Here is a 57,671-nt window from a genome sequence, read left to right on the forward strand (position 1 = left end):
GTGGTTTTTTTTTTTTAATTCCCCCCTCCACAATACGACTTACAAAATTTTGCCGTCGGCGTGGCCGACCCCCACGTGGGGGGGGGGGGGGGGGGGGGCCCGGGGGGGCCCCCCCACCCCCCACAACCACCCGCGGAAACCCACAAGCAGCACGTCCGCAGGGAAGCCATGCGGAAAACGAGTCATGCGGAAAACAAGAGGGAAGCGCAATGAGACGAGCAATGGCGGAGATCGCGCTGGCGGCCCTGCAGGCAGGGCCGCCGCAGCCCGGAACCGGAGCCCTTCGTGGCTTGCCCGCGCCTCTCGTCGAAGGGCCCGTCGCCGCCGATGTCCGGATCGACGACGGTCTGGGATTCGCTCTTCTCCTCCACCGTCGAAGTGACGGGCTCGTGTCCGAAGAGCTGTACTACTCCGTACGGAAAAGGAGTGGGGACTGGCTGGGCTGTGAACACCTCAGCGGGGCCGTCCTGGGGTTCGACGTGGAGATGCCGACGGCCATCGAGGATGCCCTGTCAGGTGCCTCACTTGCCGTGGTGTCCGATTCGGAATCCCTCATCTACACAGGTCGTAGCGACGCGGAGGAGGAATACGAGCCTGTACGTGTCCTGACAGTCCTGGTCGGCGGCCATGTGGATCTCATCGAGATCGAGGACCTCTCGCCGGACTCCACAGCACGGGACGGGCATTTCAGGACTGACGTCAGGTCGCCGCTCATGCTGCTCGTGCTGCTGCCCGGGCGGCATCTGCGTGTGTCAGCCCTTCAGCGCCAGGGCCCTTCCCTCGTCATGACCGGCGACGCCCTGGAGTTGTCCTCTCCCGGGTGATGAGCCCTCTTCGCCAGGGTGTCGGCGGCCGGTTCAGGGGGCCGGCTCAGGTGTCAGCCCTTTGTCCCCGCAACCGCTCCCGAGCCTCCATCAGCGCGAACCCCAGCAGGTTCGGTCCCTGCCACCGCTCGGGGTTCTGAGCCGCCTCGTCATCCGCGGCGAGGCCGATGCCCCACACGCGGTCCACGGGGCTCGCCTCCACCAGTACCCGCTTGCCCGTGTTCAGCAGGAACTCACGCAGCTCGGGGTCCGAGGCGAACTTGTGGACGCTGCCCTCGACCACGATCCCGAAGCGCTCCCGCTCCCACATCGCCTCGTCGAAGCCGCGCACGAGCCGCCCCACCTTCTTGGCCGCGGCCGGAGAGCCGGCCGCCAGCACCCGCCGCTCCGCCTCCCCGTCCTCGAACAGCCGCGCTTTCCGCGCCATCATCCAGTGCTCGGCGGTCGCATAGGACACGCCGTCCACGGTGAACGGCGACGGCCACCACTGGCTCAGGCAACTCGCGCCGACCCGGCCGTCCGGCCGCGGCCGGTGCCCCCAGAAGTGCAGATACTTGATCCTCGCCCCCGCCCGGACCTCTCTGACCAGCGCTTCCCGTGAGTCGATCTTCCCTGTGGTTCCCTCCATGCACGCGAGTCTGGCAGGCACCACTGACAGTCCGTCCCCCCCTTTTCCGTGCCTACTCGACACCTGGTCGACAGATTCCGTCGCGTAACCAAAAGGCAACAACGGAATCACTTGTTGAGTGCCCTCTGCTCTGTCAGGATCGGCACTCAAATCGAGCTGGAGCTACGCCGCCCGCCTCCGACGAACGGGGGCGACGGCGGAGGAGAGCGAGAGCGACATGCACAACCCGGGCAATGCCACCCCGGAACGATTTCCCGCCCAGGACCGCTTCGCGGACGGCGCGCAGTTCATCGCGGGGCGCCTGACCAAGGGCAGCTCCGGCCGTACGCACGCGGTCGTCGACCCGTCGACCGGCGAGGCGGCGTACACGTACGAGCTGGCGGGTGCCGCCGATGTGGACGCGGCCGTCGCCGCCGCCCGCGCGGCCTTCCCCGGCTGGTCCTCGGCCACGCCGGGCGAGCGCTCCGACGCCCTGCACCGCTTCGCCGCGGTGCTCGCCGAGCGCGCGGAGGACTTCTCCCGCGCCGAGTCCCTCCAGTGCGGCAAGCCGCTCAAGCTGACCCGCGAGTTCGACGTCCCGGGCACCATCGACAACACCGCCTTCTTCGCCGGGGCCGCCCGCCACCTCCAGGGGCAGTCGGCCGGCGAGTACTCCGGCGACCACACCTCCTACGTACGCCGTGAACCCATCGGTGTCGTCGGCTCCATCGCGCCCTGGAACTACCCCCTCCAGATGGCCGCCTGGAAAATCCTCCCGGCGATCGCCGCCGGCAACACGATCGTCCTGAAGCCCGCCGAGCTCACCCCGCTCACCTCGCTGCTCTTCGCGCAGGCGGCCACCGACGCGGGAATCCCGGACGGCGTGATCAACATCGTCACCGGCACCGGAAGGGAGGCCGGTGAGCACCTCGTCGGCCACCCGGACGTGGCCATGACCTCCTTCACCGGCTCCACCGCCGTCGGCAGGCGGGTCGCCGAGGTCGCCACCGCGACCGTCAAGCGCCTCCACCTGGAGCTGGGCGGCAAGGCGCCCTTCGTGGTCTTCGACGACGCCGACCTGGAGGCCGCCGTCCACGGCGCCGTCGCGGGCGCGCTCATCAACACGGGGCAGGACTGCACGGCCGCCACGCGCGCGTATGTACAGCGGCCCCTCTACGAGGCGTTCGTGGAGCAGACGGCCGCCCTCATGGAGACCGTCCGGCTGGGCGACCCCTTCGCGCCGGGGACCGACCTCGGCCCGCTGATCTCCCACGTGCAGCGCGACCGGGTCGCCGGATTCGTCGACCGGGCGCGTGCCTACGCGCGCGTGGTGACCGGCGGCGAGGCACCCGGGGGTGAGCTCGCCAAGGGCGCCTACTACCGGCCCACGCTCGTCGCGGACGCCGCCCAGGACAGCGAGATCGTCCAGTCCGAGCTCTTCGGGCCAGTGCTCGTCGTCCTGCCCTTCGACAGCGACGACGAGGGAATCCGGCTGGCCAACGACACCCCGTACGGGCTCGCCGCCTCCGCCTGGAGCCGCGACGTCTACCGGGCGAACCGCGCCACCCGCGAGATCAAGGCGGGCTGCGTATGGGTCAACGACCACATCCCGATCATCAGCGAGATGCCGCACGGCGGGTACAAGGCGTCCGGCTTCGGCAAGGACATGTCCGCGTACTCGTTCGAGGAGTACACCCAGATCAAGCACGTCATGTTCGACAACACGGCGGTGCCGCGCAAGGACTGGCACCGCACGATCTTCGGGGACCGATAGCCGTATTCGGGCCGCCTGACCCGCGGCCGCCCACCATCCTCCCGAAAGGGCACCACGCGCATGGAGCAGTACGAGCCCGACCGCCTGTCCCCGGCCCAGGTGGCCGCCATGCGGCGCAGCTTCAGGAACGGCAGGGCCTCCCTCACCCGCCGTTCACTGCTGCGCGCCTCCGCGGGCGGCGCGCTCGCGGTCGGGGGAGTGGGCGCGCTGAGCGCCTGCGGCATCCCCGCGGCGGGCAAGACGCAGGGGGGCGTCTCCGCCGACGACCACTCGGCGAAGGAGAAGACCGTCGACTTCTCCAACTGGACCGAGTACATGGACGTCGACGACAGCGGCAAGCACCACCCGACGCTGGAGCAGTTCACCGAGCGGACCGGCATCAAGGTCAAGTACACCGAGGACATCAACGACAACAACGAGTTCTTCGGCAAGATCAAGCCGCAACTCGCCGCGGGCCAGGACACCGGCCGCGACCTCATCGTCCTCACCGACTGGCTGGCCGCCCGCCTGATCCGTCTCGGCTGGGTCCAGAAACTCGACCCGTCCCACCTCCCGCACGCCTACGCCAACCTGTCGGCGCAGTTCCGCGACCCCGACTGGGACCCCGGCCGCGCCTACTCGTACGTCTGGCAGGGCATCTCCACGGTCATCGCCTACAACAAGAAGGCGCTGGACGGCGTCGAGGTGAAGTCGGTCTCCGACCTGCTCGACAACCCCAAGCTCAAGGGTCGCGTCGGCTTCCTGTCGGAGATGCGCGACAGCATCGGCATGACCCTGCTGGACATGGGCAAGGACCCGGCGAACTTCACCGCCGACGACTACGACGCGGTCATCGCGCGCCTCCAGAAGGCCGTCGACAAGGGCCAGATCCGCCGCTTCACCGGCAACGACTACACCTCGGACCTGACCAGCGGCGACTTCGCCGCCTGCATCGCCTGGGCCGGTGACGTCGTCCAGCTGAAGGCGGACAGCCCGGACATCGACTTCATCATCCCGGACAGCGGCTACATGACGTCGACCGACAACCTGCTGGTCCCCAACAAGGCGCGTCACAAGACGAACGCCGAACGGCTCATCGACTACTACTACGAGCCGAAGCCGGCCGCCGAACTCGCCGCGTACATCAACTACGTGTGTCCCGTCGACGGAGTGAAGGCCGAGCTGGAGAAGATCGACGCGGATGCGGCGAACAACCCGCTGATCATCCCCGACAAGGCCATGGCCGAGAAGTCCCACGCCTTCCGCTCACTGAGCTCGAAGGAAGAGACGGCCTTTGAAGAGAAGTTCGCGAAGCTGACTGGGGCGTGATCACCGTGACGACGAACAAGACGGACCACGGAGGCGACGTCCGCCTCTCGGGCATCAGCAAGACCTACGGCTCCTTCACCGCCGTGCACCCGCTCGACCTGACCGTGCCGCAGGGCTCCTTCTTCGCCCTGCTCGGCGCCTCCGGCTGCGGCAAGACCACCACCCTGCGCATGATCGCGGGCCTGGAGGAACCTTCCTCCGGCACCGTCTTCCTCGGTGACCAGGAAGTCACCAGCCTGCCGCCGTACAAGCGGCCGGTGAACACGGTCTTCCAGTCCTACGCCCTCTTCCCGCACCTCGACATCTTCGAGAACGTCGCCTTCGGTCTGCGCCGACGCGGCATCAAGTCGGTGAAGAAGCAGGTCGAGGAGATGCTCGACCTCGTGCAGCTGGGCGAACAGGCCCGCAAGAAGCCGCACCAGCTCTCCGGCGGCCAGCAGCAGCGCGTCGCGGTCGCCCGCGCCCTGATCAACACCCCCAAGGTGCTCCTCCTGGACGAGCCGCTCGGCGCCCTCGACCTCAAGCTGCGCCGCCAGATGCAGCTGGAGCTCAAGCGCATCCAGACCGAGGTCGGCATCACCTTCGTGCACGTCACGCACGACCAGGAGGAGGCCATGACCATGGCCGACACGGTCGCCGTGATGAACGCGGGCCGCGTCGAACAGCTCGGCTCGCCGGCCGACCTCTACGAGAACCCCAGCACCACCTTCGTCGCCAACTTCCTAGGCACCTCCAACCTCATCGAGGCCGAGGTCGACTCCAGGAGCGGCGACGAGATCGTGCTGAAGGCGGGCGGCGGCAAGCTGGTCCTGCCCGAGGCGCGATGTTCCGCCCCGACGACGACCGGCGGCAAGGTTCTGGTCGGCGTCCGCCCCGAGAAGATCTCCCTCACGCATGTCGACGACGCGGGCGAGATCCCGGCCGGCCGCAACCGCATCACCGGCAAGATCGCCGACTCCAGCTTCATCGGCGTCTCCACGCAGTACGTCATCGACAGCCCGGTCTGCCCTGAGTTCGAGGTCTACGCCCAGAACATCGACCGCGACGCCCGGCTGGTGCCCGGCGCCGACGTCGTCCTGCACTGGAGCCCGGCCCACACCTTCGGCCTGGACGCGGCACAGGACATCGACGCGGGCATCGAGACCGTCGAGGAAGAGGCGGCCTGATGTCGACCCTGACCGAGGCGCCCCCGCCCCTGGCGCCCGCCACGCCGCAGAAGAAGCCCCCGCGCAGACGCGGCCGCCTCGTCCCGTACTGGCTGCTGCTGCCCGGCATCCTCTGGCTGATCATCTTCTTCGCGCTGCCGATGATCTACCAGGCCTCCACGTCCGTGCAGACCGGCTCCCTGGAGGAGGGCTACAGGGTCACCTGGCACTTCGCCACCTACTGGGACGCCCTGTCCGAGTACTGGCCGCAGTTCCTGCGCTCGGTTACCTACGCCGCCGCCGCGACCGTCCTGTGCCTGCTGCTCGGCTACCCGCTGGCCTACCTCATCGCCTTCCGCGCGGGCCGCTGGCGCAACCTGATCATGATCCTGGTGATCGCGCCGTTCTTCACCAGCTTCCTGATCCGTACGCTCGCCTGGAAGACGATCCTCGCCGACGGCGGCCCGGTCGTCGGCGCCCTCAACACCCTGCACGTCCTGGACGTCACCAGCTGGCTCGGCTGGACCTCCGGCGACCGCGTGCTGGCCACCCCACTCGCCGTCGTCTGCGGACTGACGTACAACTTCCTGCCGTTCATGATCCTGCCGCTCTACTCCTCGCTGGAGCGCATCGACGGACGCCTCCACGAGGCGGCGGGCGACCTGTACGCGCGGCCGTGGACCACCTTCCGCAAGGTCACCTTCCCGCTGTCGATGCCAGGCGTGGTCTCCGGCACGCTGCTGACCTTCATCCCGGCGGCCGGCGACTACGTCAACGCGGACCTGCTCGGCTCGACCGACACCCGCATGGTCGGAAACGTCATCCAGAGCCAGTTCCTGCGGATCCTCGACTACCCGACGGCCGCGGCGCTCTCCTTCATCCTCATGGCCGCGATTCTCGTGATGGTCACGGTCTACATCCGCCGGTCCGGAACGGAGGATCTGGTTTAAATGGCCTTCGCCAACTGGCTCAAGCGCCGTCTCGTCGTCATCGCGGGACTGCTGACGCTCGGATATCTCCTGCTGCCGAACGTCGTCGTCACGATGTTCTCCTTCAACAAACCGAATGGGCGCTTCAACTACGAATGGCAGCAGTTCTCCACGGACGCCTGGAAGGACCCGTGCGGTGTCTCCGACCTGTGCGGCTCGCTGTCGCTCAGCCTCCAGATCGCCCTCTGGGCGACGCTCGGCGCCACCGCCCTCGGTACGGCGATCGCCTTCGCGCTGGTCCGGTACCGCTTCCGCGCGCGGGGTGCCGTCAACTCGCTGATCTTCCTGCCGATGGCGATGCCCGAGGTCGTCATGGCGGCCTCGCTGCTCACCCTGTTCCTCAACATGGGCGCGCAGCTCGGCTTCTGGACGATCCTCATCGCCCACATCATGTTCTGCCTCAGCTTCGTCGTCACGGCCGTCAAGGCGCGCGTGATGTCGATGGACCCGCGGCTGGAACAGGCGGCCCAGGACCTCTACGCCGGCCCGTTCCAGACCTTCGTCCGGGTCACCCTGCCGATCGCGGCACCGGGCATCGCGGCGGGCGCGCTGCTCGCCTTCGCGCTGTCCTTCGACGATTTCATCATCACGAACTTCAACGCGGGCTCGACCGTCACCTTCCCCATGTTCGTCTGGGGTTCGGCACAGCGCGGAACACCCGTGCAGATCAACGTCATCGGTACGGCCATGTTCCTGGTCGCCGTACTGCTCGTCCTGACCTCGATGGTCATCGGAAATCGCCGCACCAAGCAAAAGGCGTGAGCCGAAAAGCACTGTAGGGAGTTGACATCATGGCCCCGAGCGCCATGAGCCGTTGGACCACGTCCCTCTCCGACGCCCAGCCGGTCCCGTACTGGCTGGACGACCCCGGCAAGCCCCACCCCGAGCCCGCGCTCACCGGCGCCGAGACCTGCGACCTGCTGGTCGTCGGCGGCGGCTACAGCGGACTGTGGACCGCGCTCCTCGCCAAGGAGCGCGACCCGCAGCGGGACGTGGTCCTGCTGGAAGGCCGCGAGGCGGGCTGGGCCGCCTCGGGCCGCAACGGCGGCTTCTGCGCCGCCTCGCTCACCCACGGCCTGTCCAACGGCCTGACCCGCTGGCCGGACGAGATCCACCGGCTTCAGGAGCTGGGCGCCCGCAACCTCGACGAGATCGAGAAGGCGGTCGCCCGGCACGGCCTCGACTGCGACTTCGAGCGCACCGGCGAGATCGATGTGGCGACCGAGCCGTACCAGGCACGGGAACTGCGCGAGTGGTACGAGGAGATGCAGCGCGCCGGCCTCGCCGACGGCGTGGAGTTCCTGGACGCGGAAGCCGTCCGCGAGCAGGTCGCCTCACCCACCTTCCGGGCCGGCCTCCACGACCGCCGCGGCGTCGCCCTGCTCAACCCGGCCAAGCTCGCCTGGAACCTGAAGCGGGCCTGTGTCCGGCTCGGCGTCCGCGTCCACGAGCACACCCCCGCCCTCACCCTGAAGCCGTACGGCGCCGGGATGGCCGTACGCACTCCCTACGGCTCGGTCCGCGCCCGCAAGGTCGCGCTCGGCACCAACATCTTCCCGAACCTGGTCCGGCGCGTCCGGGCGTACACGGTCCCGGTCTACGACTACGCGCTGATGACCGAGCCCCTGACCGCCGACCAGCTGACGTCGATCGGCTGGAAGAACAGACAAGGGCTGGGGGACAGCGCCAACCAGTTCCACTACTTCCGCCTCTCCGCCGACAACCGCGTCCTCTGGGGCGGCTACGACGCGATCTACCCGTACGGCGGCCGGGTGCGCGCCGAGTACGACGACCGCCCGGAGACCTACGCCAAGCTCGCCGAGCACTTCTTCACCTGCTTCCCGCAGCTGGAGGGTGTCCGCTTCACGCACGCGTGGGGCGGCGCGATCGACACCTGCTCGCGCTTCTCGGCTTTCTACGGCACGGCGCACCACGGGAAGGTGGCCTACGCGGCGGGCTACACGGGCCTCGGGGTGGGAGCCACCCGCTTCGGCGCCGACGTGATGCTCGACCTGCTGGCGGGGGAGACCACGGAACGCACCTCGCTCGAAATGGTCCGCAAGAAGCCGCTGCCCTTCCCGCCGGAGCCCTTCGCGTGGACGGGCATCGCCCTCACCAAGTGGTCGCTGGCGCGGGCGGACGCGCACGGCGGGCGGCGCAACCTGTGGCTGCGGACGATGGATCGGCTCGGGCTCGGCTTCGACAGCTGAACCGCCGTAGGTGAGTCGCGGTCACGCCCACGAGAGGCCGAGGAGCACTCGCGCCGACGCGGAAAGGGGCTACTTGGGTTGGGTGGGCGTCCCTCGCCCGAGGAACAGCCACAAGCAGGAGAGCAGAACCGTGCCCAGACACCAGCTGGCCACGACATCCAGGGGCCAGTGGTAGCCGCGGCGGACCAGGCCGAAACCGACGCCGAGGTTGACGGCCGCGCAGGCGACGAGGAGGGCACGGCGGGCATAGGCCGTGCGCAGCCACGGGAAGAGCAGCAGGGTCGCGGCGCCGTAGGCGATGGCGGCGGTGGCGGTGTGGCCGGAAGGGTAGTAGCCGGTGCCCGGGGGCATGACCGGGGTGCCCGGGCGGGCGGTGAGTTCCTTGAGCGGGATGATCAGCGCTGGGACCAGGGCCATGAGTACGGCCGCGGCGGTGGCCGGAAGCCACCAGCGGTCTGTACCAATGCGGCGGGCCCGCAGGGCGACATACCCGAGGACGACGGCGAGGAACGGGACCGCGACCTGGACACTGCCCAGGTCGGCGAGGAGTTCGCAGACGCGGTCCGGGTGGACCAGGGCGCGGCTGGCCCGTTCGTCCACGCGCAGCAGCAGGCCGTCGTCGACGACCTGCCAGGTGATCAGCGCGAAGAGGAGGGCCGGAAGCCCGAGGAGGAGGAAGGAGGTCGGCCGCCCCGGAACAGGGGGGGTGGTTCCGGGGCGGCCGATCAGATCGGATGGTCGCGCGCCCCGGGGGGTTTGGGGCGAGCGACTGTCCGATCGGTGAGGAGATCCAGAGCCGGAGGCTCCGGTTGTGTGCGCGAGGGCACGACCAGGTCGAAGCTGGGGAGGCCCCGGCCTGATGTCGCCCACAGTCCCCTGTGGGCGGGGTGTATCTCTCATCTGGGTAGAACCTACGACAGGCGACGGGCCTAAGACAGGCGGAATCGCGTCCTGACAGCCACCTCGCACACCTTCTTCACACGCTCTGCCGCTCCCCGCCGCAGCCCCGGAATCCGCTGTGAACTCCGGGGGTGGGACAGGTGTGGCTCCTGTGGCCGGACGGGGCGGTCGACCAGTGGGTTTCCTGAGTCGCCAGGGGTTTCCCCCTGGCGTCAGATGCGCGCGAAGGCCTGCTCGATGATGTCGAGGCCCTCGTTGAGGAGGTCCTCGCCGATGACCAGCGGGGGCAGGAAGCGCAGCACGTTGCCGTAGGTGCCACAGGTCAGGACCAGCAGGCCCTCCTGGTGGCAGGCCTTGGCGAGCGCGGCGGTCGCCTCCGGGTTCGGCTCCTTGGTGGCGCGGTCCTTGACCAGCTCGATGGCGATCATGGCGCCCCGGCCGCGGACGTCACCGACGATGTCGAACTTCTCGGCCATGGCGGTGAGGCGGCTCTTCATGACGGTCTCGATGTTCTTCGCCCTGGCGTTGAGGTCGAGCTCCTTCATCGTCTCGATCGAGCCGAGCGCACCGGCGCAGGCGACCGGGTTGCCGCCGTAGGTGCCGCCGAGGCCGCCGGCGTGCGCGGCGTCCATGATCTCGGCGCGGCCGGTGACGGCGGCGAGCGGGAGGCCGCCCGCGATGCCCTTGGCGGTGGTGATCAGGTCGGGGACGATGCCCTCGTCCTCGCAGGCGAACCACTGGCCGGTGCGGCAGAAGCCGGACTGGATCTCGTCGGCCACGAAGACGATGCCGTTGTCGGCGGCGAACTTGCTGATGGCCGGAAGGAAGCCCTTCGCCGGCTCGATGAAGCCACCCTCGCCGAGCACCGGCTCGATGATGACCGCGGCCACGTTCTCCGCGCCGACCTGCTTGGTGATCTGGTCGATGGCCTGCGCGGCGGCCTCCGGGCCGGCGTTCTCCGGGCCGGTCGGCCAGCGGTAGCCGTACGCCACCGGAACGCGGTAGACCTCGGGCGCGAACGGACCGAAGCCGTGCTTGTACGGCATGTTCTTCGCGGTCAGCGCCATCGTGAGGTTGGTGCGCCCGTGGTAGCCGTGGTCGAACACGACCACGGCCTGGCGCTTGGTGTACGAGCGGGCGATCTTGACCGCGTTCTCCACGGCCTCGGCGCCCGAGTTGAACAGTGCGGACTTCTTGGGGTGGTCGCCCGGGGTCAGCTCGGCGAGGGCCTCGGCGACCTCCACGTACCCCTCGTACGGCGTGACCATGAAACAGGTGTGGGTGAAGTCGGCGAGCTGGGCTGCGGCCCGGCGTACGACGGCCTCGGCGGAGGCGCCGACGGACGTGACCGCGATGCCCGAGCCGAAGTCGATGAGACGGTTGCCGTCGACGTCCTCGATGATTCCGCCGCCCGCGCGCGCGGTGAACACGGGCAGCACGGAGCCCACACCCTGCGCGACCGCGGCGAGGCGGCGGGCCTGCAGCTCCTGCGACTTCGGGCCGGGGATGGCGGTGACGACGCGGCGCTCCTGCGGAAGTGCGGTCATGGGGGGCTCCTGAGATGTTGCTTCTGCCGACTGTTGCCTTCTCTTTTCTCGCAGGCTAGGACGGGTATCGGGGGGTGGGCATGCTCCATGTGGGCGTTGTCGGCGACTCCGGTTGTCCGCGGTGGACATGGCGGCGCGGCCGCGGGTCACTGTCCGTCCGGCCGCGTAAGCGGTGAACTCCCCATGCGAGGGCGTTAGATTGACTCGCTGACGGTGGACGGAACGGCTGGTCAAGGGGCGAGGGCGATGGACAGCGACGGGACGCGGGACGCGCGGGGTACGCATGCGAATCCTGTGCCACGTCCGGCAGGGCCCCCCGAGGTCCCGGCGATGCCTCCGCGGCCCCCCGCGGCCCCGGCCCCGGGTGTGCCGCCGATGCCGGACGGGTCGGCCTTCCTCGCCTGGCTGCGGGCGCCCCGGCCGGAGGCGGCACCGGGCGTGTGGCGGTTCGGCCACAAGCCGCGGCCGCAGGAGGAGCCTGAGCAGATTCCCACGCGGCAGCTGCTGAGCGGGGCGGTGATCGCGCTTCTCGTCGGCTGGCTGGTCTGGTCGCTCCTCTGGAACGGCTACCTCGGCGGCTGGTGGGTGCTGCCCCTCGAACTCTTCACGCCCGACTCCTGGCGCCAGAGCAACGACCGCGTCGGCAACGCCGTCCTCTGGTACAGCTACTACACGCTGATCGCCCTCGTGATCATGCTTGCCGTTGGCCGTCTCGGCCGCTGGGGCGAGGTCTGGCGCCGCTACGGCCCGCCCGCCTGGCGCCGCTCCGCGCCGGTGACGGAACGGCCGCCCACCCCCGAGCAGGACCCCGCCGAGTGGCCCCACCTGCGGGCCGCCGGAGCCGTCGACGCCGCCGAGCGGCTCGCCGCCGAGGCCCGCGCCGGGCTGATGCGGGACGTCGACCACGCCCGGATCGACCGTGCCTGGCAGGGCGTGCGCAGCGGCCGGCACAGCCTCGCCACCTTCACCGGTGCCGTGCTCGGCGAAGGCGCCGCCGCCTGCGCGCATCCCTCCGGCGAGCGCGACCTGTCGACCCGGCTCGCCCGGCACGACCTGGTCACCGGCCAGGTGCGCCTGGGCACCACGGCCGACGACGCCCGCAACCCGTACGCCTACCGCGGCACCGGTCTCGGTCTCGGTACCGAGCTGCTCGGCACCTCGCTCCTCGCCGTCGGGCCGCCCGGCTCCGGCAAGACCGGCACCGTCGTGAACCCGATCGCCGAGTCGCTGTGCCTGCACGCGCTCGCCGGGCGCGCGGCCGTCGTGGTGGTCGGCGCGGCGGGCGCCGGGCTCGGTCCTGCCGACGCCTACGACGTCGTCGTACGGATCGGGAATCCGGAATCGGTGTACGACCTCGACCTGTACGGCGGGACGACGGACCCGGACGAGGCGGCGGCGGTACTCGCCGAGGCGCTCGTCGGCGATCTCGCCGAGCCGCACCAGGGCGGGGACACCCGGCGCTCCACGACCGTCCTCGCCCAGCTCCTCGGACCGTTCCTGGCGGTCCACGGACGCTTCCCCTCCGTACCGGAGCTGCGGCAGCTGCTCGACGGCGCGCCCGCGCCCCTGGCCGCGCTGCGCAAGGGTCTCGAGGACTCCCGGCAGGAGTCGCTGCTGCGCGAACTGGACGCCCGGGAACGGCAGCTGGGACACCCGGGGGACGTGGGCGGAGTGCTGGCGGACCGGGTGGCGCTGCTCGACCGGCCGGCCTTCGCGGGCTTCTTCGACACGTCCGGACAGTCGCGGCCCTTCTCCCTGAAGGCGCTGGACCACCCGGTGCGGGTCCGCATCGACCTGCCGCAGCGCGGACACGCCGACGCCTCGCGGATGCTGGCCCGGCTGGTGCTGGCCCAGTTCACGGCGAGCGTGGCGGTACGGGAGGACCGGTCGCTGTTCGCCTGCCTGGTGCTGGACGACGCCACCGGCGTGGTGACGCCGGAGGCCGTACGGGGCATCCAGCGGCTGCGGTCGGGTAACGCCGGGGTCGTGCTGACGCTGCGCACCCTGGACGACGTACCGAGGCCGCTGCGCGGGCCGCTGCTCGGGGCCACCGGGTGCCGGATGGCGTTGTCCGGACTGACGCCGTGGGACGGGCAGGACTTCGCCGAGGTGTGGGGCAAGGAGTGGATCGAGGCGCGGGACGTCACCGACCGGCAGATCATCGCCGAGACCCCGGCCGGCAAGGTGCTGCACGCGGTGCGGCGGGTGATCACCGGCAAGGCGCCGACCGCGCGGGCGGTGACCGTACGGCAGGTCGAGCGGGAGCGGTGGTCCGCGTCCGAGCTCGCACACGTGCCGCCGGGGCACGCGGTGCTGTCGCTGACGAACGTGAGGGGGGAGCACGCGCCGCCGCTGCTGGTGGATCTGCGGGGCTGAGGAACGGGGATGAAGTCACCGGGTGACCGTACGGTGAGGCAGAATCGACACAGGCCGTTCATACGTTGCGGCCAAAAGATCACAAAGATCACGACGGTCACACATACCTGAAGGCCTCATGCCCCCGACGCTCGCCTCGCTCGTCCACCACTCCGCGCTGAAGCTGACCGTGCGGGCGGGCGGGGACCGCCTGGACGTGCCGGTCCGCTGGGCCCATGTCAGCGAGCTCGCCGACCCCGTGCCCTACATGGAGGGCGGGGAACTGCTGCTGATCACCGCGCTGAAACTGGACGCGGGGGACCCCGAGGCGATGGCCGGCTATGTGAAGCGGCTGGTGGGCGCCGGGGTGGTCGGGCTCGGCTTCGCCGTGGGGGTCACCTACGAGGAGATCCCCCAGGCGCTCGTCGACGCCGCCGAGCAGGAGGGGCTGCCGCTCCTCGAGGTGCCGCGCCGCACACCCTTCCTCGCCATCAGCAAGGCCGTGTCGGCGGCGATCGCCGCCGACCAGTACCGGGCGGTGACCGCGGGCTTCGAGGCGCAGAGAGAACTGACCAAGCAGGCGCTGACGGACGGCCCGGAGGGGTTGCTGAGTTCGCTCGCCTCGCAGGTCGACGGGTGGGCGGCGCTCTACGACGCCTCGGGCGCCGTCGTCGCCACCGCGCCGGAGTGGGCGGGGCGGCGGGCCGCCCGGCTCACCGCGGACGTCGAGCGGCTGCGGGAGCGGCCCGCGCCCGCCTCGTCGGTCGTGGGCGGCCCCGAGCACGAGGACCGGGTCGAGCTGCACTCGCTGGGCACGGGGCGACGGCCGCGGGCGGCGCTGGCGGTGGGGACGGCCGCGGCCCTCGGTACGGCCGAGCGGTACGCCGTCCACTCGGCCATCGCCCTGCTGACCCTCACGACGGAACGCTCACGCTCCCTGCACGCTGCCGAGCAGCGGATCGGTACGGCGGTGCTGCGCATGCTGCTCGCCGGGGAGCCGGACCATGCGCGGACGGTCGCCGGCGACCTGTACGGCGGTCTGCTGGACGCCCCCTTCCGGATGATCGTCGCCGAGTCGGCCTCCGCCGCTTCGGCCGCGCGGGTGCAGACGGACGGCCACGCGCGCGTGCCGCTCGCCAAGGCGACGGCAGCGACGCTCGCCGCGGCCGACACGCACGGGGATCCGCTGGGTGCCCTCACCGACGTGGTGGAGTCGGCCGCGGCCCGCTCCGGCGAGGCCGTGCTGGTCGTGCCGGAGAACGGGGGCGGCGAGGGGGAACGCCTGGTGGTGCTGGCCACGGACGGCGGTGCCGCGGTGGCCGCGTGCTCGGAGTACGCGGCGGCGCTGGAGGCCGCGCGGGCGGGGGTACCGGAGCAGACGGCCGGCGGTGACGAGGACGAGCTGGTCGTGGGGCTCTCGACGCCGGTCGGGCCGATCGCCGCGGCGGCCGCGTACAAACAGGCCGAGCAGGCGTTGTCGGTGGCTCGGCGGCGGGGGCGTGTTCTGGTCGAGCACGAGCAGGTGGCGGCGGGGTCCGTGCTGCCGTTGCTCGCGGACGACGCGGTGAAGGCGTTCGCGGACGGGTTGCTCCGGCCGCTGTACGAGCATGACGCGACCGGGCGGGGGGATCTGGTGGCCTCGCTGCGGGCGTGGTTGTCGCGGCACGGTCAGTGGGACGCGGCGGCCGCGGATCTCGGGGTGCACCGGCATACGCTGCGGTACCGGATGCGGCGCGTCGAGGAGATCCTGGGGCGGTCGCTGGACGATCCGGATGTGCGGATGGAGTTGTGGCTGGCGTTGAAGGCGACGTCGGCGGAGTAGGACGCCGAGGGCCAGACCCCGTCGGCCCCACCCGACCCACCCGTCTCGGTCGGTCGAAAGGTGGCCCTTGTGGCCAGCCGTTCATCCAAGCGAGTCGGACCTGCACCCCCACCACCCTGCCGATCCGGCACACTCCCCACCCCCACCACTACACCTCGGACAAACGCCCTCCGCCCTCCCCGCCCCTACCGTCGACACATGACTTCCACCCACGCCTTCTGGCTCGCCGGCCGCCAGGCCACCGGCGAGGACAGCTTCGACGTCACCTCGCCCTGGGACGGTCGCCTGGTCGGCAAGGTCGCCGTGCCGAGCGACGCGCAGATCGAGGAGGCCGTGGCCGCCGCGCACGCCGTACGGGACGAGTTCGCGGCCACCCCCGCCCACGTCCGGGCCGCCGCCCTGGATCACGTCAGCAGGCGGCTGGCCGAGCGCACCGAGGAGATCGCGCAGCTCATCTCCGCGGAGAACGGCAAGCCGATCAAGTGGGCCCGCGGCGAGGTCGGCAGGGCCGTCTCCGTGTTCCGGTTCGCCGCCGAGGAGGCCCGTCGGTTCAACGGCGGCGAGGCCCAACGGCTCGACACGGACGCCGGCGGTCAGGGCCGTCTCGCCCTCACCCGCCGCTTCCCGAAGGGCGTCGTGCTCGGGATCGCGCCGTTCAACTTCCCGCTGAACCTGTGCGCCCACAAGATCGCCCCGGCGATCGCGGCCGGTGCCCCGATCATCCTGAAGCCGGCACCCGCCACCCCGCTTTCCGGGCTGGTCATCGGCGAACTGCTCGCCGAGACCGAGCTGCCGGCGGGCTCGTGGAGCATCCTCCCCGTCCCGAACGACCGGATGCCCTCCCTCGTCCAGGACGAGCGACTGCCGGTGATCTCCTTCACCGGTTCCGAGACGGTCGGCTACGCGATCATGGACTCGGTGCCGCGCAAGCACTGCACCCTGGAGCTGGGGGGCAACGGCGCCGCGGTCGTCCTCGGGGACTACGCCTCCGACGCCGACCTCGACTGGGCCGCCACCCGCATCGCCGCCTTCTCCAACTACCAGGGCGGCCAGTCCTGCATCTCCGTCCAGCGGGTCATCGTGGACGCCTCCGTCCACGACCGGCTGCTGGCCCGCGTGGTCGCCGCCGTCGAGGCCCAGGTCACGGGTGACCCGTCCGACGACAAGACCGACGTCGGGCCGCTGGTCAGCGAGGACGCGGCCAAGCGGGTCGAGGCGTGGGTGCGGGAGGCCGTCGAGGCGGGAGCGCGGCTCCTCACCGGCGGTGAGCGCGACGGCGCCTCCTACGCGCCGACCGTCCTGACCGACGTGCCGGCGAGCACCACCATCTCCTGCGAGGAGGTCTTCGGACCGGTCCTCACCGTGCAGAAGGTGGACGGCGAGGCCGCGGCCTTCGCCGCCGTCAACGACTCCAAGTACGGCCTGCAGGCGGGTGTGTTCACCCACGACCTCCAGGCCGCCTTCCGTGCCCACCGCGCCCTGGAGGTCGGCGGTGTCGTCATCGGCGACGTGCCCTCCTACCGCGCCGACCAGATGCCGTACGGCGGTGTCAAGCAGTCCGGAGTGGGCCGCGAGGGCGTGAAGTTCGCGATGGACGACTACACGTACGAGCGGGTCCTGGTCCTGACCGGACTGGCCCTCTAGCTCATGGGAACCATTTTCATATAGGCTCCCCGAAGGGGTCCGGCACCGATGCCTTCCGGTGCCGGGCCCCTTCTCTGTGCCGGTCTTCCCCGGACCCTCAACCGGAGAAGCCGACGTGCGCGAGCCGCAGCGGGCCGCGCAGTCTGAGGTGGACGTCATGCACGCCCTCGGCGACGATGCCGGCGCCGAGGGTGGTGTAGGCGTACGGCCCGGAGTCGGACGCGCCCGACGTCAGGGTGGCGAGCACCGGACCGCCGTCGAGCGAGAGCTCCACCACGCCCTCGCCGGACACGGTCACCTGCACCTGTGTGACACCGGCGCCGAAGTCACAGCACCGGTACACCAGTTCACCAATCCGGCGCTCCGCCGCCGCCACCGCGTCGCCCGACGTCTTCGTGCGGTCGACGATCTCGACCCCGCTCTGGTCGTCGAAGTCGGCCGCGTCCAGGCCGCGTTCGCGCACGGGACGAGGGGCGGAGGGCTCGCCGTCCAGCAGTACGGTCGTACGAAGGCGGACGTCCTCGCTGGAGGTGCCGGCCAGCAGCTCGTACGGGCCCGGCTCCAGGCGCAGGCGGCCCTGGGCCACGTCCCAGAACTCGAAGGAACGCAACGGGACGTCGAAGGTCAACTCCTCCTTGGCGCCCGGCGCGAGGGTCAGGCGGCGGTGCGCCAGCAGCTCGCGGCGCGGGCGCGGGACCACCGGGTCCACGGCGCGGGTGTAGAGCTGGGCGACCTCGTCGGCCGTGACGTCGCCGGTGTTCGTGACCGTGAAGGAGACGTGCAGTGTCTCGCCCTCGATGCGGGAGCCGAGATCGCCGTACGAGAACGTCGTGTACGACAGTCCGTGTCCGAACGGGAACAGCGGCGTGCCCTCGAAGTAGAGGTAGGTCTGGCGGCTGCCGATCACGTCGTAGTCGAGGAGGCCGGGCAGGTCGGCGTCGTCGGCGTACCAGGTCTGCGGGAGGCGGCCGGCGGGGGAGACGTCGCCGGCCAGGACGCGGGCGAGCGCGGTGCCGGCCGCCTGGCCGCCGTGGGCGGTCCACAGCGCCGCCCGGAGGTCGGCGGTGTCGACCGCGTAGGGGTAGGCGGAGGTCAGCGCCAGGACGGTGTTCGGGTTGGCGGCGCGGGCGGCGCGCAGCAGGCGCTCCTGCTGGGCGGGCAGGCGCAGGGTCGTGCGGTCCTCGGTCTCGCGGCCGTTGATGTGCGGGTCGTTGCCCGCGACCACCAGTACCACATCCGCCTCGGTGGTGACCCTGGTCACTGCGTCCTCGCCGCGTTCGACGACGATGAGCTCGAACGTTTCCGGATTCTCGTCGGCAACCTTTACTCCGTCGGCGGAGACAGAGACGTGGCGACCCGTACCGACGTGCCTGAGGAGGTGTCCGTTCCCGTGCGGTTCCAGCCGAAACGTCTCCTGGACGACCCAGCCGCCGGGCTGGTCGGCGGAGGCGCGTACGTAGCCGTCCTCGGCGACCGAGAGGTAGCGGCCGTCGGGCGCGCGCAGGGTCAGGATGCCCTCGCCCCAGTCGACGAGCGCGAGTTCGGTGCCGACGGCGGCCGCGGTGAGCGGGGGAAGGTCGGTGCGGCCCGCGAGGAGGGCCGGGTCCAGCGCGCCCTCGGCGCCGCGCGCCTCGTCGGCCACTCCCTCGGCGGAGGGCACCTGGAGGAACGTACCTCCCGAGGTCTTCAGCAGGACCCGGTCCACTCCCTCCGCGAACTCGACGCGCTCCGCGCCGAACCGCTCGTACAGGCCCTCCAGCGGGGTCGAGCGGTGGATGAGGGTGCCGCTGTACCAGTCGAGCTTGCACTCGTCGGCGAGCAGGCCGACCACGGCGATCCGGGTGTCCGGGGCCAGCGGCAGCACGCCGTCGTTCTTGAGCAGGACGACGGCCTGCTCGGCGGCCTCCTGGGCGAGCGTGCGGTGCGCCGGGGTGTCGAAGTCCCTGGTGTCCGCGTACGGGTCGTAGTGCGGGTCGAACTCGCCGAGCCGGAAGCGCACCGAGAGCTGGCGGCGTACGGCGGCGTCGAGGTCGGCCTCGGTCAGCAGGCCCTGTTCCAGGGCTCCCTTGACGCGGGCGACGATCTTCGAGCTGTCCGTGCCGTGGTCGGTGAAGCTGTCGACGCCGGCGAGGACCGCGGCCGCGGTGGCCTCCTCGTGGGTGTCGAAGTAGTGCTCGGAGTCGACCAGGTTGGAGGGCGCGCCCGCGTCCGAGCAGACCAGCAGGTCCTCGTCGGTCCAGGCGCGCAGCTGCTCGCGCAGGTAGGGCGAGACGTGGTTCGGACGGCCGTTGACCAGGTTGTACGCCGGCATCACCCCGGCCGTGGCGCCCGCCTCGACCGTCTCGCGGAAGGCGCGCAGATCGTACTCGTGCAGCACCCGCGGACGCACCGAACTCGACGCGGTGGCGCGGTCCGTCTCGTTGTTGTGCGCCAGCCAGTGCTTGAGGACCGGCGCCGTGCGCCAGTACGTCGGATGGTCGCCGCGCAGACCGTGTGTGTAGGCGGTGGCGATGGCCGAGGTGAGCTTCGGGTCCTCCGAGTAGCCCTCCTCGTTACGGCCCCACAGCGGATGCCGGAGCAGGTTCACCGTCGGCGACCAGACGTTGAGGCCGACGCGGTCGTCCCGGGCGCGCATCGCGCGGACCTCCCTGGACACCGCTTCGCCGACCCGTCGTACGAGATCGGTGTTCCAGGTCGCGCCGAGGCCGACGGCCTGCGGAAACACCGTGGCGGGGCCCATCCAGGCCACGCCGTGCAGGGCCTCCTGGCCGGTGCGGAACTCGGCGACGCCCAGCCGTTCGACGGCCGGCGCGAACTGGTGCAGGAAAGCGACCTTCTCGTCGAGGGTCAGCCGCGACAGCAGGTCGTCGATGCGCTTCGCGAACGGCAGGCGCGGATCGCGGAAAGGCGTCGTAGGCGGCGTTTGTGCGGTCACGTGGTGATCCCCTTGCGATGGAGCGGCGAAGCGCTTTCGAAGCGCTTCGATGCTCATTCGATCCAGGGGTGGGTGTCAAGACACCCCGGGGCAACAACTCCGACTCCCGACCGACATTTCAAGTCGCGCAAGAGGCTGATCCGATCCTCCACACCTCGGAGGAATCTTGGGAACGACCCTTGTGCACCCTTGGGTGTTCACTTAACCTCGCAGCAACATCGAAGCGCTTCGACTACTTCGACCGCGAGGACGGCCCGCCGGACGGCTCGCCTTCCTCCGAGGTTCCAAGAACCGCTTCAGCTCAGCCAGTTCCACACAAGACACCGCAGCCGACGGCTCCACCGCCGGGTGTCCTGGTGCGCCATGAAGGGTTGACGCAATGACGCCGAACGCCGCTTCCGCCTCCTCCGGGCCCAGCCGGAGAAGCTTCCTCGCCTCCTCTGCGGTCGTCACCGCAGCGGTGGCGGGCGGGATGCCGCTGCTTGCCGCCTGCGGCGGCTCCGACAGCGGCTCCAAGGACGGCACGACCTCGGGCAAGGACGCGAAGAAGATCCTGCCCGCCTTCGTGGCGCAGAACGTGGTGACGCCGGACATTCCGTCGAAGAACGGCTCCTCGATCGGCTTTACCAGCAAGCTCTCGCTCGCCGACCTGAAGACCTCGGTGCCGCAGAAGCTGGGCAAGGGCAGCACTATCAAGATCATGTCGCCGTTCTGGGGCACGCCGCCGAAGGGCAGCAACCCGTACTACTCGACGATGAACGCGACGATCGGCGCCGACGTCGTCTGGCAGAACCAGGACGGCAACACGTACGACGAGAAGCTGGGCGCGGTCCTCGCCTCCAGCGACATGCCGGACGTCGTGGTGATCCCCAGCTGGAACATGGGCGGCAAGATCCCCAGCGCCATCATCAGCAAGATGGCCGACCTCGGCCCGTACCTCTCGGGCGACAAGGTCAAGGAGTACCCGAACCTCGCCGCCATCCCGACCGATGCCTGGCAGCGCTCCATCTTCGGCGGCAAGCTGTGCGGCCTGCCCCAGCCCTCTCCCGCCGTCGTCGGCATCGTGCCCTTCTACCGCAAGGACGTCTTCGACAAGGAGGGTTACGAACTCCCCACCTCCGCCGACGAGTTCCTGGCCCTCGCCAAGGAGATCACCAACGCCAAGGCGAAGGTGTGGGCCTGCGACGACATGAAGTGGACCGCCTTCAACAGCTTCGGCGTGCTGTCCGGAAGCGAGAAGTCGCTCGGCTGGAATGTCGTCGACGGCAAGCTGATCTACCGGGTCGAGACCGACGAGTACCTCGAAGCGCTGGAGTGGACGCGCAAGCTGTACGCGGCGGGCGTCGTCCACCCCGACGCCAGGGCGGCGAACCAGGGCAACGCGGGTCAGCGATTCACCGACGGCCAGGTCCTGATGTACAACCAGAACATCTCGGACTGGTGGGGCAAGATGGCCGAACAGACCGGCCAGAACAAGGACTTCCGCATCTCCGGCATGGACATTTTCGGCCATGACGGGGGCGACCCCCAGTTGTGGGCCGGATCACCTGCGGGCATCTTCGCCTTCATCAACAAGAAGGCGTCCAAGGCAGTGATCCACGACGTGCTGGCTGCCGCGAACGTCACCGCGGCCCCGTACGGCACCAAGGAGTACATGCTCACCAACTACGGGGTGGAGGGCACGCACTACACGGTCAAGGACGGCGTTCCCACCAAGAACGACAAGGGCAACCAGGAGGTCCTGAACGCCTTCGTCATGCTCGCGAGCCCCGCCCCGACCATCGCGCACCCCGACTTCCCGGACATCGCGAAGGAACAGGTGGAGTGGCAGCAGCGGATGGGCGCCTTCACCAAGAAGTCCTCCTTCTTCGGACTCCAGATCACCGAACCGGCCCGCTACACCAGCCTCTCCAACGACTTCGAGGATCTGGAGGACTCCGTCGTCCGCGGCCGCAAGAAGGTCAGCGACATGCAGCAGGCGGTGGCGGAGTGGAAGAGCCAGGGCGGCGACAAGCTGCGCGACTGGTACCAGAAGCTGCTGGACGACAGCGGATCCGCGCAGGGGTGACGAAGTGGCACACAGCACCACTCCGGGCGCCGCCGCGCGCACGGCGCCGCCGTCGACAACGGACGACACCGCCCAACCCTCCGTCGGAGGGCGCAAGTCCACCAAGCCCACCAAGTCCTCCGGCGTCTCCAAGGCCGAGAAGAAGGCCCTGAAGAAGGCCGCGAACGGCGGCACCCTCAGGACCCGCCTCAAGCGGGACCGCACGCTGATCCTGATGACCCTGCCGGCCGTTCTGCTGGTCCTGGTCTTCAACTACATACCGATCCTGGGCAACGTCGTCGCCTTCCAGGAGTACGACCCGTACGTCAGCGACAACGGCTTCGTCGCCATCTTCCACAGCCCCTGGGTCGGCTTCGAGCAGTTCTCGCGGATCTTCGAGGACTCGGCGTTCTGGGACGCCGTCAAGAACACCTTCGTCCTGTTCTCGCTTCAACTGGTGCTCTTCTTCCCTGTCCCGATCGTGCTCGCGCTGCTCATCAACAGCGTGATCAGGCCCCGGGTGCGGGCCGTGTCGCAGGCGATCCTCTACCTGCCGCACTTCTTCTCCTGGGTGCTGGTCATCACCGTCTTCCAGCAGATCTTCGGCGGCGCCGGCATCATCGCGCAGACCCTGCGCGAGCACGGCTACGAGGGCTTCGACCTCATGACCGACCCGGGGATCTTCAAGTTCCTGGTGACGGCGGAGGGCGTCTGGAAGGACGCCGGCTGGGGCATCATCGTCTTCCTCGCGGCACTGGCCTCCGTCAGCCCCGATCTGTACGAGGCCTCGGCGATGGACGGGGCCGGACGATGGCGCCGGATGTGGCACGTCACCCTGCCGGCACTGCGCCCGGTGATCGCCCTGCTCCTGGTGCTGCGTGTCGGTGACGCGCTCACGGTCGGTTTCGAACAGATCCTGCTGCAGAGAGACGCGGTGGGTCCAGGCGCGTCGGAAGTGCTCGACACCTTTGTGTGGTGGAACGGCGTCCGCAACCAGGAGTTCAGTTATGCGGCCGCGGCAGGCCTGATCAAGGGCGTGGTCAGTCTCGGGCTTGTCCTCGCCGCGAACAAGGTCGCCCATCTCATGGGCGAGCAGGGGGTGTACAAGAAGTGAGCGCTGTCACCGAGGAACGGCCGAAGGCCCCCGCCCCGAAGGCTCCCGGACGCTGGGCCGCCCCGCCGCGGCCCGTTTGGGAGGAGAAGCCCAACCCCGCCGGGCTCGCGAGCAAGGGCATCGTCCTGACCTTCGCCTGCTTCGCCGTCCTGTTCCCGCTGTGGATCGTCGTCGTCACCAGTCTGTCCACGAAGCAGGCCATCAGTGAGGCCGGCGGCCTGGTGGTGATCCCCAAGGAGATCACCTTCATCGCCTACCAGGAACTGCTGAGCGGCGGCCAGGTCACCCGTGCCACCCTTGTCAGCCTGGGCGTCACGCTCGTCGGCACACTGTTCTCGATGACGGTGTCCATCCTCTCGGCGTACGGGCTCTCGCGTATCGGGTCGGTCGGGCACCGCTGGTTCCTGATGATCCTGCTCGCGACGATGTTCTTCGGCGCCGGCCTCATCCCCACGTATCTGCTGGTGCAGTCCCTGGGGCTGACCGACACGTATCTCGCGCTGATCCTGCCGAGCGCGATCAGCGTCTTCAACATCCTGGTGCTGCGGGCGTTCTTCATGGGCATCTCGCCGGAGCTCACCGACAGCGCGCGGATCGACGGGGCGGGGGACTGGCGGATCCTGTGGCAGATCGTGATGCCACTCTCCCGCGCGGTCATCGCGGTGATCACGCTCTTCTACGCCGTCGGCTACTGGAGCGCCTGGTTCAACGCGTCGATCTACCTGGGCGACCAGGACATGATGCCGCTGCAGAACGTCATGATCCAGCTCGTCCAGAAGCAGGAGCCTCCGGTCGGCATGGGCCAGGCCATCAAGACGGGCCAGCTCTCCGCGCTCGCCGTTCAGATGGCGGTCATGGTGCTGGCCCTGCTGCCCGTCGCCTTCCTCTCGCCCTTCGTCCAGAAGCACTTCAAGAAGGGCATGCTGACGGGTGCGGTGAAGGGCTGACCTGCGCCTACCCAGCGGGGGGCATCTGTGGTCCGGCGGCTGCGGGTTCCGTTGTGGCCGGTCGCGCAGTTCCCCGCGCCCCTGAGGTTGCGTCCACTTCCCCCTTTCTTGCAGATCGAGGTCTGTCATGCGTACGTCCCGCCTCAGTAGACGTGCCGTTCTCGCCGGAACCGCGGCCGCCGCCGCGCTCACCGCGATTCCCGTGGGCCAGGGGCGTGCGTACGGCGCCGAAGCCGCCGTCGCCCCCACCTACCGCTGGCGCACCGCCGTCATCGGCGGTACCGGATTCGTCACGGGTGTTCTCTTCCACCCCTCCGTACGCGGTCTCGCCTACGCCCGTACCGACATCGGCGGCGCCTACCGCTGGGACGACCGGGCCGCCAGTTGGACGCCGCTCACCGACCACCTCGGCTGGGACGACTGGAACCTCCTCGGCGTGGAGGCGATGGCCGTCGACCCCGCCCACCCCAACCGTCTCTACCTCGCTCTCGGCACCTACGCCCAGTCCTGGGCGGGCAACGGCGCCGTCCTGCGCTCCGAGGACCGGGGCGCGACCTGGGCCCGCACCGACCTCACCGTGAAGCTCGGTGCCAACGAGGACGGCCGCGGCACGGGGGAGCGGCTTCTCGTCGACCCGCGCGACAGCGACACCCTGTGGCTGGGGACCCGGCACGACGGGCTGCTCAGGTCCACCGACCGGGGCGCGACCTGGGCGGCCGTGACCGGCTTCCCGGGCGCCCCGAGCGCGTCCGGCCAGGGCGTCACCTTCCTGGTCGCCGCCGGGCGCACCCTCTACGCCGGCTGGGGCGACTCGGACGGCACGTCCGCCAACCTGTACCGCACCGCCGACGGCACCACCTGGAAGGCCGTCCCCGGCCAGCCCTCCGGCACCGCCGCCAAGGTCCCGATCCGCGCCGCGTACGACAAGACCACCCGCGAGCTGTACGTGTCGTACGCGAACGCGCCCGGCCCCAACGGCCAGTCCGACGGCAGTGTGCACAAGCTGCGCACCACGGACGGGAAGTGGACCGAGGTCACGCCGGTGAAGCCGGGCGGGACCACGAGCGACGGCTCCGCCGACAGCTTCGGCTACGGCGGCGTCGCCGTCGACGCCTGTCGCCCCGGCACCGTCGTGGTCTCCACCAACAACCGCTGGGCGGCGATCGACACCCTGTACCGGACCACCGACGGCGGCCGTACCTGGACGTCCCTCAAGGACGCCGCGGTCTTCGACGTGTCCGAGACTCCCTTCCTCAAGTGGGGCGGCGACCAGCCCAAGTTCGGCTGGTGGATCCAGGCGGTCGGCATCGACCCGTACGACTCGAAGCACATCGTCTACGGCACCGGCGCCACCCTCTACGGCACCCGGGACCTGAAGCGCTGGGCCCCGCAGATCCGCGGTCTGGAGGAGACCGCCGTGCGCCAGCTGATCTCGCCCCCGGCCGGGGAGGCGCACCTGCTCAGCGGGCTCGGGGACATCGGCGTGATGTACCACGAGCGGCTCACGGCGTCTCCGTCGCGCGGCATGGCGTCGAACCCCGTGTTCGGGTCGGCGACGGGACTCGCGCAGGCCGCGACGAGACCGGCGTACGTGGTCCGCGCGGGCTGGGGCGACAACGGCAACGGCGCCTACTCGAACGACGGCGGGCAGACCTGGGCGCCCTTCAAGGCCCAGCCCGCGATCGCCAAGGACGCGCCGGGGCCGATCGCCACCAACGCGGACGGCAGTGTGTTGCTGTGGTCCTTCGTGCACTGGGACGGCACGAAGTACGCGGCCCACCGCTCGGCGGACAACGGCGCCACCTGGACCGAGATCTCCTCCTTCCCGAAGGGCGCCACGCCGGTCGCCGACCCGGCCGACCCGACGCGCTTCTACGCGTACGACACCGACACGGGAACGCTACTCGCCAGCACTGACAGTGGCCTCTCGTTCACAGCGCGTGCGACCGGGCTGCCCTCCGGGGACAGCCAGTTCAAGCTGGTCGCGGCGCCGGGCAGATCCGGTGACCTGTGGCTCTCCGCGAAGTGGAACGGCCTGTACCGGTCCACCGACGGCGGGGCCACCTTCTCGAAGCTCGACAGCTGCCGGGCCTCGTACACCCTCGGCTTCGGCAAGGCCGCCGAAGGGGCGCAGTACCCCGCCATCTACCAGGTCGGGTCCACCGAGACCATCACGGCCGTCTACCGCTCCGACGACGAGGCGAAGACCTGGGTGCGCATCAACGACGACGCCCACCAGTGGGGCTGGACCGGCGAGGTCATCGTCGGCGACCCGCGGCTGTACGGCCGCGTGTACCTCGCCACCAACGGGCGCGGCATCCAGTACGGGGAGCCGGTCTGATGCCGGCCGAACACCGGCCCACTCTGGCCGACGCCACCCGCGGCCGCATCCTCTACGGCGGCGACTACAACCCCGAGCAGTGGCCCGAGGAGACCTGGCTCGACGACGTCCGCCTGATGAAGGACGCCGGCGTCAACAGCGTCACCCTCGGCGTCTTCTCCTGGGCGAAGCTCGAACCCCGCCCCGGGGAGCGGGACTTCGGCTGGCTGGACCGGCTGATGGACCTGATGCACGAGAACGGCATCGGGGTCGTCCTGGCCACGCCCACCGCCTCGCCCCCGCCCTGGATGGGGCACCTGCACCCCGAGACCCTGCCCGTCGACCAGGACGGCCGTACCGAGTGGTGGGGCGGCCGCCAGCACTTCTCGCACTCCAGCGCCACCTACCGCCGTCACGCCGCCACCATCACCGAGGACCTCGCCGCCCGCTACGGCCCCCACCCGGCCCTCACCATGTGGCACATCAACAACGAGTACTGCACCTACGACTGGAGCGACGAGGCCGCCGCCCGCTTCCGCGGCTGGCTCCAGGAGAAGTACGGCACGCTCGGCGCCCTCAACGAGGCCTGGGGCACCGCCTTCTGGAGCCAGGGCTACGGGGACTGGGCGGAGATCCACACCCCCCGGCACGCCCACTACCTGAAGAACCCCACCCAGGTGCTGGACTTCAAGCGGTTCACGTCCGACATGCTCCTGGAGTGCTACGTCGCCGAGCGCGACATCGTCCGCCGAGCCACCCCGCACATCCCCGTCACCACCAACTTCATGCCGCTGTGGGTGGGCCAGGACGCATGGCGTTGGGTCGAGGAGGAGGACGTCGTCTCGGTCGACCTCTACCCCGACCCGCGCGACCCCCTCGGCGCCCAGAACGGCGCCCTCGTCCAGGACATGACGCGCTCCCAGGCGCGCGGCCCCTGGATGCTGATGGAACAGGCGGCAGGACCGGTCAACTGGCGGGGCGTCAACCACCCCAAGCCGCGGGGCCTCAACCGCCTCTGGTCGTTGCAGGCCGTCGCCCGAGGGGCCGACGCCGTCTGCTACTTCCAGTGGCGGCAGTCCCGGCAGGGCTCGGAGAAGTTCCACTCCGGGATGGTCAGTCACGCGGGGGAGGAGGGCCGTACGTACCAGGAGGTCAAGCAACTCGGCGCCGAACTCGCCAAGATCAGCCAGCAGGTGACGGACAGTCACTCGTTCCACGACATCGCCGTCCTGCACGACTGGCACGCCTGGTGGGCCGGCGCCCAGGACGGCCGTCCGTCCACGCACGTCGACCACCCCGAACTCGTACGAGCCTGGCACCGGGCCCTCTGGGAAGCCCACCTCACCACCGACTTCGCCCACCCCGAACACGACCTGAGCCCCTACAGGCTCGTCGTCGTCCCGCAGCTCTACGCCCTCACCGACGCGGCGATCGAGAACCTCCTCGGATACGTCCGCGGCGGCGGCACCCTCGTCTCCGGCTTCCTCACCGGCGTCGCCGACGAGGACGACCGGGTCCGGCCCGGCGGCATGGACGCCCGCCTGCGCGACCTGTTCGGCATCCGCACCCTGCACGAGTGGTGGCCCCTGGACGCGGGCGAGACCGTCGAGTGCGACGGCTTCCGCGGCACCCTGTGGTCGGAGGAGATCGAGAAGGCCGAGGACGGCGAGGTCGAGGCCACGTACAAGGGCGGGGAGCTCGACGGGCTGCCGGCCGTGCTCCGCAAGGGACGTGCCTGGTACGTCTCGACGCTCCCCGAGCCGGACGCGATGCGCGAACTGCTCGCCCGGATCGCCGCCGACGCGGGCGCCCGCCCCGTGCTCGACGCGCTGCCCGCCCAGGTCGAGGCGGTCCGCCGCGGTGACCTGCTGTTCGTCCTCAACCACGGGCGCGAGTCGGTGACGGTCGACGTGCCGGGCACCCACCGGGACCTCCTGACGGACGTGACCGTCACGGACGAGCTCACCCTCGGCCGCTACGGAGTGGCGGTGCTGAGGCCATGAGCGCCGGTCCCGTCCACGGCACCTGGGAGCCGCGGCCCGCCGCCCGCTGGGAGGACGCCTTCCTGTCCGGCAACGGCCGGCACGGCGCCATGCTGTTCGGTGATCCGAACGACGAGCGGGTCGTCGTCACGCATCACACCCTCGTCCGTCCGAACGGCGCCGAGCACGCCCGCCCACCGGAGCTCGCCGGCCAACTCACCGCGCTCCAGGACCGGTTGCTCGCCGGAGAAGCGGCCGCCGCCGAGACCTTCACGGACGGCCGAGACCTTCAGTGGGTCCAGCCGTTCCACCCGGCCTTCCAGGTACGGCTGCACAGGACGACCGAGGGCGAACCGCGCGCGTACCGCCGATCCGTCGACTTCACCACCGGCGTGGCCACGGCCGAGTGCGCCGACTGGAGCAGCCGGGTCTTCGTCTCACGCGCCGACGACGTCATCGTCCAGCACGTCCGCACCACCGACCTGACCGTCTCCCTCGACCACCGGCTCCCGGGCGCACCCCACGACCTCGCCGTCGGTCACGGCGCCGTCCTCACCCCCGACGGCGCCCTGCTCACCCTGCGCGCCCGCTACCCCGGCAGCGACCGCGCGTACACCGGCGTGACGCTGGTCGCCGTCACCGGCGGCCGTACGACGCTCACCCCTCCCGGTCTTCGGATCACCGGCGCCGAGTCCGTGCTCCTGCTCACCCGCGTCCTGCGCCACACAGGCGCCCCGGGCACCCCGAACACCCCGGACACCGACGACCCGGACGCCCTTGCCCAGGCCCGCGCCCTCGGCGACCTGATCCCGGACGACGACGACCCGTACGCCCGCCTCCTGGAACGCCACACCCGGCCGCACCGCACCGCCTACGAGCGCGTGACCCTCGATCTCGCAGCGGATCCCGCCGAACGCGAGCTGCCCGGCTCGGAGTTGCTGAGCCGCCCCGACAGCCCCGCCCTCCTGGAACGCCTCTTCGCCGCCGGCCGCTACCACCTGCTCTCCGCCAGCGGGATGCTCCCGCCCCGCCTCGTCGGCCTCTGGACCGGCGACTGGAACACGGCCTGGTCGGGCGCGTTCACCACCAACGCCAACCTCAACCTCCAGACCGCCTCCGCGGCGGCCGCCGCCCTCCCCGAAGTCACCGAGGCACACGCCTCCCTGATCCACCGCCAGGTCGGCGACTGGGCCGAGAACGCCCGCGTGACCTTCGGTGCCCGAGGCGTGGTCGCGCCCACGCACACCGACGGCGAGTCCGGATTCACGTACCACTTCGACCGTGAATACCCGCACCAGCTGTGGACCGCCGGTGCCGACTGGCTCCTCAAACCCCTCGTCGACCACGACGAGACCCGCGGTGAACAGGATCCGCGCACCGCCCATGTCCTCGCCCAAGTAGCCCTGTTCTACGAGGACTTCCTCACCCGCACGGACGCCGACGGCCACCTGGTCGTCGTCCCCTCCTACTCGCCCGAGAACCGTCCGGCGAACGCGAGCTGGGGCACGATCAACGCGGCCATGGACCTGTCGGCCGCCCGACACGCCCTGCTCACCGCCGCCGACTACCACCGGGAGCGGGCGGACGGCTGGCGTGCCCTCGCCGACCGGCTCCCGCCCCACCGGATCAACACCGACGGCGCGCTGGCCGAGTGGGCCTGGCCCGGCCTCGACGACACCTACGACCACCGCCACCTCAGCCATCTCTACGGCGTCTGGCCGCTCGACGAGATCAACCCGTACGACACCCCGGACCTCGCGGCAGCCGCGTACCGGGCCCTCGAACTGCGCGGCGCCGAGAACGACTCCGCGCACGGCCATCTGCACCACGCTCTCGTCGCGGCCCGCCTGCGCGACGGCGAACGGGTCGCGCACGCACTCGGCCAGGTGCTCAAGGGGGACTTCTTCCACGCGTCCCTCATGAGCGCGCACTACCCGAACCGGGACGTCTACAACGCGGACGCGGCGCACACCCTGCCCGCCGTGCTCGTGGAGATGCTGGTGCAGTCGACGCCGGACCGGCTGGTCCTGCTGCCCGCGCTGCCGACGGCATACCCGAAAGGCCGGCTCCAGGGCATCCGCACCCGGTTCGGGGCGGAGATCGACCTCACCTGGAACCAGCACGAAGCGACCGCGGTGATCCGCCCCACCCGGACACACCGCGTCGAACTCCGGACTTCCTCCGGCGCCGAACCGCTCCACCTCGTCGCCGGAGAAGACCACGTCCTCACTCTCGGGGCGTGGTAACCCCCCAAAAAATCCCCTGCATTTCCCCCCACCCATGGAAGGGACACCATGGCATCACGCACCATCGGCAGGATCAGCAAGGTCCTGCTGGCCCCCGCCCTCGCGCTCGGCGTCACCGTCGGCCTCGCCTCCGCCCCCGCCTCGGCCGCCGTCTGGAGCTCCTGCGACCAGTGGGGCAACACCAGCCTCAACGGTTACACGCTCTACAACAACATCTGGGGCTCCGGCGCCGGCAGCCAGTGCATCTGGGCCAACTCCGGCACCAGCTGGGGCGTCAACGCCAACCACCCCAACACCGGCGGCATCAAGTCCTACCCCAACTCCAAGAAGGTGATCAACAAGTCGATCACCTCGCTGGGCTCACTCTCCAGCAGCTACAACGTCAGCGTCCCGTCGTCCGGCGCGTACAACACGTCGTACGACATCTGGGACACGGACTACGACTACGAGATCATGCTCTGGGTCAACAAGACCGGAGCCGTCGGCCCGCTCGGCACCTCGCAGGGCAACGTGACCCTCGGCGGCCACACCTGGACCGTCTACAAGGGCACCAACGGAGCCAACGAGGTCTTCTCGTTCATCCGCACCTCCAACTCCAGTTCCGGCACGGTGAACATCCTGCCGATCCTGAAGTGGATCAAGGACACCAAGAAGTGGATGGGCAACGAGACCATCGGTGACGTCCAGTTCGGCTTCGAGATCACCTCGTCGTCCGGCGGTCTGGACTTCGCCGCCAACAACCTGACGGTCAGCAGCAGCTGACCCTCGCCTCCCCGCAGGACAGTGCGGCCGGTCCCTCCCCTACGGGACCGGCCGCACTTCCGCGTCCGGCGCGACCTGGGCCCGTCCGGCGGATCAAGCCGCAGACGCGGGGCCTGGCACGCCGATCTGCGGCGTTGTCGTCGGTTGCCGAGTCCCCCACTCTCGACTTCGCTCGAGCGGGGGGACCCCCATCGCGTCGACGCCCTCCTCCGCCTCGCAGCTCGACGCACCAGGCCCCGCTCACCTGCGTCGATGAGGCGCCGTTAAATTTCCTGCGGCCTGATCCGCCGGACAGGCCCTACTCCGCCACGGGCAGCCGCGCCCCGTCCCGCAGGAACAGCGGGATGCGGTCCAGGGGGGCGTCGACCGTCACGGTCGTACCGCCCCCGTACGTCTCGCCGGTCCACGCGTCGGTCCAGGTCGCGCCCGCCGGGAGATAGGTCGTGCGGGCCGTGGCGCCCGCGGTGAGCACCGGGGCGACCAGCAGGTCCCCGCCGAAGAGATAGGCGTCGTCGACCGACCAGGTCGCCTGGTCCCCGGGGAACTCCAGGAACAGCGGGCGCATGACCGGCAGGCCCTCCTCGTGGGCCTCGCGCATGACCTCCAGGACGTACGGCTTGAGACGCTCGCGCAGCCGCAGGTACTGCTCCATGATCGTCCCGGCCTCCTCGCCGTACGACCACACCTCGTTGGGGCCGCCGGTCATGGCCGGGCCCAGCGGCATGCCGGGGTCCCGGAAGCCGTGCAGGCGCATCAGCGGGGACAGCGCCCCGAACTGGAACCAGCGGATCATCACCTCGCGGTACGCCGGGTCGTCCGGGTCGCCGCCGTGGAAGCCGCCGATGTCGGTGTTCCACCACGGGATGCCCGACAGGGCGGTGTTGAGACCGGCCGCGATCTGGCGGCGCAGGGTCGCGAAGTCGGTGCCGATGTCACCGGACCACAGGGCGGCGCCGTAGCGCTGGCTGCCCGCCCACGCCGAGCGGTTGAGGGAGATGATCTCGTCCTCGCCGGACGCCAGCAGGCCCTCGTAGAAGGTGCGGGCGTTCTCGGCCGGGTACATGTTGCCGACCTCCAGGCCCGGACCCGCCCAGTAGCGCAGGTTCTCCGAGAAGCCCGGCTTCAGCTCCGGCTCGCAGGCGTCCAGCCAGAAGGCCGTGATGCCGTACGGCTCCAGGTAGTTCCGCTTCACCCGCGACCAGAGGAAGTCGCGCGCCTCCGGGTTGGTGGCGTCGTAGAAGGCGACCTGGACGGTGGAGGCTACCTCCTTGTCCGGCCAGTCGGCGTGCGCCATCGGGCCGTACTGGGTTCCGATGAAGTAGCCGCGCTGCTCCATGAGCTGGTGGTTCTCGCTCAGCGGGGACACCGACGGCCACACGCTCACCACCAGCTTGACGCCGAGCTCCTCCAGCTCGCGCACCATCGCCGCCGGGTCGGGCCACTCCGACAGGTCGAACTTCCAGTCGCCCAGGTGCGTCCAGTGGAAGAAGTCGCAGACGATCACGTCGAGGGGCAGGCCGCGTCGCTTGTACTCCCGTGCCACACCGAGGAGTTCGTCCTGCGTGCGGTAGCGCAGCTTGCACTGCCAGAAGCCCGCCGCCCACTCCGGGAGCATCGGGGTGCGGCCGGTGACCGCGCTGTAGTGCCGCTGGGCGTCGGCCGGGGCGCCCGCGGTGATCCAGTAGTCGAGCTGGCGGGCCGAGTCCGCCACCCAGCGGGTGCCGTTGCCGGCCAGCTCGACGCGGCCGATCGCCGGGTTGTTCCACAGCAGCGTGTAGCCGCGGCTGGAGGTGAGCACCGGGATGCCGACCTCGGCGTTGCGCTGGACCAGGTCCAGGACCAGGCCCTTCTGGTCCAGCCGGCCGTGCTGGTGCTGGCCCAGGCCGTACAGCTTCTCGTCGTCGTAGGCGGCGAAGCGCTGCTCCAGTCGGTGGTGGCCGTTGCCGACGGCGGTGTAGAGGCGCGAGCCCGGCCACCAGAAGTGCGCGCGGTCCTCGGCCAGCACCTCGGAGCCGTCCGCGGTGCGCAGGAAGCGGATCAGGCCCTCGGCGCTGACCTCCACGGTCAGCGAGCCGACGGTCAGCAGACCCTGCCCGTCCTCGATCTTGACGGTGGACTCGGTGGCGGGCGGTGTGTCGAGCAGCGCGCCCGGCAGCCCGTCGAGGACCGGACCGCCGAGCCGGGCGCGGACCCGGACCGCGTCCGGACCCCACGGCTCGATGCGTACGGTCTCCTGGCGGCCGCTCCACTCCAGCGCGCCGTCCCGCTCGCGGAAGGTGCCGACGGTGGGTGACGACTGCGCGAGGCTGACCTGGGACTGCTGTTCGGCAGGCTGATTCACGGTGGGGTGCTCCTTGAAGGAGTGCGGGCATGGCGGTGCCCCGGCAGGGCGTGGCGGGGGCGGGTTCCGGCGTCAGGATCCGGACAGGGCCGGGGCCGGCCCCGTGCTCGTCCGGACCGTCAGCTCGGGGGCGATCAGCACGACTTCGTCGGCTCCGTGGCCGTCGAGCTTGGCGACCAGGCGCTCCACGGCGTGCCGGCCCATGTCCTGCGCGGGGATGGCGACCGACGTCAGCCGCACCGAGGCCTGGGCGGCGACCTGGTCCGGGCAGATCGCGACCACCGACACGTCCTCGGGGACGGCCCGCCCCTGCTGGCGCAGCAGGGCGAGCAGCGGCTCGACCGCCGACTCGTTCTGCACGACGAACCCGGTGGTGCCCGGGCGCTCGTCGAGGACCCGGGCGAGGGTCACGGCCATCGCGTCGTACCCGCCATCGCAGGGCCGGTGCAGCAGTCGTACGCCCAGTTCCTGGGCGCGGGACCGCAGTCCGTCGAGGGTGCGCTCGGCGAAGCCGGTGTGCCGTTCGTAGACGGCCGGGGCCTCGCCGATGACAGCGATGTCGCGGTGGCCGAGCTTCGCGAGGTGCTCGACGCACAGTGCCCCCGTCGCCCTGAAGTCGAGGTCGACACAGGTCAGTCCGGAGGTGTCGGCGGGCAGCCCTATCAGCACGGACGGCTGGTCGGTGCCGCGCAGCAACGGCAGCCGCTCGTCGTCGAGTTCCACGTCCATCAGGATCATCGCGTCGGCCAGCCCGCTGCCGGTGACGCGGCGCACGGCGTCGGGACCCTCCTCGCCGGTGAGCAGCAGCACGTCGTAACCGTACGTGCGGGCCGTGGTGGCCACCGCGATGGCGATCTCCATCATCACCGGCACGTACATGTCGGTGCGCAGCGGGATCATCAGCGCGATGATGTTCGACTTGCTGCTGGCCAGGGCGCGGGCGCCCGCGTTCGGGTGGTAGCCGAGCTCGCGGATGCTCTGCTCCACCCGCTGCCGGGTGGCTCCGGAGATGGACCGCTTGCCGCTGAGGACATAGCTCACCGTGCTCGCCGAGACTCCGGCGTGCTGGGCGACCTCGGCGAGGGTGACCATCCAGCTCTCCAAGCTTTTGTGAAGCGCTTCGACAGTGCGCGTAACGAATAAGGGCGGGTGAGGGTGGTTCGACAGTAGCTCCACCGGGAGTGGGTGTCCATAGGTTGTCGAAGCGCTTCGACTACGACTTGCGGGCGGGTGACCGCAGCGGTGACGGCCCCTGACCGGCCCGCTGCCGCCCGGCCTTTCGGAGGTGGAGGTTCCTGCCTACCACGGCCGACCGTGGCGGGCTATGGAACGGGAGCGTCCGTCGTGCGGGGCCGGCGACGGCTCCCGTCGCCTGACGGCAACCCATGGCCCGCCGGCGGCCACTGAGCGGACGTACGCGAACACCCCCTCCCGAAGGACCGCCCCGTGCAGCACCGCCCCCCGACTCCGACGTGAAGTCGTACGCCGGCACGGTCCTGGGCCGGCACTGGGGCTGGAAGGTCGACAGGTCGGCCACGGGCCTGCCGCTCCGCGTCGGCGACCGCAAGCCGGTGAGGCCCACCTGGGAGTTCCCGCTGAACTCCACCCCCGGCACCATGAACGTCGCCTACGACCTGTGGCTGCACACCAGGAACACCGCCGACTGGCAGGACCGGCCCACCGACGAGGTCATGATCTGGCTCGACCGCCAGGGCGGCGCGGGCCCCCTCGGCACCAAGTACGGCAGCGTCAGCCTGGGCGGCTCGATGTGGGACATCTACCAGGGCGACATCGGCTGGAAGGTGTACTCCTTCGTCCGCCGCACCAACACCACGAAGGCCACATCGACCTCGACGACTTCACCCGGGCACTCGTCCGGCGCAAGCTGCTGAGCAACGACAAACGTCTCCGGCATCGAGTCCGGCACCGAGGTCTTCAAGGGCACGGGACGTCTGGACACGAAGTCGTACTCGGTCGACATCGGCTGAACGGACGCGCGAGGGGTGGTGGGGTCGGCCCGGATCGGGTACATACGATCGGGTAGCACCCGTCGGTAACCAAACGGCCCCAAGATCCCGATTCGCGGCGAGGTGAGCCCCAATGTCCGCAGCACCCACCCAACCCACCGTCACCGAGCGTGAAGCGCGCCAGGTGGCGGAGGCCGCCCGGGAACAGGACTGGCGCAAGCCCAGCTTCGCCAAGGAACTGTTCCTCGGCCGCTTCCGGCTCGACCTCATCCACCCCCACCCGATGCCGCCCGACGAGGACGCCCAGCGCGGCGAGGAGTTCCTCGCCAAACTGCGCGACTTCTGCGAGACGAAGATCGACTCGGCGCGCATCGAGCGGGACGCACAGATCCCCGACGAGACGATCAACGGGCTCAAGGAGCTCGGCGCCCTCGGCATGAAGATCGACACCAAGTACGGCGGCCTCGGCCTCACACAGGTCTACTACAACAAGGCCCTCGCCCTGGTCGGCTCCGCGAACCCGGCGATCGGCGCCCTGCTGTCCGCCCATCAGTCGATCGGCGTACCGCAGCCGCTGAAGATGTTCGGCACGCAGGAGCAGAAGGAGAAGTTCCTGCCGCGCTGCGCCCGCACCGACATCTCGGCGTTCCTGCTCACCGAGCCGGACGTCGGCTCGGACCCCGCGCGCCTGGCCACCTCCGCCGTCCCGGACGGCGACGACTACGTCCTCGACGGGGTCAAGCTGTGGACGACCAACGGCGTCGTCGCCGACCTGCTCGTGGTCATGGCGCGCGTGCCCAAGTCCGAGGGACACAAGGGCGGCATCACGGCGTTCGTCGTCGAGTCCGCCTCCGAGGGCGTCACGGTCGAGAACCGCAACGCCTTCATGGGTCTGCGCGGCCTCGAGAACGGCGTCACCCGCTTCCACCAGGTCCGCGTCCCGGCCGCCAACCGCATCGGCCCGGAAGGCGCGGGCCTCAAGATCGCCCTCACCACCCTCAACACCGGCCGCCTCTCACTGCCCGCCATGTGCGTCGGCGCCGGCAAGTGGTGCCTGAAGATCGCCCGCGAGTGGTCGGCGGCCCGGGAGCAGTGGGGCAAGCCGGTCGCCTTCCACGAGGCCGTCGGCTCGAAGATCAGCTTCATCGCGGCGACGACCTTCGCCCTGGAGGCCGTACTGGACCTGGCGTCCCAGATGGCGGACGAGGACCGCAACGACATCCGCATCGAGGCCGCCCTCGCCAAGCTCTACGGCTCCGAGATGGCCTGTCTGATGGCCGACGAACTGGTCCAGATCCGCGGCGGCCGGGGCTTCGAGACGGCCGCGTCGCTGGCGGCCCGCGGCGAGCGCGCGGTGCCCGCCGAGCAGATCCTGCGCGACCTGCGCATCAACCGCATCTTCGAGGGCTCCACCGAGATCATGCACCTGCTGATCGCCCGCGAGGCCGTCGACGCCCACCTTTCGGTCGCGGGCGACCTGATCGACCCGGAGAAATCCCTCTCGGACAAGGCGAAGGCGGGCGCCCAGGCCGGCGCCTTCTACGCCAAGTGGCTGCCCAAACTGGTCGCGGGGCCGGGCCAACTCCCCACCTCGTACAACGAGTTCAAGCACGAGGTCGACCTCTCGCCGCACCTGCGCTACGTCGAACGCACCGCCCGCAAGCTCGCCCGCTCCACCTTCTACGCCATGTCCCGCTGGCAGGGCCGGATGGAGACCAAACAGGGCTTCCTGGGCCGGATCGTCGACATCGGCGCGGAACTGTTCGCGATGAGCGCGGCCTGCGTACGCGCCGAACTCCTGCGCACCACCGAGGACCACGGCCGCGAGGCCTACCAACTGGCCGACGTCTTCTGCCGCCAGTCCCGCATCCGCGTCGAGGAACTCTTCGGCCGCCTGTGGACCAACACCGACGACCTCGACCACAAGGTCGTCAAGGGCGTGCTCTCGGGCACCTACGAGTGGCTGGAGGAGGGCATCGTCGACCCGTCCGGCGACGGACCGTGGATCGCGGACGCCACACCGGGGCCGAGCAAGAAGGAGAACGTGCACCGGCCGATCCGCTGACGGCCCACGACAGGAAGCCCCCCTCGGCCCCCCGTGCGGGGGACGAGGGGGACTCCCTGTCCTCACACACCGTCCTTACGGCCACAATGGAGGGATGACCGACAGTCCAGCCCCTCTCGCCGACCCGCACCTCGTCTACGACCCGGTCGCGGGCGACGGGCCGAAGGACGTGGTGATCCTCGGCTCCACCGGCTCGATCGGCACCCAGGCCATCGACCTCGTGCTGCGCAATCCGAACCGGTTCCGGGTCACCGGGCTCTCGGCCAACGGCGGCCGGGTCGCCCTCCTCGCCGAACAAGCCCACCGACTCGGGGCGAGGACCGTCGCCGTGGCCCGCGAGGACGTCGTACCGGCCCTGCGCGAGGCCCTGAGCTCCCACTACGGCACCGGCGAAGCGCTCCCCGAGATCCTCGCCGGCCCCGACGCGGCCACACAGCTCGCCGCCTCCGACTGCCACACCGTCCTGAACGGCATCACCGGCTCCATCGGACTCGCCCCCACCCTCGCCGCCCTGGAAGCGGGCCGCACCCTCGCGCTCGCCAACAAGGAGTCGCTCATCGTGGGCGGCCCGCTGGTCAAGGCCCTCGCCAAGCCCGGACAGATCATCCCGGTCGACTCCGAGCACGCCGCGCTGTTCCAGTCGCTGGCGTCCGGCACCAGAGCCGACGTACGCAAGCTCGTCGTGACCGCGTCCGGCGGCCCCTTCCGCGGCCGCACCAAGGCCGAGCTGGCGAACGTCACCGTCGAGGAAGCCCTCGCGCACCCCACCTGGGCCATGGGCCCGGTGATCACGATCAACTCCGCGACCCTCGTCAACAAGGGCCTGGAGGTCATCGAGGCACACCTGCTGTACGACATTCCCTTCGAACGCATTGAGGTGGTCGTGCATCCGCAGTCGTATGTCCACTCGATGGTTGAGTTCACGGACGGATCCACGATCGCGCAGGCGACGCCCCCGGACATGCGGGGGCCGATCGCCATCGGCCTCGGCTGGCCCGAACGCGTCCCCGATGCGGCCCCCGCCTTCGACTGGAGCAAGGCGTCGACCTGGGAGTTCTTCCCGCTCGACCACGACGCGTTCCCGTCCGTCGGCCTCGCGTGCCACGTGGGGCGGCTCGCGGGCACGGCCCCGGCGGTGTTCAATGCCGCCAACGAGGAGTGCGTCGAGGCCTTCCGGGCCGGCGCGCTGCCGTTCAACGGGATCATGGAGACCGTGACCCGGGTGGTGGACGAGCACGGCACCCCGCGCACGGGAACCTCGCTCACCCTCGCGGACGTCCTCGAAGCGGAGACCTGGGCGCGGACCCGGGCCCGGCAACTGGCGGCACAGACGGCGGAGGCCCGTGCATGACGACACTGATGTTCATCCTCGGCATAGTGATCTTCGCGTTCGGCCTGCTGATCTCGATCGCGTGGCACGAGCTGGGGCACCTGTCCACCGCCAAGCTCTTCGGCATCCGCGTGCCGCAGTACATGGTCGGCTTCGGCCCGACGATCTTCTCGCGCAAGAAGGGCGACACCGAGTACGGCATCAAGGCCATCCCCTTCGGCGGCTACATCCGCATGATCGGCATGTTCCCGCCCGGCGCGGACGGCCGCCTGGAGGCCCGCTCCACCTCACCCTGGCGCGGCATGATCGAGGACGCCCGCTCGGCCGCCTTCGAGGAGCTCAGGCCGGGTGACGAGAACCGCCTCTTCTACACGCGCAAGCCCTGGAAACGGGTCATCGTGATGTTCGCGGGCCCGTTCATGAACCTGATCCTCGCGGTGGCGCTGTTCCTCACCGTCCTCATGGGCTTCGGCATCTCGCAGCAGACCAACACGGTCAGCTCCGTCTCCCAGTGCGTCATCGCCCAGAGCCAGAGCCGCGACGAGTGCAAGAAGTCCGACCCGCCCTCCCCGGCCGCGGCCGCCGGCCTCAAGGCGGGCGACGAGATCGTCTCCTTCGCCGGCGTGAAGACCGACGACTGGAACCGGCTCTCCGACCTCATCCGCGCCAACCCCGACAAGGAGGTGGCGATCGTCGTCGACCGCAAGGGCGAACAACTCACCCTGCACGCGAAGATCGCCTCCAACCAGGTCGCCAAGAAGGACTCCAGCGGCCAGTACGTCCAGGGCGAGTACGTCACCGCAGGCTTCCTCGGCTTCAGCGCCGCCACCGGCATCGTGAAGCAGGATTTCGGGGACTCCGTGACCTGGATGGGCGACCGCGTCGCCGACGCCGTCGACTCCCTCGCCGCCATCCCCGGCAAGATCCCCGCCCTGTGGGACGCCGCCTTCGGCGACGGCGTGCGTGAGCCGGACTCCCCGATGGGCGTGGTCGGCGCGGCCCGCGTGGGCGGCGAGATCTTCACCCTCGACATCCCGCCGACCCAGCAGCTGGCCATGGCCCTGATGCTGGTCGCCGGCTTCAACCTCTCCCTGTTCCTCTTCAACATGCTCCCGCTGCTGCCCCTCGACGGAGGCCACATCGCGGGCGCCCTGTGGGAGTCCCTGCGACGCAACCTGGCGAAGGTGCTGCGTCGGCCGGACCCGGGTCCGTTCGACGTGGCGAAGCTGATGCCGGTCGCCTATGTGGTTGCCGGGATCTTCATCTGCTTCACGCTCCTGGTCCTCATCGCGGACGTGGTTAACCCCGTGAGAATCTCCTAGTCACGAGGAGTTCGCGGCGGCCCGGCATCCTGGATGCCGGGCCGTCCCCCGTCGGGTGGGTTTACGGCCGTGATGTGCTCGCGCCTGGCCACGTGCCGTAATCTCGAAGCCCGGAGCCCGCTGCTGACGGGACCGGACCTTGATCCACGACTTGGGGTTGCACAGCAGATGACTGCGATTTCTCTCGGCATGCCGTCCGTTCCGACCAGGCTCGCCGAGCGCCGGAAGAGCCGGCAGATCCAGGTCGGATCCGTGGCGGTCGGCGGGGACGCCCCGGTGTCCGTGCAGTCGATGACCACGACCCGTACGTCCGACATCGGCGCCACCCTCCAGCAGATCGCCGAGCTCACGGCGTCCGGCTGCCAGATCGTCCGGGTGGCCTGCCCGACCCAGGACGACGCGGACGCGCTCGCGACCATCGCCCGCAAGTCGCAGATCCCGGTCATCGCCGACATCCACTTCCAGCCGAAGTACGTCTTCGCCGCCATCGAGGCGGGCTGCGCCGCGGTCCGGGTGAACCCCGGCAACATCAAGCAGTTCGACGACAAGGTGAAGGAGATCGCGCGGGCCGCCAAGGACCACGGCACGCCGATCCGCATCGGCGTGAACGCGGGCTCGCTGGACCGCCGCCTGCTCCAGAAGTACGGCAAGGCGACCCCCGAGGCACTCGCGGAGTCCGCCCTGTGGGAGGCGTCCCTCTTCGAGGAGCACGACTTCCGGGACATCAAGATCTCCGTCAAGCACAACGACCCGGTCGTGATGGTCGAGGCGTACCGCCAGCTCGCCGCCCAGTGCGACTACCCGCTGCACCTCGGCGTCACCGAGGCCGGCCCCGCCTTCCAGGGCACGATCAAGTCGGCGGTCGCCTTCGGCGCCCTGCTCAGCCAGGGCATCGGCGACACGATCCGCGTCTCCCTGTCGGCCCCGCCGGTCGAGGAGGTCAAGGTCGGCAACCAGATCCTGGAGTCGCTGAACCTCAGGCAGCGCGGCCTGGAGATCGTCTCCTGCCCGTCCTGCGGGCGTGCTCAGGTCGACGTCTACAAGCTGGCCGAGGAAGTCACCGCCGGCCTGACCGGCATGGAGGTGCCGCTCCGCGTCGCCGTCATGGGCTGTGTGGTCAACGGCCCCGGCGAGGCCCGCGAGGCCGACCTCGGTGTGGCCTCCGGCAACGGCAAGGGCCAGATCTTCGTGAAGGGCGAGGTCATCAAGACCGTCCCCGAGTCCAAGATCGTCGAGACCCTCATCGAGGAGGCCATGAAGCTGGCCGAGCAGATGGAGGCGGACGGGGTGGCGTCGGGCGAGCCGTCGATCTCGGTCGCGGGCTGACATTCCAGCCCGCCCGGCGTTCGAGGACGTGGCCCGTTCAGGGCCGAAGCGGGGGTCCGGGGGCGGCAGCCCCCAGGTACGGGACAGCAGCCGCCGGTCCCCTCGAAGCGAGCGGCAACTCGGGCAGGGCGGCGCCGCTCAGCTTCCGCAGGTACAGTGCGGAAATCAGCAGACCCCAGTGTGAGGCCCCGCCCGTGTTGACCCAGACCACCTCCCGGGTCCTCGAACCGAGCGACCTGGACGCCGCGCTCGCCGTCCTCGACCGCGAGCCGGTCGCGAACGCCTTCGTGACCTCCCGGGTCCAGGTCGCCGGACTCGACCCGTGGCGGCTCGGCGGCGAGATGTGGGGCTGGTACGAGGACGGCATGCTGACGTCCCTGTGCTACGCCGGCGCCAACCTGGTCCCGATCTGCGCCACCCCGCGGGCTGTCCGCGCCTTCGCCGACCGTGCCCGCAGGGCCGGCCGCCGCTGCTCCTCCGTCGTCGGCCCCGCCGAACCCACCGCCCAGCTCTGGCGGTTGCTGGAGCCGAGTTGGGGACCGGCCCGCGAGGTCCGCGCCCAGCAGCCCCTCATGGTCACCGACCGCATGCCCACCACCATCGCCCCGGATCCCTACGTCCGTCGCATCCGCAAGGACGAGATGGACACGATCATGCCGGCGTGCGTGGCGATGTTCACCGAGGAGGTCGGCGTCTCACCGATGGCCGGTGACGGGGGCCTCCTCTACCAGGCCCGGGTCGCCGAACTCGTCGGCGCCGGCCGCTCGTTCGCCCGCCTCGACGCCGACGGCAAGGTCGTCTTCAAGGCCGAGATCGGCGCCGCGACCGACCGCGCCTGTCAGATCCAGGGGGTGTGGGTCGCCCCCGAGTACCGAGGGAGGGGCCTTGCCGCGCCGGGCATGGCGGCGGTCCTGCGCTACGCGCTGGCGGACGTCGCGCCCGTGGTGAGCCTGTACGTGAACGACTTCAACACGGCGGCGCGAAGGACGTACAGGAGGGTCGGCTTCCAGGAGGTCGGCGCCTTCATGAGTGTCCTGTTCTAGCGGCCCCACCTCAACCGGAACCCCCCTGTAGGCTCCCCGCATGGACCTCGTCATCGGCCCCTTGGACCTTTCAGCCCACGTGGACGAGGCCCTGGCCGTCCAAGCCCTCGCCTTCGGACTCGGCCCCGACGAGGTCGCCGTACGCCGCCAGATCGTCCTGCGCCACATGGTCCACCCGGGAGCAAGGGCGTTCGGCGCCACGGCCGGAGGCAACCTCGTCGGGTTCGTCTACGGCATGCCCAACGACCGCGCCCACTGGTGGTCGACGGTCGTGGAGCCGTACCTCCGCGCCCGGCACTGCGACGACTGGCTCGACAACTCCTTCGTGATCACCGAGTTGCACGTCCACCCGCACCACCAGAACCGCGGCCTCGGCCGCGCCCTGATCACCACGATCACCGACACCGCCACCGAACCCCGCTCGATCCTCTCCGCGATCGACCAGGACAGCCCCGCCCGAGGCCTCTACCACTCCCTCGGCTACCAGGACCTGGCCCGCCAGGTCCTGTTCCCCAGCGCCCCCAAGCCGTACGCCGTGATGGGCGCCCCGCTGCCCCTGCGCCGCCGCTAACCGATTTCCACCGGCATCGGCCGCCCGGATAACCTCCTGCCATCACCCTCCCCCAGAGGGGGCACCCCAGCAGCAGGAGTACGAGAACCATGGCCAACGTACCGGTCCAGCGCATGTCCCAGTTGATGGCGAAGACGCTGCGCGACGACCCGGCGGACGCCGAGGTCCTCAGCCACAAGCTCCTCGTCCGCGCCGGCTATGTCCGCCGCACGGCGGCCGGTATCTGGAGCTGGCTGCCGCTCGGCAAGAAGGTCCTCGCCAACGTGGAGCGGATCGTCCGCGAGGAGATGGACGCGATCGGCGCCCAGGAGGTGCTGCTCCCCGCCCTCCTGCCGCGTGAGCCGTACGACGCGACCGGCCGCTGGGACGAGTACGGCCCCGAGCTGTTCCGCCTGAAGGACCGCAAGGGCGGCGACTACCTCCTCGGCCCCACCCACGAGGAGATCTTCACGCTGATCGTGAAGGACCAGGCGTCCTCCTACAAGGACCTGCCGGTCATCCTCTACCAGATCCAGCACAAGTACCGTGACGAGGCCCGCCCCCGCGCCGGCATCCTGCGCGGCCGCGAGTTCCTGATGAAGGACTCCTACTCCTTCGACACCGAGGACGAGGGTCTCGCCCAGTCCTACGCCCTGCACCGGCAGGCCTATCAGAAGGTCTTCGAGCGTCTCGGCCTCGACTACCGCATCTGCGCCGCCACCGCGGGCGCGATGGGCGGCTCGAAGTCGGAGGAGTTCCTCGCCCCGGCCGGCGCCGGCGAGGACACCTTCGCGGACTGCCCCAACTGCGACTTCGCGGCCAACACCGAGGCGATCACCTACGAGTTGAAGACGGTGGACGGCTCCGGCGTCCCGGCCGCCGAGGAGATCCCCACCCCCGACACCCCGACCATCGAGACCCTCGCCGCCTCCCTCGGCGTCCCGGCGTCCGCCACGCTCAAGAACCTCCTGGTGAAGGTCGACGGCGAGATCGTCGCTGTTGGCGTCCCCGGCGACCGCGAGGTCGACCTGGGCAAGGTCGAGGCGCACTTCGCCCCGGCCGCCGTCGAGATGGTCACCGAGGCGGACTTCGTGGGCCGCCCTGACCTGGTCCGCGGCTACGTCGGTCCGCAGGGCCTGGACAAGGTCACGTACATCGCCGACCCGCGCGTGGCTCCCGGCACCGCGTGGATCACGGGCGCCAACAAGGAGCACACGCACGCGAAGAACGTCGTCGCGGGCCGTGACTTCGAGGTCGGCGAGTACGTCGACGTCGTGGTGGTGCAGGAGGGCGACCCCTGCCCCACGTGCGGCACCGGCCTCAAGCTGGACCGCGCCATCGAGATCGGCCACATCTTCCAGCTGGGCCGCAAGTACGCCGACGCCCTCAAGCTCGACGTCCTCGGCCAGAACGGCAAGCCGGTCCGCGTGACCATGGGGTCGTACGGCATCGGCGTCTCCCGCGCGGTCGCCGCCCTCGCCGAGCAGACCGCCGACGACAAGGGGCTGTGCTGGCCCAAGGAGGTCGCCCCGGCCGACGTGCACGTCGTCGCCGCGGGCAAGGCCCTCCAGACCGAACTCGCCCTCGACGTCTCCGGCAAGCTGGCGGCGGCCGGTCTCCGCGTCCTGGTGGACGACCGCGCCGGGGTCTCCCCGGGCGTGAAGTTCACGGACTCGGAGCTGATGGGCGTACCGCAGATCCTGGTGGCCGGCCGGCGGGCCGCCGAGGGCGTGCTGGAGCTGAAGGACCGCCGGACCGGTGAGCGCGAGGAGCTGACGGTCGAGGAGGCGATCGCCCGTCTGACCGCGACCGCGTGACGTAAAGACACCTGTCAGGAAGTTCTGTGGGGCCGTACCCCACCGTAGTGCGTGACACGGCGTCACCAGTGCTATGGAGGGGTACGGTCATGACGAGCAGAGGCAGAGAGCGGGGCGCCGTCGCGCTGGTCCGCAGCGGGACCCGGCGCACGGCGGCCGCCGCGGCGGCGGGGGTGTTGGCCCTGGTCGGCACGATGCAGGCGGACGCCGACACGACGGTGAGCAGCGGTACGGCTCTTCACGGTCGTCGTCCTGCTCGGCATCGCCGTGCGGCTGCGCGGCCGTGTCCCGGGCCCGCCCCGCTTCGGGACGGTGAGCCTGCACCGCACTCTGTCCCTCTCCGCGACCGCCTTCCTGGCCCTGCACATCGCGATCGCGATCGTGGACGGATACGTCGACATCACCGTCCTCGACGCCGTCGTGCCCTTCGTCTCAGGCTATGAGCCCCTGTGGCTCGGTCTCGGCGCGGTCGCCCTCGACCTGCTGCCGGCGGTCGTGATCACGAGCCTCCTGGGGGCACGCATCGGGCACCGACGCCACACCCCTGCAACTGACGGCCGCCGGAACGCCCAAAGGGAGCGCGGGGAACCGCGCGACAAGCCACGATGCGCCCGCGGGAACACGACGATGCACCGCCCCGGACCCGTTCCTCACAGAGCCGCCCTAGAGCCACCCGGCAAACTCCAACAGCAACTCGCTGTCCTTCGGCCGTCCCACGCGCAGTGCCCGCACCCCCGACTCCACGGCCCGGAACAGCGTCCAGCCCCGCAGCCGTTCCTGGTCGACGTCCAGTGACTCCGCGAGCCGCTTCACCCGCCGCCGGGTCGTCGCCGCCCCGGACGGCGAGGCGATCAGGTCCTCCACCCGGTCCCGGACGAGCCGCGCCAGATCGAAGGCGCACTCGCCGACCACCGGGTCCGGCCCCACGGCCAGCCACGGCGTCCGCTCACCGGCGAGCACCTTGCTCTGCCGGAACGTCCCGTGCAGCAGGCGGTCCTCGGGCGGCGCGGCCAGCAGCTCCGAGCGGGCCGCGAGCGCCGCGTCCACCAGGGCCGTCACCTCCGCGTCGGCGCCGGCACTCGCCCGCATCACCTCGGCCTGCCGCCCGGTCCGCTCGGCCACCGTCTCGAAGACGTGCGCGTCCTCGCCGGCGGGGGGCTCCACCCACAGCCGCCGCAGCGTCCCGGCAGCCTCCAGCAGCGCCTTCGCCTCCGGCAGTGAGCGCACCGACACGTCCGGATGCAGTCGCTCGAGAAGCAGCACGCCCTCTGCCGCGAAGGGTTCGAGGAGCTGTACGGCGCCCAGGCCGCCCCAGTGCGCGAGTGCGGCCCGTTCGCTCTCCGGGCGGGCCCGGGGCGGGGCCAGCTTGAGCACGGCGGGTGTCCCGTCCGGCCGTCGCACCAGTACCACCAGGCTGCTGCGTCCGCCCGGCAGCTGCACGCGCTCCACGGTCAACTCGCGCACCGCGACGGCCTCCCGGGCCGCCTCGGGCAGCTTCTCCAACCAGTCGTCACCGTCCGGTGCCGTCTCGCCGAGCGCCCTCACCAGACGCTGCGGCGGTTCGAAAGCCATGCGCGAGTCGTTTCCTTCCAGTACGCGTTACGAGGTCGGCGTCGCCGACGGCGGGCCCGCTGCCGAAGACGTCCCCGCCCGCTCGGCGAGCCCAGGGAAGGCTACGCTCCCGCCGCGCCAGCGCACCGCCCGCACCGCCGCCTCCCGCAGGGCCTCGGCCGCCGCACCCCGCCGCTCGTCCCCGGACGCCCGCACCAGATCGGAGTACACCCCGGCCACCCGCTCCTCCAGCTCGGCGGCCAGCCGTACGGCCGCGGCCGAGTCGGGCACCGGGAAGGGCAGCGCGTACCCGGCGGCCGCGGCCACCGGCGTGTCGCCCTGGTCCCGCACCTCGCGCACCAGCGCGTCCCGCCGCGCCCGATGGGCGTCGTAGGCCGCCTTGGCCTCCGTACGACGGTCCTCGCGGATCCGGCCGCCGACGACCCCGTAGCCGTACACCGCCGCGTGCTCGGCGGCCAGCGCCGCCTGGAGGGCCTTCAGCTCCCGTTCCCTCACTTCGCCCCCTCCGTCAGCAGATACGCGTGCGCCGCCCCGGCCGCCGCCACCGAGGCCAGTAGCCGGGCCGGCTCACCCGGCAGGTCGAGCAGCGCCTTCGCCCGCCGGTCGGCGAGCGTCCGCTCGGCGGCGGCGAGTTCGGCGAGGGCGTCCTTCTCGTCCGCGGGCACAGCGGCCGGCGGGGAAGCGGAGGGCGCTGCCGAAGCGGACGACGTCGCGGAAGGAGAGGTCCGTGAGGCCCGGGGGGACGCCTGCCGGGAGGCGCCGAACGCCTCCGCATGCCGTACGACCTCCGCCCGCAGGGGTGCCAGCCGCCCCGCGAGCGTGGGATGTACGGCGATCACGGCGTCGTAGCGCTCCACCAGCCGCGTGCTCTCGCCGGCCGCACGCGCGCGTGCCCGCTCGACGACCGACGGGCTGCCGTCCGTCCCGCCGTCGGAGTCCTTGGAGCCGGCGGAGCAGCCCGCCGCCAGGAAGGCCCCGGCGGTCGAGGCGAGCACGGTTCTTCTGCGCGTCCCCGAGGGGGTGCGCGGCGATGGGGGGTACGGCACGTCAGACGTCCTCGGGGAGCTCGTACGAACACGCGGGCGGGAGGGCGGCCCCGCCGGTGATCACGGTACCCGCGCACCGGCCCGGCACCACTCAGCGGCACCGCCCCCGCGCAGGTGGACGGCAACACACCCCTGGACCGGATACCCTTTGACCAGACACGCGACCTACCCACAACAGCACACGCGGCCGAGGAGTCACCCGGATGAGCACCACCCAGAGCGAGAGGCTGCGAGAACTTCTGGAACCGCTCGTCGGCTCCCAGGGCCTGGATCTCGAGGAGATCGCGGTGGACTCGGTCGGACGCAAGCGTGTGCTGCGCGTGGTCGTCGACTCCGACACCGGCGCCGACCTCGACCAGATCGCCGATGTGAGCCGCGCGCTCTCGGCGAAGCTCGACGAGACGGACGCGATGGGCCAGGGCGAGTACACCCTCGAGGTCGGAACCCCCGGCGCCGAACGCCTCCTCAAGGAACACCGGCACTACCTGCGCGCCGTCGACCGGCTGGTGAAGTTCCAGCTGACCGACGGCGACGAACTGGTGGCCAGGATTCTGCAGGTCGACGACGAGGGCCTCGACCTCGAAGTGCCCGGCGTGAAGGGCCGCAAGGCCACCACCCGCAGACTCGCCTTCGTGGACGTCGACAAGGCCCGGGTGCAGGTCGAGTTCAACCGCAAGGACAAGAACGACATGACGGAAGAAGAGGAGGCGTAGCCGTGGATATCGACATGAGTGCCCTGAGGGGCTTGGTGCGGGAGAAGGAGATCTCCTTCGACCTGCTGGTCGAGGCGATCGAGTCGGCCCTCCTCATCGCCTACCACCGCACCGAGGGAAGCCGCCGCCACGCGCGCGTGGAGCTCAACCGGGAGACCGGCCACGTGACGGTGTGGGCGAAGGAGGATCCCGAAGACCTCGAGGAGGGCCAGGAGGCCCGCGAGTTCGACGACACCCCGACGGGTTTCGGCCGCATCGCCGCCACCACGGCCAAGCAGGTCATCCTGCAGCGCCTGCGCGACGCCCAGGACGACGCGACGCTGGGCGAGTTCGCGGGCCGTGAGGGCGACATCCTCACCGGTGTGGTCCAGCAGGGCCGCGACCCGAAGAACGTGCTCGTCGACATCGGCAGGCTGGAGGCCATCCTGCCGGTGCAGGAACAGGTCCCCGGTGAGACGTATCCGCATGGAATGCGCCTTCGGTCGTACGTCGTACGAGTGGCGAAGGGCGTCCGCGGTCCGTCCGTGACCCTCTCCCGCACACATCCCAATCTGGTGAAGAAACTCTTCGCCCTCGAGGTGCCGGAGATCGCCGACGGCTCCGTCGAGATCGCCGCCATCGCCCGCGAGGCCGGCCACCGCACGAAGATCGCGGTACGGTCCACCCGTTCGGGCCTGAACGCCAAGGGTGCCTGCATCGGCCCCATGGGCGGCCGGGTGCGCAACGTGATGGCCGAGCTGAACGGCGAGAAGATCGACATCGTCGACTGGTCGGACGACCCGGCCGAGATGGTGGCGAACGCGCTGTCCCCGGCCCGCGTCTCCAAGGTGGAGGTCGTGGACATGGCGGCCCGGTCCGCGCGGGTGACGGTGCCCGACTACCAGCTGTCCCTGGCGATCGGCAAGGAGGGCCAGAACGCCCGCCTCGCGGCCCGCCTGACCGGCTGGCGGATCGACATCCGTCCCGACACCGAGCAGCCCGGGGAATAGATCCAAGCCGCAGGTCGCTTAGATCACGACAACATCCGTTCGATTCTTGCCCCCAACGGGTGAGGTCGGTGCGGGGAGGTAGACTTAAGAGTGTCTGGCCGGACGCGAGCCCGCGCATGCCCTGAGCGCACCTGTGTGGGGTGCCGGGAGCGAGCGGCCAAGAATGACTTGCTGCGCATCGTGGCAGTCGAGGGCGAATGCGTCCCCGATGATCGCGGTACGCTGCCCGGCCGGGGTGCGTATGTGCACCCCGCCCTGGTCTGTCTCGACCTGGCGGTACGTCGCCGGGCGTTTCCAAGGGCGTTGCGCGCCCCGGGAGCGCTCGACACCAAGACGTTGCGCCACTACGTCGAGCAGGCAACACCGTAAGACGCGTCGCACGGAACCCCCGTGCGGCTCTGGTACCCCGCGAGTTGGAAGTAGGTCGAGATTGCGATGAGCACTCGATGAGCACGCGATGAGTACGCCCATGAAGTAGCGACGGTCCGGACGCAACCCGGACCTAAAAGGAGCGAAGTGGCTAAGGTCCGGGTATACGAACTCGCCAAGGAGTTCGGGGTGGAGAGCAAGGTCGTCATGGCCAAGCTCCAGGAACTCGGTGAATTCGTCCGTTCGGCGTCCTCGACGATCGAGGCGCCCGTTGTACGCAAGCTGACCGATGCCCTCCAGCAGGGCAACGGAGGCGGCAAGCCCGCCGCACGCAAGGCTGCTCCGGCCAGGCCGGCAGCCCCCTCTTCCGCGCAGGCGGCCCGTCCGGCCGCCCCGCGCCCGCCGGCCCCCACGCCGGCGGCCGCCGAGCAGCCCGCGGCTCCCGCCGCCCCGGCCGCTTCCGGCCCCCGTCCCACGCCGGGCCCGAAGCCCGCGCCGCGGCCCGCCCCGGCGTCTCCGGCTCCGACCACGCCCGAGTTCACGGCACCGCCGGCGGCTCCCGCCGCACCGGCTGCCTCCTCGGGCACCAGCGCCCCTTCCGGCTCTGGCACCGGCACTGGCTCCGGCCCCCGTCCGGGCGCCCCGCGTCCGGCCGGCCAGGCCCCGCGTCCGGGCTCCCGTCCGGCCGGTCCGGGTCAGGGTGGCCAGGGTCGCGGTGACCGTCCCGACCGCGGTGGCGACCGTCCCGGCGCTCCGCGTCAGGGTGGCCAGGCAGCGCGTCCCGGTGCCCGTCCGGCCGGTCCCCGTCCGGGCAACAACCCGTTCACCTCTGGCGGTTCCACCGGCATGGCGCGCCCGCAGGCGCCCCGTCCGGGCGGTGCACCCCGCCCCGGCGGCCCTGGTGGCCCCGGTGGTGCTCCCGGCGGCGCTCCGCGTCCGCAGGGCCAGGGCGGTCCTCGTCCCCAGGGCGCTTCGGGCGGTCCCCGACCGCAGTCTCCGGGCGGCGCGCGTCCCAGCCCGGGCGGTATGCCCCGCCCGCAGGGCGGCGGTCCGCGTCCCGGCGGCGGTCCCGGCGGTGCGCGTCCCAATCCCGGCATGATGCCGCAGCGTCCCGCTGCCGGCCCGCGTCCCGGCGGTGGCCCCGGTGGGGGTCGCGGTCCGGGCGGCGCTGGCCGTCCCGGTGGCGGTGGCGGCGGTCGTCCCGGCGGCGGCGGCTTCGCCGGTCGTCCGGCCGGTCCCGGTGGCGGTGGCGGCGGCTTCGCCGGTCGTCCCGGTGGTCCCGGTGGCGGTGGCGGCGGTTTCGCCGGTCGTCCCGGTGGTCCCGGTGGTGGCGGCGGCGGTCGTCCCGGCTTCGGTGGTCGTCCCGGTGGTCCGGGCGGTCGTGGTGGCACGCAGGGCGCCTTCGGTCGTCCCGGCGGTCCCGCGCGTCGTGGTCGCAAGTCGAAGCGGCAGAGGCGCCAGGAGTACGAGGCCATGCAGGCCCCGTCGGTCGGCGGCGTGATGCTGCCTCGCGGCAACGGACAGTCCGTCCGCCTGTCGCGCGGTGCCTCCCTCACCGACTTCGCCGAGAAGATCGGCGCCAACCCGGCGTCGCTCGTCGGCGTGATGATGAACCTCGGCGAGATGGTCACTGCCACGCAGTCCGTCTCCGACGAGACGCTGAAGCTCCTCGCGGACGAGATGAACTTCGTCCTCGAGATCGTCAGCCCCGAGGAGGAGGACCGCGAGCTGCTCGAGTCCTTCGACATCGAGTTCGGCGAGGACGAGGGTGGCGAGGAGTTCCTCGTCGCGCGTCCGCCGGTCGTGACCGTCATGGGTCACGTCGACCACGGTAAGACCCGCCTCCTCGACACCATCCGCAAGACGAACGTCGTCGCGGGCGAGGCCGGCGGTATCACGCAGCACATCGGTGCGTACCAGGTCACGACTCAGGTCAACGACGAAGAGCGCAAGATCACCTTCATCGACACCCCGGGTCACGAGGCGTTCACCGCCATGCGTGCCCGTGGTGCCAAGTCGACCGACATCGCGATCCTCGTGGTGGCGGCCAACGACGGTGTGATGCCCCAGACGATCGAGGCGCTGAACCACGCCAAGGCGGCCGACGTGCCGATCGTGGTCGCGGTCAACAAGATCGACGTCGAGGGTGCCGACCCGACCAAGGTGCGCGGTCAGCTGACCGAATACGGCCTCGTGGCCGAGGAGTACGGCGGCGACACCATGTTCGTCGACATCTCCGCCAAGCAGGGCCTCAACATCGAGGCTCTCCTGGAGGCCGTGGTCCTCACCGCGGACGCCTCGCTCGACCTGCGGGCCAACCCGGAGCAGGACGCGCAGGGTATTGCGATCGAGTCCCGTCTCGACCGTGGCCGCGGTGCCGTCGCGACCGTCCTGGTCCAGCGAGGCACCCTGCGGGTCGGCGACACCATGGTGGTCGGCGACGCGTACGGCCGTGTCCGCGCGATGCTCGACGACAAGGGCGACAACCTGGAAGAGGCGGGTCCGTCGACTCCGGTCCTCGTCCTCGGTCTCACCAACGTCCCGGGCGCCGGCGACAACTTCCTCGTCGTCGACGAGGACCGCACGGCCCGCCAGATCGCCGAGAAGCGCGCGGCGCGTGAGCGCAACGCCAACTTCGCCCGGCGCGGAGTCCGGTTCTCCCTGGAGAACCTGGACGAGGCCCTTAAGGCCGGTCTGGTGCAGGAACTCAACCTCATCATCAAGGGCGACGCGTCCGGTTCGGTGGAGGCTCTCGAGTCCTCCCTGCTCCAGTTGGACGTCGGCGAAGAGGTCGACATCCGCGTCCTGCACCGTGGTGTCGGTGCGGTCACGGAGTCGGACGTCGACCTGGCGATGGGCTCGGACGCCATCGTGATCGGCTTCAACGTGCGCGCCGCAGGGCGTGCCGCGCAGATGGCCGAGCGCGAAGGCGTGGATGTCCGCTACTACTCGGTCATCTACCAGGCGATCGAGGAGATCGAGGCGGCCCTCAAGGGCATGCTCAAGCCGGAGTACGAAGAGGTCGAGCTCGGTACGGCGGAGATCCGCGAGGTCTTCAAGTCGTCCAAGCTGGGCAACATCGCCGGTGTCCTGGTCCGGTCGGGCGAGGTCAAGCGCAACACCAAGGCGCGCCTCATCCGCGACGGCAAGGTGGTCGCGGAGAGCCTCACCATCTCCGGTCTGCGCCGCTTCAAGGACGATGTCACCGAGATCCGCGAAGGGTTCGAGGGCGGTATCAACCTCGGCAACTTCAACGACATCAAGGTCGACGACGTCATCGCGACGTACGAGATGCGGGAGAAGCCGCGCGCGTAAGCGCTCGGACTTCCGAGACGGTCCGGTCCGGGGCCGGTCGACGGAGAGTAATTTCCGTCGATCGGCCCCGGCCGTTCGTTGTACGGTTCTGGATGTCCCCGCCACACGGATGGCGGGGCCATCGATCCCGTACCGGCGGGTGAACCGGCTACACACATGTATGTGGGGACACTGTCCTTCGACCTCCTCCTCGGCGACGTACGGTCGCTGAAGGAGAAGCGCTCCGTCGTCCGCCCGATCGTCGCCGAGCTGCAGCGGAAGTACGCGGTGAGCGCGGCCGAGGTGGACCATATGGACCTCCACCGCAGGGCCGGTATCGGCCTCGCGTTGGTGTCCGGCGACGCGGGGCACGTGACGGACGTACTGGACCGGTGCGAACGGCTGGTCGCCGGACGCCCCGAAGTGGAACTGCTGTCCGTGCGGCGGCGCTTCCACGGCGACGACGACTGACCCAAGAACGCAGAAGAAGAAAGAACGGGAGACGGACCAGTGGCCGACAACGCGCGGGCGAAAAGGCTGGCGGACCTCATCCGGGAGGTGGTGGCCCAGAAGCTGCTGCGCGGGATCAAGGACCCGCGGCTCGGCTCGCACGTCACCATCACGGACACCCGGGTCACGGGTGACCTGCGGGAGGCGACCGTCTTCTACACGGTGTACGGGGACGACGAGGAGCGGGCGGCCGCGGCCGCCGGACTGGAGAGCGCCAAGGGCGTGCTCCGTTCCGCGGTCGGTGCGGCGGCGGGCGTGAAGTTCACCCCGACGCTGACCTTCGTGGCCGACGCGCTGCCCGACACCGCCAAGACCATCGACGACCTCCTCGACAGGGCACGCCAGTCCGACGAGAAGGTGCGCGAGGTCTCGGCCGGCGCCCACTACGCCGGCGAGGCGGACCCGTACAAGAAGCCGGGCGAGGACGAGGACGACGCCGCCGAATGACCGAGAAGACCCGGACGCCCGACGGCCTTGTCATTGTCGACAAGCCGTCGGGCTTCACTTCGCACGATGTCGTCGCCAAGATGCGCGGCATCGCCCGGACCCGCCGTGTCGGCCACGCCGGCACCCTCGACCCCATGGCGACGGGCGTGCTCGTCCTCGGCGTCGAGAAGGCGACCAAACTCCTCGGGCACCTCGCGCTCACCGAGAAGGAGTACCTGGGCACGATCCGCCTGGGGCAGACGACCCTGACCGACGACGCCGAGGGCGCGATCACGGGGTCGGTCGACGCCTCGAAGGTCACCCGCGACGCCGTCGACGCCGGTATCGCCGAGCTGACCGGCGAGATCATGCAGGTGCCGTCCAAGGTCAGCGCCATCAAGATCAACGGTGTGCGGTCGTACAAGCGGGCGCGGGAGGGCGAGGACTTCGAGATCCCCGCCCGGCCCGTCACCGTCTCGTCCTTCGCGGTGTACGACGTCCGGGACGCCGTCGCCGAGGACGGTACCCCGGTCCTGGACCTGGTGGTGTCGGTGGTCTGCTCGTCCGGCACGTACATCCGGGCCCTGGCCCGCGACCTGGGCGCCGGGCTGGGCGTCGGCGGGCACCTCACCGCGCTGCGCCGCACGCGCGTCGGCCCGTACAAGCTGGACTCCGCGCGCACCCTCGACCAGCACCAGCAGGAACTGACGGTGATGCCGATCGCCGAGGCCGCCGCGGCCGCGTTCCCGCGCTGGGACGTGGACGACCGGCGGGCCCGGCTGCTCACCAACGGCGTCCGGCTCGACATGTCCGACGAGTACACGGGCGTCGGCGCCGTGGCCGTCTTCGACCCCGAGGGCCGTTTCCTCGCCCTCGTCGAGGAGCACAAGGGCAAGGCGAAGAGCCTCGCCATATTCGGCTGAGGCCCGGACGGGGCCGGTCTGCGCACGGCTCGGTACCGACCGTGGAGCGGCGATCACGGGGTCGTCGCTGCCGCCGCTCCACGGTCCCCCCTCGGTTCCCCCACCCCTAGGGTGTGTCCGACCGCCCCCGTCCATTCACCCGACCGGGCAGGCGCTCGGAGTGAACCGGGGGAGCGGAAGGGGGCGCGTTCGCCAGGCGATCTGTCCGGCTGATCGCCCCGCGCCTAACGTCGAGGTCAGGGCCCCTTTCTCGGCTCATCGGACTCCGAGAGCTCATCCGAGGCAGGCCCTGGGTACGTGCTCGGGTACGGCGGGGAGGTTCGACCATGGCGGGACGGGGCCCGCGGACCGGGGAGGCCCCCGGCACCGCACGTCCGACCCAGCAGGACGACGACTCCCGGTACGCGCGCGGCCGACAGCGGCCCGCCGCGGTGGAACCGGGGGAGGGGCCCGGACGCGACGACGCGCTCGTCCACATCCACGACCTCGCCGGCCGCCTCCGCGGCACCGGCTTCGCGGCCGACCACCACGGCACGGTCGTCACCAGCCACGAGACGGTCGACGGCCTGTCCCGGCTCGTCCTGTACGCCGCCGGGAACCGCAGGTGTGTCGTGACCGCCGACGCGGTGACCCCGCTGCCCGACCTGAACCTGGCCCTCGTCCGCACCGCAGGCCTCGGCGTGGACCCGCTGCCCGTCACCGTGCGGGACCGGATCGACACCGGCACCTACGTGCGCGTCCCCGCCGGCTGCTGGCGCGAGGCACGGGTGCTGAGCGCGACCCCTGTGACGTACACCGCCACCGACCGCTTCCACTACCTCGGCGACGCCCTGGAGCTCGCGATCGGCACGGCCGGAAGGGACGCGCTGCGACTGGGCGGCGGGGCCGCCGGAGGGCCGGTGCTCGACGCGGAGACCGGTGCCGTGGTCGGCGTCCTCGGCACCGCACTGCAGAGCGGCCACCGGGACGCGGGCTTCGCGGTACCGCTGCGCCCGGCGCCGAGCGGACCCCTCGCGGAGCTGCTTGCCGCGAACGCGGCGACGGTCCCCGCGTACGGCGTCGACCTCAACCTCGCCGGGGTGCTGGAGCTGACGGCGACTTCGGTGGGTCAGGACGGGCCGGTGGGGGTGCTGGCGGGGGTGGGTGCGGGGGAGCCGGGTGGGGATGCCGGCGGTGCGGGTGTGGGTGCGGCCGGGCCGGGTGCGGATTGGTCGGGGGGTGGCTCCGGCGGTGGGGCGGGGGCGGGTTCTGCTTGGTCGGGTGGGGACGCCGACGGTGCGGGTTCGGGTGCTGCTGTGGGTGCGGCCGGGCCTGGTGTGGAGCGGTCGGGTGGTGGCTTCGGTGGTGGGGTGGGTTCTGCTTGGTCGGGCGCGGGTCGCGGCCGGGGGCGCGCTGGTGCCCGTGGGGTGCAGGTGGGCGGCGGGGCAGGTGGGCCGGGCGCGGTGGAGCCGGTTGAACGGGCCGTCGCGGCGGCGGCGTTCGCCGCGTTCCTCGAGGGCCCGGCCGCCGTCCTCGGGCTCGTCGGGGCGCCCGGCAGCGGTCGTACGACAGAGCTCGCGGCCCTGGCCGCCCGCCGTCACGGCTCCTCTGAACCGGCGCCCACGTTGTGGCTGCGCGGCGCAGACTTGAAGGACGACGACGACTCGGTGGCGGACGCGGCGCGACGGGCGCTGGCGAGGGCGGCCCGGATCGTCGCGGCGTCGGATCCCGTCCTCCCGGACCTCGGCGACACCACCCCGGAACGCCTGGCGCACCTCGCCCACACCGCGGGGCGCCCCCTCCTGCTCCTCCTCGACGGCCCCGAGGAGATGCCGCCGGTCCTGGCCCACCGCCTCGCCGAGTGGACCGACGGGACGGCGAGGTGGCTGCGGGAGACCGGGGTGCGGATGGTGGTGGCGTGTCGGAGTGAGTACTGGGAGGGGGTGCGGTTTCCGGCGGAGCTGACGTACGACGCTCCGGCCCGTCGAGGGCCCGAGCGCGTCCACCTCGGCGACCTGGACGTCCCCCCGTGCGTCCACCTCGGCGACCTGCGGGACGATGAGGCCCGCCTGGCACGGGCGCGGTACCGCATCCCCGAGGGCGTCCTCGCCGACCCCGACGCCCGACACCCTCTCACCCTCCGCCTCCTCTCGGAGATCCGCGCCGCCCACCTCGACGCCCCCGACACCCGCCTCGACCGCCACGACGTCCTCTCGGCCCACCTCGACCTGATGTGCCTGCGCGTCGCCGTCAGCCTGGCAGCGCAGTACGGCCTGCGCGGCACGGCCGTACGCCGCCTCGCCGCCCGGGTCTCCGGACAAATCCACGAGGCCGCCCGCCGCAGTCTCGGCCCGGGACAGGGCGAGCTGGACCGCGAGTCGTTCGAGGCGGTGTTCCCGTGGGGGCAGGCGCCCGCGAGGCTCGGGGGTGGCACCGGCTGGGCCTCCGCCGTCCTCACCGAGGGCCTCCTCGTCCCCGCCGGCGGCGGCTACCGCTTCGCTCACGAGGAGCTCGCCGACTGGATCCAGGGCATGCACCTCGACCTGGACGAGGCGCTGCGCGCCCTGATCCACCACCGCCGTGCCGACCCTGACGGCGACCGCCCGATTCC

General features: G+C 70.8%; 42 protein-coding genes (1 of these 42 cut by a window edge). 33 read left to right on the plus strand and 9 right to left on the minus strand.

The genetic code is table 11. From position 1 onward, the window contains the following. Positions 1-221 precede the first annotated feature (221 nt). Positions 222-824: a hypothetical protein gene (locus ACFWWR_RS26725; protein WP_383875827.1), complete on the plus strand. Its 603-nt coding sequence runs from the start codon at positions 222-224 to the stop codon at positions 822-824. Between the two features lie 46 nt (positions 825-870). On the opposite strand, the gene ACFWWR_RS26730 is transcribed toward ACFWWR_RS26725, so the two are convergent. Then, the gene (locus tag ACFWWR_RS26730) at positions 871-1,452 is read right to left on the minus strand and encodes an NADAR family protein (protein ID WP_383875829.1); all 582 of its coding nucleotides are present in this window, start codon (positions 1,450-1,452) and stop codon (positions 871-873) included. A 217-nt stretch (positions 1,453-1,669) separates the two neighbouring features. Between ACFWWR_RS26730 and ACFWWR_RS26735 the strand changes: the two genes are divergently transcribed. Genes ACFWWR_RS26735 through ACFWWR_RS26760 form a run of 6 tightly spaced genes read left to right on the plus strand, consistent with a single transcriptional unit; the run spans position 1,670 to position 8,857 of the window. After that, positions 1,670-3,205 (plus strand): gamma-aminobutyraldehyde dehydrogenase, encoded by a 1,536-nt coding sequence (locus tag ACFWWR_RS26735; protein ID WP_383875830.1) that lies wholly within the window; start codon positions 1,670-1,672, stop codon positions 3,203-3,205. A 60-nt stretch (positions 3,206-3,265) separates the two neighbouring features. Continuing rightward, on the plus strand, positions 3,266-4,513 hold the full coding sequence (locus ACFWWR_RS26740) for a spermidine/putrescine ABC transporter substrate-binding protein (RefSeq protein WP_383875832.1): 1,248 nt from the start codon (positions 3,266-3,268) through the stop codon (positions 4,511-4,513). Further along, positions 4,510-5,679 carry an ABC transporter ATP-binding protein gene (locus ACFWWR_RS26745; RefSeq protein ID WP_383875834.1) on the plus strand — a complete coding sequence of 390 codons (1,170 nt, stop codon included), beginning with the start codon at positions 4,510-4,512 and terminating at the stop codon, positions 5,677-5,679. Before ACFWWR_RS26740 ends, ACFWWR_RS26745 begins: the two co-directional genes overlap by 4 nt. Continuing rightward, a complete protein-coding gene (locus ACFWWR_RS26750; protein ID WP_383875836.1) occupies positions 5,679-6,608 on the plus strand; it encodes an ABC transporter permease in 930 nt (309 codons plus the stop codon). The genes ACFWWR_RS26745 and ACFWWR_RS26750 overlap by 1 nt, the downstream gene beginning before the upstream one ends. Continuing rightward, complete coding sequence (locus ACFWWR_RS26755) at positions 6,609-7,409, plus strand: ABC transporter permease (protein ID WP_383875838.1); 801 nt, start codon at positions 6,609-6,611, stop codon at positions 7,407-7,409. 29 nt (positions 7,410-7,438) lie between these two features. Continuing rightward, a complete protein-coding gene (locus ACFWWR_RS26760; RefSeq protein WP_383875840.1) occupies positions 7,439-8,857 on the plus strand; it encodes an NAD(P)/FAD-dependent oxidoreductase in 1,419 nt (472 codons plus the stop codon). Positions 8,858-8,926: 69 nt separating this feature from the next. On the opposite strand, the gene ACFWWR_RS26765 is transcribed toward ACFWWR_RS26760, so the two are convergent. Next, entirely contained in the window at positions 8,927-9,727 is an 801-nt protein-coding gene (locus ACFWWR_RS26765; RefSeq protein WP_384305690.1) for a phosphatase PAP2 family protein, read from the minus strand. Between the two features lie 242 nt (positions 9,728-9,969). Continuing rightward, the gene (gabT, locus tag ACFWWR_RS26770; RefSeq protein ID WP_383875841.1) at positions 9,970-11,304 is read right to left on the minus strand and encodes a 4-aminobutyrate--2-oxoglutarate transaminase; all 1,335 of its coding nucleotides are present in this window, start codon (positions 11,302-11,304) and stop codon (positions 9,970-9,972) included. A 246-nt stretch (positions 11,305-11,550) separates the two neighbouring features. On the opposite strand from gabT, the gene ACFWWR_RS26775 reads away from it, so the two are divergent. The 3 genes from ACFWWR_RS26775 (at position 11,551) to ACFWWR_RS26785 (ending at position 17,125) form a co-directional block, all read left to right on the plus strand. Further along, entirely contained in the window at positions 11,551-13,680 is a 2,130-nt protein-coding gene (locus ACFWWR_RS26775; RefSeq protein WP_384305692.1) for an ATP-binding protein, read from the plus strand. Between the two features lie 118 nt (positions 13,681-13,798). Further along, positions 13,799-15,481: a PucR family transcriptional regulator gene (locus tag ACFWWR_RS26780; protein WP_383875845.1), complete on the plus strand. Its 1,683-nt coding sequence runs from the start codon at positions 13,799-13,801 to the stop codon at positions 15,479-15,481. A 198-nt stretch (positions 15,482-15,679) separates the two neighbouring features. Beyond that, the gene (locus tag ACFWWR_RS26785; RefSeq protein ID WP_384305695.1) at positions 15,680-17,125 is read left to right on the plus strand and encodes an aldehyde dehydrogenase family protein; all 1,446 of its coding nucleotides are present in this window, start codon (positions 15,680-15,682) and stop codon (positions 17,123-17,125) included. A gap of 97 nt (positions 17,126-17,222) precedes the next feature. On the opposite strand, the gene ACFWWR_RS26790 is transcribed toward ACFWWR_RS26785, so the two are convergent. Then, positions 17,223-20,060 (minus strand): glycoside hydrolase family 3 C-terminal domain-containing protein, encoded by a 2,838-nt coding sequence (locus tag ACFWWR_RS26790; protein ID WP_384305698.1) that lies wholly within the window; start codon positions 20,058-20,060, stop codon positions 17,223-17,225. 379 nt (positions 20,061-20,439) lie between these two features. Between ACFWWR_RS26790 and ACFWWR_RS26795 the strand changes: the two genes are divergently transcribed. From ACFWWR_RS26795 to ACFWWR_RS26825, 7 genes are all read left to right on the plus strand, one after another. Next, positions 20,440-22,128: a substrate-binding domain-containing protein gene (locus ACFWWR_RS26795; RefSeq protein ID WP_383875851.1), complete on the plus strand. Its 1,689-nt coding sequence runs from the start codon at positions 20,440-20,442 to the stop codon at positions 22,126-22,128. A 4-nt stretch (positions 22,129-22,132) separates the two neighbouring features. Next, positions 22,133-23,221, plus strand: a complete 1,089-nt coding sequence (locus ACFWWR_RS26800; protein ID WP_383875852.1) for an ABC transporter permease — start codon at positions 22,133-22,135, stop codon at positions 23,219-23,221. After that, positions 23,218-24,168, plus strand: a complete 951-nt coding sequence (locus tag ACFWWR_RS26805; RefSeq protein ID WP_383875854.1) for a carbohydrate ABC transporter permease — start codon at positions 23,218-23,220, stop codon at positions 24,166-24,168. Before ACFWWR_RS26800 ends, ACFWWR_RS26805 begins: the two co-directional genes overlap by 4 nt. Positions 24,169-24,295: 127 nt before the next feature. Beyond that, entirely contained in the window at positions 24,296-26,509 is a 2,214-nt protein-coding gene (locus ACFWWR_RS26810; protein WP_384305701.1) for a 1,4-beta-glucanase, read from the plus strand. Then, positions 26,509-28,491, plus strand: a complete 1,983-nt coding sequence (locus ACFWWR_RS26815) for a beta-galactosidase (RefSeq protein ID WP_383875858.1) — start codon at positions 26,509-26,511, stop codon at positions 28,489-28,491. The genes ACFWWR_RS26810 and ACFWWR_RS26815 overlap by 1 nt, the downstream gene beginning before the upstream one ends. Further along, positions 28,488-30,716 (plus strand): glycoside hydrolase N-terminal domain-containing protein, encoded by a 2,229-nt coding sequence (locus ACFWWR_RS26820; protein ID WP_384305704.1) that lies wholly within the window; start codon positions 28,488-28,490, stop codon positions 30,714-30,716. Before ACFWWR_RS26815 ends, ACFWWR_RS26820 begins: the two co-directional genes overlap by 4 nt. 48 nt (positions 30,717-30,764) lie before the next feature. Further along, positions 30,765-31,478 (plus strand): hypothetical protein, encoded by a 714-nt coding sequence (locus ACFWWR_RS26825; RefSeq protein WP_383875862.1) that lies wholly within the window; start codon positions 30,765-30,767, stop codon positions 31,476-31,478. A gap of 298 nt (positions 31,479-31,776) precedes the next feature. Here ACFWWR_RS26825 and ACFWWR_RS26830 read toward each other — a convergent pair whose 3' ends face one another. Together ACFWWR_RS26830 and ACFWWR_RS26835 are read right to left on the minus strand one after the other, a co-directional pair. Next, positions 31,777-33,819, minus strand: a complete 2,043-nt coding sequence (locus ACFWWR_RS26830) for a TIM-barrel domain-containing protein (protein ID WP_383861962.1) — start codon at positions 33,817-33,819, stop codon at positions 31,777-31,779. A 72-nt stretch (positions 33,820-33,891) separates the two neighbouring features. After that, complete coding sequence (locus tag ACFWWR_RS26835) at positions 33,892-34,911, minus strand: LacI family DNA-binding transcriptional regulator (RefSeq protein WP_383861965.1); 1,020 nt, start codon at positions 34,909-34,911, stop codon at positions 33,892-33,894. A 380-nt stretch (positions 34,912-35,291) separates the two neighbouring features. Here ACFWWR_RS26835 and ACFWWR_RS26840 point away from each other — a divergent pair, with 380 nt between their 5' ends. The 8 genes from ACFWWR_RS26840 (at position 35,292) to ACFWWR_RS26875 (ending at position 45,239) form a co-directional block, all read left to right on the plus strand. Continuing rightward, on the plus strand, positions 35,292-35,711 hold the full coding sequence (locus tag ACFWWR_RS26840; RefSeq protein ID WP_384305707.1) for a hypothetical protein: 420 nt from the start codon (positions 35,292-35,294) through the stop codon (positions 35,709-35,711). A gap of 208 nt (positions 35,712-35,919) precedes the next feature. Continuing rightward, positions 35,920-37,851: an acyl-CoA dehydrogenase family protein gene (locus ACFWWR_RS26845; protein ID WP_384305710.1), complete on the plus strand. Its 1,932-nt coding sequence runs from the start codon at positions 35,920-35,922 to the stop codon at positions 37,849-37,851. A gap of 94 nt (positions 37,852-37,945) precedes the next feature. Then, the gene (dxr, locus tag ACFWWR_RS26850; RefSeq protein WP_383861974.1) at positions 37,946-39,202 is read left to right on the plus strand and encodes a 1-deoxy-D-xylulose-5-phosphate reductoisomerase; all 1,257 of its coding nucleotides are present in this window, start codon (positions 37,946-37,948) and stop codon (positions 39,200-39,202) included. Between the two features lie 8 nt (positions 39,203-39,210). Further along, a complete protein-coding gene (locus ACFWWR_RS26855) occupies positions 39,211-40,503 on the plus strand; it encodes a M50 family metallopeptidase (protein WP_383862111.1) in 1,293 nt (430 codons plus the stop codon). A 168-nt stretch (positions 40,504-40,671) separates the two neighbouring features. Continuing rightward, positions 40,672-41,829, plus strand: a complete 1,158-nt coding sequence (gene ispG / locus ACFWWR_RS26860) for a flavodoxin-dependent (E)-4-hydroxy-3-methylbut-2-enyl-diphosphate synthase (protein WP_383861977.1) — start codon at positions 40,672-40,674, stop codon at positions 41,827-41,829. 194 nt (positions 41,830-42,023) lie between these two features. Then, positions 42,024-42,872 (plus strand): GNAT family N-acetyltransferase, encoded by an 849-nt coding sequence (locus ACFWWR_RS26865; RefSeq protein WP_383861980.1) that lies wholly within the window; start codon positions 42,024-42,026, stop codon positions 42,870-42,872. A gap of 40 nt (positions 42,873-42,912) precedes the next feature. Then, positions 42,913-43,443: a GNAT family N-acetyltransferase gene (locus ACFWWR_RS26870; protein WP_383861983.1), complete on the plus strand. Its 531-nt coding sequence runs from the start codon at positions 42,913-42,915 to the stop codon at positions 43,441-43,443. 89 nt (positions 43,444-43,532) lie between these two features. After that, positions 43,533-45,239: a proline--tRNA ligase gene (locus ACFWWR_RS26875; protein WP_383861985.1), complete on the plus strand. Its 1,707-nt coding sequence runs from the start codon at positions 43,533-43,535 to the stop codon at positions 45,237-45,239. Positions 45,240-45,902: 663 nt separating this feature from the next. Here ACFWWR_RS26875 and ACFWWR_RS26880 read toward each other — a convergent pair. The 3 genes from ACFWWR_RS26880 to ACFWWR_RS26890 are packed head-to-tail and all read right to left on the minus strand — an operon-like array spanning position 45,903 to position 47,857. Further along, positions 45,903-46,811, minus strand: coding sequence for an aminoglycoside phosphotransferase family protein (locus ACFWWR_RS26880; protein WP_384305713.1), 909 nt, complete (start codon positions 46,809-46,811; stop codon positions 45,903-45,905). Positions 46,812-46,838: 27 nt separating this feature from the next. Continuing rightward, positions 46,839-47,306 (minus strand): ferritin-like domain-containing protein, encoded by a 468-nt coding sequence (locus ACFWWR_RS26885; RefSeq protein WP_383861993.1) that lies wholly within the window; start codon positions 47,304-47,306, stop codon positions 46,839-46,841. Beyond that, a complete protein-coding gene (locus ACFWWR_RS26890; RefSeq protein WP_383861996.1) occupies positions 47,303-47,857 on the minus strand; it encodes a hypothetical protein in 555 nt (184 codons plus the stop codon). The genes ACFWWR_RS26885 and ACFWWR_RS26890 overlap by 4 nt, the downstream gene beginning before the upstream one ends. A 203-nt stretch (positions 47,858-48,060) precedes the next feature. On the opposite strand from ACFWWR_RS26890, the gene rimP reads away from it, so the two are divergent. The 8 genes from rimP to ACFWWR_RS26930 form a co-directional block, all read left to right on the plus strand. Next, entirely contained in the window at positions 48,061-48,570 is a 510-nt protein-coding gene (gene rimP / locus ACFWWR_RS26895; RefSeq protein ID WP_383861999.1) for a ribosome maturation factor RimP, read from the plus strand. A gap of 2 nt (positions 48,571-48,572) precedes the next feature. Continuing rightward, entirely contained in the window at positions 48,573-49,559 is a 987-nt protein-coding gene (gene nusA / locus ACFWWR_RS26900) for a transcription termination factor NusA (protein ID WP_217234570.1), read from the plus strand. A 90-nt stretch (positions 49,560-49,649) separates the two neighbouring features. Continuing rightward, positions 49,650-49,928, plus strand: coding sequence for a YlxR family protein (locus tag ACFWWR_RS26905; protein ID WP_383862003.1), 279 nt, complete (start codon positions 49,650-49,652; stop codon positions 49,926-49,928). 147 nt (positions 49,929-50,075) lie between these two features. Further along, positions 50,076-53,243, plus strand: a complete 3,168-nt coding sequence (gene infB, locus ACFWWR_RS26910) for a translation initiation factor IF-2 (RefSeq protein WP_384305716.1) — start codon at positions 50,076-50,078, stop codon at positions 53,241-53,243. Between the two features lie 156 nt (positions 53,244-53,399). After that, positions 53,400-53,693 (plus strand): DUF503 domain-containing protein, encoded by a 294-nt coding sequence (locus ACFWWR_RS26915; protein WP_217234567.1) that lies wholly within the window; start codon positions 53,400-53,402, stop codon positions 53,691-53,693. A gap of 39 nt (positions 53,694-53,732) precedes the next feature. Further along, complete coding sequence (gene rbfA / locus ACFWWR_RS26920; RefSeq protein WP_383862008.1) at positions 53,733-54,179, plus strand: 30S ribosome-binding factor RbfA; 447 nt, start codon at positions 53,733-53,735, stop codon at positions 54,177-54,179. After that, positions 54,176-55,081, plus strand: a complete 906-nt coding sequence (gene truB / locus ACFWWR_RS26925; RefSeq protein ID WP_384305719.1) for a tRNA pseudouridine(55) synthase TruB — start codon at positions 54,176-54,178, stop codon at positions 55,079-55,081. Before rbfA ends, truB begins: the two co-directional genes overlap by 4 nt. Before the next feature lie 326 nt (positions 55,082-55,407). Further along, on the plus strand, positions 55,408-57,671 hold the 5' portion of the coding sequence (locus ACFWWR_RS26930; protein WP_384305722.1) for a serine protease. Its footprint extends 1,564 nt past the window's final position; 2,264 of the gene's 3,828 nt are visible here — the first part of the coding sequence; it begins with the start codon at positions 55,408-55,410; its stop codon lies off the right edge, out of view.

The organism is Streptomyces sp. NPDC058678 (genome assembly GCF_042714835.1).
GTDB lineage: Bacteria > Actinomycetota > Actinomycetes > Streptomycetales > Streptomycetaceae > Streptomyces.

Coding starts and splice junctions, on each gene's coding strand:
- ACFWWR_RS26725 (WP_383875827.1), top strand. CDS start 222: ATGGCGGAGATCGCGCTGGCGGCCCTGCAGGCAGGGCCGCCGCAGCCC.
- ACFWWR_RS26730 (WP_383875829.1), bottom strand. CDS start 1,452: ATGGAGGGAACCACAGGGAAGATCGACTCACGGGAAGCGCTGGTCAGA.
- ACFWWR_RS26735 (WP_383875830.1), top strand. CDS start 1,670: ATGCACAACCCGGGCAATGCCACCCCGGAACGATTTCCCGCCCAGGAC.
- ACFWWR_RS26740 (WP_383875832.1), top strand. CDS start 3,266: ATGGAGCAGTACGAGCCCGACCGCCTGTCCCCGGCCCAGGTGGCCGCC.
- ACFWWR_RS26750 (WP_383875836.1), top strand. CDS start 5,679: ATGTCGACCCTGACCGAGGCGCCCCCGCCCCTGGCGCCCGCCACGCCG.
- ACFWWR_RS26755 (WP_383875838.1), top strand. CDS start 6,609: ATGGCCTTCGCCAACTGGCTCAAGCGCCGTCTCGTCGTCATCGCGGGA.
- ACFWWR_RS26760 (WP_383875840.1), top strand. CDS start 7,439: ATGGCCCCGAGCGCCATGAGCCGTTGGACCACGTCCCTCTCCGACGCC.
- gabT (WP_383875841.1), bottom strand. CDS start 11,304: ATGACCGCACTTCCGCAGGAGCGCCGCGTCGTCACCGCCATCCCCGGC.
- ACFWWR_RS26775 (WP_384305692.1), top strand. CDS start 11,551: ATGGACAGCGACGGGACGCGGGACGCGCGGGGTACGCATGCGAATCCT.
- ACFWWR_RS26780 (WP_383875845.1), top strand. CDS start 13,799: ATGCCCCCGACGCTCGCCTCGCTCGTCCACCACTCCGCGCTGAAGCTG.
- ACFWWR_RS26785 (WP_384305695.1), top strand. CDS start 15,680: ATGACTTCCACCCACGCCTTCTGGCTCGCCGGCCGCCAGGCCACCGGC.
- ACFWWR_RS26795 (WP_383875851.1), top strand. CDS start 20,440: ATGACGCCGAACGCCGCTTCCGCCTCCTCCGGGCCCAGCCGGAGAAGC.
- ACFWWR_RS26810 (WP_384305701.1), top strand. CDS start 24,296: ATGCGTACGTCCCGCCTCAGTAGACGTGCCGTTCTCGCCGGAACCGCG.
- ACFWWR_RS26815 (WP_383875858.1), top strand. CDS start 26,509: ATGCCGGCCGAACACCGGCCCACTCTGGCCGACGCCACCCGCGGCCGC.
- ACFWWR_RS26820 (WP_384305704.1), top strand. CDS start 28,488: ATGAGCGCCGGTCCCGTCCACGGCACCTGGGAGCCGCGGCCCGCCGCC.
- ACFWWR_RS26825 (WP_383875862.1), top strand. CDS start 30,765: ATGGCATCACGCACCATCGGCAGGATCAGCAAGGTCCTGCTGGCCCCC.
- ACFWWR_RS26835 (WP_383861965.1), bottom strand. CDS start 34,911: ATGGTCACCCTCGCCGAGGTCGCCCAGCACGCCGGAGTCTCGGCGAGC.
- ACFWWR_RS26845 (WP_384305710.1), top strand. CDS start 35,920: ATGTCCGCAGCACCCACCCAACCCACCGTCACCGAGCGTGAAGCGCGC.
- dxr (WP_383861974.1), top strand. CDS start 37,946: ATGACCGACAGTCCAGCCCCTCTCGCCGACCCGCACCTCGTCTACGAC.
- ACFWWR_RS26855 (WP_383862111.1), top strand. CDS start 39,211: ATGTTCATCCTCGGCATAGTGATCTTCGCGTTCGGCCTGCTGATCTCG.
- ispG (WP_383861977.1), top strand. CDS start 40,672: ATGACTGCGATTTCTCTCGGCATGCCGTCCGTTCCGACCAGGCTCGCC.
- ACFWWR_RS26870 (WP_383861983.1), top strand. CDS start 42,913: ATGGACCTCGTCATCGGCCCCTTGGACCTTTCAGCCCACGTGGACGAG.
- ACFWWR_RS26875 (WP_383861985.1), top strand. CDS start 43,533: ATGGCCAACGTACCGGTCCAGCGCATGTCCCAGTTGATGGCGAAGACG.
- ACFWWR_RS26880 (WP_384305713.1), bottom strand. CDS start 46,811: ATGGCTTTCGAACCGCCGCAGCGTCTGGTGAGGGCGCTCGGCGAGACG.
- rimP (WP_383861999.1), top strand. CDS start 48,061: ATGAGCACCACCCAGAGCGAGAGGCTGCGAGAACTTCTGGAACCGCTC.
- ACFWWR_RS26915 (WP_217234567.1), top strand. CDS start 53,400: ATGTATGTGGGGACACTGTCCTTCGACCTCCTCCTCGGCGACGTACGG.
- truB (WP_384305719.1), top strand. CDS start 54,176: ATGACCGAGAAGACCCGGACGCCCGACGGCCTTGTCATTGTCGACAAG.